We start from the raw sequence: 44,317 nt of genomic DNA on the forward strand, positions 1-44,317 counted from the left end.
GACTTCAGAATCCTTCAGCAAAGTTCGTATAGGGAATATTTGGGGAGGTTCATCAACTCTAGCATCTTGGTCTCCCCCAGATAATGATAATATTTTCAATAAAATATTATCATCCGTAAATTTAGGAAAGCAAAACTTTGGTTATTATAATGACTTTAAGCCACAAAATATAAATGTTGGAATCAGTGCTCAAGAGACACTTGCTGAAATAAATTTAAAACAATTCTCTTTAAAAATACCTTTTACAGGAACAAAAGTTACGATAGGGGGAAGTTTCTCACTTTCTGCTGGAGTATCTGCTCATCTAACAAGTTCAAAAAAAGATGGTTTTTCCGGAGGTATCAAATTAGGTGCGGGTCCAGGTGCAGGAATTAGTCTTAAAATAAAATAGGAGATTAACATGTTAACAAAAATTTTGAATTTCTATGTTAATATTTATCTTGGAGAGGACATTTTAAATAATAGAAAACGAGTTGAAGCTAAGAGGTTATGGTACTTAGTTTGGCATTTTGTATGCCTACTAATTATTTTGAGTGGTTTTTTTGAAATCTTTTTCATTGCGATAGCAAAGGTATTGGGGGTTGTAAAATGAAGTATATTTCTGCTGATAAATTTGAAAAGAAATTGTGGGTATTAGCATTTATCTATCTATTATTCTTTTTGGTTGTTGGATTTGTCTTTCAACTAATAGGGGATACACCAAATATTAAACATTACCCCGTATGGTGGAATGAATCAATGAACATCATGAAAATAATATTACTGTTCCTTATCTCATCTTTCGTAATTATGGTAATTATGCACGGAAGAAAAATTATGAAACAACGAAAGGAAAATAAATGAGTAGTGAAGAAAAAAAATTGAACTATTTGGCTTTAGGCAGTGTAATTTTACTTGAGGGTGGAGAAAAAAGGTTGATGATTATTGGACGAAAACAGATTTCAAGTGAATCGAAGAAAGAATTCGATTATGCTGGTGTTCTCTTTCCAGAAGGTTATCAATCTTCAGAAAACCTATATTTATTTAATCATGCGGATATTCAAAGTATTTTTCAATTAGGTTTGGTAGATAATGAAGAATTAGACTACCAATCTGTTCTTAGTGAATAAAAAAATTGAAAAGCACTAGCGTTATCGCTAGGTTTATATTGTGTGTTATGTGGTTTTATACGTAAAGGTAAAAATAGCAGTTTATCCTTCTATTTGGTTTGTATATCTCCAACCGTTAAACTCCACGGCTGTGCAAATATACGGTCAATTGTTCCCTTTCGCTGAGCATAGATTTTTCAGGTAACACCTTGCTTTATTGGGAATAAAAAATCCAAAATAAATAGTATCAAAACACAGCCACATCATCATGATGTGGCTGTGTTTTGATTTGTAATGACAACTATCATTAGCACGTTCTATTTCTTTTTAGTACTTTCAGAACTGCTACTTTCAACAGGAACAAGATCTGGATGTAGCTGTTGGAAAGTTTGTGTTTGCCAAAGTTGTTTAGTTGTCTTATCTCCATTTTGAGAGAAGATGGAGGTTGATTTACTTCCTAATTTATCTTCAATTGCTTCAGCTTTTTTAAGCCCTTTTGTATAATTGTAGTCGTTAGGATCGATTGCTTTTAAACCATCATCGGGCCAAAACCTTAGTAAATCACCTGATGTAATCGCATCAGATACTTTTAATTGCGCTTCTGATTGTTGATTAAATGCTGCGATTTGTTTTTTGGTATCAGGGTCAGGATTAGTAATCTCTTCTCCTGTAGCTGTTTTATATATTCTACCAGAAAAGTTAGTTAATGTTGAGGACACCCAGTTATCAGTTGTTCTCATATTCACAACGTTACGATGTTGGGGACTAAGCATATCTTGTCCAAGTTGTGGATATTTACTATTATCAATACCTAATAAGTGTAATAGAGTTGGTAAGTTATCGACCTCACCACCAAAAGTGTGGTTGACGTAGCCTTTGTCCATACCCGGTACAACAATCATATAAGGCACACGTTGCAACATTGCGTCATCATAAGACGACCAAGTCTCTTTATTTTTACCAAGGAGTGGTGCAAGCTGAGGATTTCTAGAGTTTGAGATACCATAGTGATCACCATAAAGTACAATGACTGAATTTTTATAGACATTTGATGCTTTGAGATAATCGAAAAACTCTTTCACTGCGCTATCCAGATAATTTGCAGTTGCAAAATAGCCGTTGATCGTATCATCACTTGTAGTGGCTAAAGGAAAACCAGATTCTGCCCCGTCGAATTTAACATAGGGATAGTGATTAGATACTGTAATAAATTTTGTATAAAAAGGTTGTTGCAGATGTTCTAAGTATTCAATAGAATCACCAAACATATACTTATCGTGTAACCCATATTGGAAAGAATTTGTTTTATCAACATTAAAGTAGGTTTGGTCAAAGAAGTAGTTGTACCCAAGACGTTTATAGGTTTCGTTTCTATTCCAGAATGACCCGACATTACCGTGGAAAACAGCAGATGTATACCCACCAACTTGTGAGAGGATGTTTGGTGCAGCTTGGAAGGTATTTTTACCCCCATTGCTGACAAAGAATGAGCCTTGATTCAGACCAAAAAATGAGTTTTCCATCAGAGTTTCAGCATCAGATGTTTTACCTGCTTTCACTTGGTGGAAGAAATTATCAAAAGCAAAGGTCTCTTTTGAGCTGAATAGAGAATTTAGAAAAGGTGTGACCTCATAGTCCTTTTCTTGTTTCGTATTAGGATCCAGTGCTTTTAATTTGTAGTTAATTAAAAATTGTTGGAAACTTTCAAGATGGATGTAAATCACGTTTCTACCTTTTGCGATACCAAAAGTATCTGGATTAGGTTTAGCATGATTTTCGGCAACATATTTTTGAACTAAAGCGACGTCAGCCGGTTTGGCTTCTTTACGGACTTGGTTTGTTTTATATGTATTAACACCATCATAAACAGAAAAAGGAATCAAGCCTAGATAACGTACGACATAGGTATTTGAAAACCCACGACTTAATAGTTCTGGTCTATCAATTTCAGCTAAGAAAAGATTGACTGTGAAAGCCAAAATAGATAGTGATGTGACCGCAAAAGCTGCACGCTTGCTAAAGCTACGTTGATCAAAGCGAATCACTTTTTTCCAAATTAATACACCGATAAAAACAAAATCTATGATGAAAAATAAATCAGTAAAGTTAAATAAATTGATGGCCGATTCACCTAAGCCGGCAGCTACTTTACTAGACGCTAGCATTGTGTTAATACTGATAAAATCGGTAAATTCCCCAAAATAGATAGAGTTAGAAAACAACCACAACGTTAATAATATATAGATTAAAAAAGATAAGCCATAATATAGTTTGGTATTTTTAACATATAGTGCAACACCAATTAATAGCAGTGTTGTAGATAAGGGATTCATAATCGCTAATAGGACTTGAAATCCATTATCAAAATCTAAATCAAACTTAAAAAAGTAAGCAAATAGGGTTTTAAACCAAAATAAGATCACTAGAAAAGCAGTAAACCCAAGTCGAGTTGATACGACGTTTGAAAATTTTTTTAACAAGTTAATCTGTTCCTTTATGATAGTAGTGTCAAGGGGCAAGTTAGTCAATAACAAGCCCAGATAACTACAGATTTTCTCTAAAATATCTTTCTTTATTTTACGCTATTTTAAGTTTTTTAGCAAACAATGACCATTTTACTTGTTAAAGCTGACACGAGACTAAAAATATATCGTGACACTGTTTAACTAGTATGTAGACTGAGTTTATCTAGCTAGATAAGGGCTAGAGGTCTATAGCTTTCTTACCTAATTTTGTGTATAATATTTAGATAATGACTAAACTAACTATAAATAAATATGCAGCTAAAAAAATAAGACAAGGGATTGCAGTACTTGATGCCCAAGATTTCCCTGTACAAACTGGTATTGAAGGGTTTGTATCCCTATACTTTGATCATCAGTTTGTTAGTGAAGCTTATTTGTCACGTCAAAATAAGGGTATTGGCTGGACGATTAAGTCAAGAGACTTTTTAGCACTGTTACAAGAGGCAAAAAACAAGCGCCAAAACTATTATCAAGATAATACAACCACAGCTTTTCGCGTTTTTAATCAAGATGGCGATGACTTTGGGGGATTTACCATCGATATTTATGGTGACTATGCTTTGTTTAACTGGTATAACACCTTCGTATACACACTCAAAACAGACATATTAGCAGCATTTAAGACTGTCTTTCCAGAAATATTAGGTGCGTATGAAAAAATACGCTTTGATAGTCAACTTCCTGTCTCTAGTCATATCTATGGAGAAGTTGCACCAGATAAATTTATCATCCTTGAAAATGGTGTTAACTATGAAGTCTTTCTAAATGACGGGCTTATGACAGGGATTTTCTTGGATCAACATGACGTCCGTGGTGCTTTAATCGATAAGTTTTCTGCTGGGAAATCTTTGTTAAATATGTTTTCTTATACAGCTGCTTTTTCAGTTGCAGCAGCAATTGGTGGTGCTAAATCGACAGTCTCAGTTGATTTAGCAAAACGGTCACGTGACCTATCACAGGCCCATTTTGTGGCTAATAATATCCCACTTGACGCACATAAATTTCATGTCATGGATGTTTTTGACTATTTTAAATACGCTAATCGAAAACAGTTAAGTTTTGATATCATTGTCATAGATCCACCAAGTTTTGCAAGAAATAAAAAAATGACATTTTCAGTCGCAAAAGATTATCATAAACTAATTGAAGATGCGCTACCTATTTTAAACAAACACGGTAGGATAATTGCCTCAACGAATCATGCTAGATTGTCAAGAACAGACTTTTTGGCTGAAATCAACAAAGGCTTCGCTAAACACAAGTTTGAGATTATTCAAGAATTCAGATTACCTGCAGATTTTACAACGAATCCTGCTGATCCACAATCTGATTATCTAAAAGTATTCGTATTGGAGGTCAAATCATAATGAAAATTGTCGTGCCAATTATGCCCACAAGTATGGCAGAGATCGCATTATTAGAGACTAAAAAGTATCAAGAAGCTGATATCATCGAGTGGCGAGCAGATTTTTTACCTTTAGATGTCCTAAGTACAGCAGCACAGCAAATCAAACAAAAGTTTTCGAGTCAGGACATTATCTTTACCTATCGAACAGAAGATAAGGCTGAATGTAACATCACTGAGATGGCATATGCAAATTTGATCGCTACTTACGCATCTGCATTTACTTATATAGATGTTGAAGTTATGAGGTTTAAAACGATCTCGCTACCAGATAATGCGATTGCTTCTTATCATGATTTTAATCAAATACCACTCAATTTGAGTGATATTTTATCAACTATGTCTGCTAGGCAACCAAAAGTTGTGAAGTTTGCTGGTATGCCTAAAACAAAAGCTGATGTGCTAAGATTAATGTCTGAGACACAAGCCTTTAGCCTACAACATCCACAACAACTTCTTGTTACGATGGCTATGGGGGAAATCGGTAAGATTACGCGTCTTGCTGGTGATAGTTTTGGCAGTAGCTGGACTTTTGCATCAGTGGATGCAAGTAGCGCACCTGGTCAATTCAGTCTGTCTGAAATGCTACAAGCAAAAGCACTTTTAAACTAAAACAAAAAAGATCTGGTCAGTGGTGACTGGATCTTTTTTAGTATTTTTTCAAATAAATTTTGTCGATTTTATGTGTTTTATCTTTGTGTAGGATAACCTCAGCACGACTGCGTGTTGGTTCGATATAGTTCCTTAGGTTAACTAAATTAACTGTTTTCCATGTATCCTTAGCTAATTTCATCGTTGCATCGTCTGAGAGTGCGGTAAACTGGTGATAATAATTATTCGGATCTTGTTTAGCTAAGGCTAAAAACGTTTTAAATCTTTCTAAATACCAGCGTTCGATATTATGCTCTTTAGCATCTACATAGATAGAAAAATCAAAGAAGTCATTGATATAAAGCTGTTTATTGGCACTCGTTTGAAAGACATTTATTCCCTCAACGATAAGGATGTCAGGGGCATCAATCCGTTCTTTTTCAGGTAGTACATCGTAAATTTCGTGAGAGTATACTGGAATAGTTGCACTGCTACCAGACTTAATGGCTAATAAAAAACTAATCAGCGCTTCCATGTCATAAGATTCAGGAAATCCTTTTCTATCTAGTATCCCTTTTTTTGTCAGCTCATCTTTGGAATATAAAAATCCATCAGTTGTCACGAGTTCAACTTTAGAAGTCTTAAAGGTACGAGATAATAGGAGCTGCAATAATCTGGCAGTAGTCGATTTACCAACGGCAACTGATCCTGAAATACCGATAATAAAGGGTTGATTATCAGTGATTTTCTGTAAAAATAAGCCCTTTGAAAAATTCAAATCGCTAATTGTTTTTTTATAGATACGAATCAGTTGCACAAGTGGTAGATAGACGTCATTGACATCTTGTAGACTAATTTCATCATTGATTGACTTAATATTATTTAGTTCTTGTTCTGTTAGTGCGGGTAAGGTTTTTTTATATAGATTTTGCCAGATGCGGCGCGTAATCTTTTCATAATTTATCAGTTCAGTTTCCATAGAAGTAATTTTACCATATAAAATAGACAAATACCAGAATGCGCTTACAAAATACTAAGTAAGTGTTGTATAGAAGTCGCAAACATCCCCAAAATAGGGCAAACCTGATTTCCATTTTTGCTCATAAACTGATTTGTATGTAACAGATTCATTTGGTGTATCTATAAATATAACTGTCTTTTTTAAGTGTTTTGTATTAAGATAGACTTATGACTTATATTTTATCAGTCTCATTTTAAAGGAGCTATGATGCATCAATTTACCAATAGAAATTATATCCATACCATTTACGGTGTGTTAACGATGGTTGTCGCTTTCTTAATTGCGATTATTTTTCGTAATTATTGGGTTGGCGTGATGGGAAGTTTTGGTAGTTTACTTTTTATGTATTATGTACCAGCTAATAAGGACAAGACCATGACACAACTATTTTTAGTCAGTAGTATCAGTTGTATTAGTTTTCCAATCAGTGCTTGTCTCTCAAAAACACAATGGCTTACATTTATCTGGATTGCTTTATTGACTTATATTGTCCAATACCTGATGAGCGTGAATGGATACATTGGTCCTGGACTATTTTTTGTTCTCATGATTAATGGGATGATCGCAAGTCTATCTCACCTGCCATTACTCAACGCATTATTTTTATCATTATATGCGGTGTTAGGTGTCGTCATTGCAGTCGTTTTTGCTATGATTGAAAATAGGCAATTTGAACGATACCAAATCAATCTGAGGGATATTATCTATAAAACGCAAGATATCCAGCCTAGCATACGTGCCTTGATGACTAGTGTATTTGCCTTTCTTGCTTATTTTATTGGGTATCATTTGAAATTAAACAATTATTATTGGATACTTGTGTCAGCCTTGACTATTCTACAATCTGAAAATGTGACGGTTGCAAGAAAAAGACAGTTATCCTATATTGGTGCAGGGCTTATCGGTACCTTGATAGCTTTTGTTATTTACTCACTCGTCAATGATCCTATCGTATTAATCGGGCTATCCTTTGTTTTTATTGCCTTAATTGGTCTTTATATGCCCAAAAGCTATTTAGTTGGCAATTTTTTCACGACGCCAATCGCACTTATTTTGTTTAAAATAGTGAGACCAGAAATGGGCAATACTTTAATCAAAACTAGAATTTTAGCTATTTTTGTTGGGACTATCATTGGCTTGATAGGCGTTTTATATTATGATTACATCATGAATAAAAACTGGCCTATTGCAAATAAACTAGAAGAGCGTTAGAAAAAATAAACAAATTGAGTAATATGATATAATATAGACAAACAAACAGTAAAGTGACTAATCATATTATCCTAAATAAGAGGAGTTAAAAGTTGAAAATCGTAGTATTTGGTGATTCCATCTCGACCCATATAGAGATGAAAAACATGACAGAAGACTTGTTAGCGCAAGCACACATATCTGGTGAGGTTATCTGTTGTGCTGTAGCGGGAGAAGATACGAATGCAGCCATGAAGCGTTTGGCTGATGTAGTCGCTCAAAAAGCTGATTATTATTATATCTTTTTTGGTGCAAATGATGCAGCCGTACACCGTAAAATTTCTCCGCAACAATTTTTTAAAAATATCACAACATTTATCACAGCTTTGGGTGCACAGAAGACGAGCATTTTAACACCCTCTTATGTGAATGAGGTTGCAATGATGAATTCACAAAAAATGTTAGGACGCTCAAATACAAGACTGATAGATTATGTAGAAAGTGTTAAAGCTGCTGGCGAAAAAACAGGTGCTAACGTGTTAAATCTAAATGCACTGATGCACCAACAGCCTAATCCTGATGAGCTGATTGTATCAGATGGTGTTCATTTTACAACTAAAGGCTATAAACTTGTGACGTCACTCATTGCACAAGATATTATCAGTAGGGAGCAAAACAACTAATATGGCTAATGATTTTCAAAAAATGTACTTTGATGAACATCCTGATGCAGCACATGATATTCACCAACTTGAAACTGTTCTTTTAGGCGAGCGATTACGCTTTACCACTGATGCGGGTGTCTTTAGCAAAAAAGCAATTGACTTTGGTAGTCAAGTGCTTTTAGAGGCAGTAACATTTGAAGCGCAGGCCACTTTATTAGATGTTGGATGTGGCTATGGTCCGATTGGGATTACGCTTGCAAAAGCTCAAGCAGTCGTGCCAACGATGATAGATGTAAATTTACGCGCACTAGCTTTAGCAGAGAAAAATGCCACTCAAAATGCAGTATCAGCCACAATTTTTCAATCCAATCTTTATGATAAGGTAGTGGGTAAGTTTGATCATATCGTGTCAAATCCCCCGATAAGAGCTGGTAAAGAGGTTGTGCATGGTGTCATATCTGGTGCCTATGAACATTTAAAGGAAAACGGCACACTAACGATTGTCATTCAGAAAAAACAAGGCGCACCTAGTGCTAAAGATAAGATGGTCGAGATTTTTGATAATTGTGAAGTGATCAAAAAAAGTAAAGGGTATTTTATATTGCAGTCTACTAAAGAAAGTGAAACAGCATAAACAAAGGTCAACCTTTTTGTTATTCACGTACACTAGACTTAATCACGGTTAATATTCACACCTAAAACGGTTAAATGGCCGTTTGAAATCAACTTAATCACGAGAGAAGCAAATTCATTTGCGGACATCTCGTGATTTTTTTGTTCAATCCACCAAGTCACTGTACCGATAAAAATACTTGTGATATATGAGACAACGAAATCAGTCGGTATTTTGAGTTGCTCATTTCTGACATCTAGACTTTCAAACAGGTGGGCATATCTTTCAGATAAAATGGCTAATAAACGTTTTGATAAAATTTCTTTATTGCTGTGCGTGATAAATATTCTTGCCAAATCAGGATTGTCTTTGACAAACTCATAAAAGTTAGTCAAGACACGTTCAATTTTTTTGACATTAATGCCATTTTCTTCAACCAGATTTTCAGAGTCTAAAACAGCGACAAAATCTTTCAAAAATTTATCGATAATCCGTTCAAATAAGTCGGATTTATCTTTAAAATGGCTGTAAAAGGTTGCCCGATTAATCATCGCTATGTCTGAAATATCACTAATCGTAATTTTATCAAAAGTCTTACTACCTAAAAGTTTAATAAAGGCTTCGATGATGAGTTTATTCGTTCTTTTGATACGTAAATCAATTTTTTTTGTCATTTTTTCCCACTTTGATTAAAGAATCATTAACTTTATACAACGTATTGTTGTTTAGTGTTGTTTTACCAACAGTTTAGCACATTTTAATGGTTGCGCGCAAGTCGAATTGCTTGTAAAATGAAGATATATATGTTATGCAACAATGTGTTGTTTTAACTCGGTTAGGTATTAGGAAGAAGTGTTTATGTATAAAGCAGGAATAGACGTTGGCTCAACAACAGTAAAAATGGTTGTATTTGATGAACAGTATGACCTAAAATTCTCAAGATATGAGAGGCATTTTTCTGACGTCAAAACAGCAACGATCAAAGTACTTCAGGAGATGATGCGTAAACTTGGTGATGTTGCGTTTACTTTTTCGATTACAGGTTCAGGTGGTATGGGCCTATCTGACGTGATTGGTGCGACTTTTATTCAAGAAGTGATTGCATCTGCACTGACAATCGAAAAATTTATTCCTCAAACAGATGTCATGATTGAACTTGGTGGTGAAGATGCCAAGATGACCTTCTTTGACGGTGCTATGGAGCAACGTATGAATGGATCATGTGCTGGTGGAACAGGTGCCTTTATCGATCAAATGGCTGAACTCTTAAAAGTAGATGCAGCAGGTGTTAATGAACTTGCCAAAAACTATCAAACGCTTTATCCTATTGCAAGTCGATGTGGTGTCTTTGCAAAGACAGATGTCCAACCACTTTTAAATGAAGGGGTACGTAAGGAAGATATTGCGGCTAGTATTTTCCAAGCAGTGGTCAACCAAACAGTAGCAGGGTTGGCGTCTGGACGTAAAATCACAGGGAACATTGCTTTTTTAGGTGGGCCATTATTTTTCATGAGTGAGTTGCGTAAACGATTCATTGAAACGCTAGATATTAAACCTGAAAATGTGGTGTTTCCTGAACATCCACAACTTTTTGTTGCCATGGGTGCTGCATTAGATGAAGAAAATGCGACAGAATTTTGTGCATCACAAATTATTCATCAACTCGAAAATGATCATTCAGAGAACTTGGTTCCCCAAGATACTATGGAGGTATTGTTTGAAAGTGAAGCTGACTTAGCAGCATTTAGAACAAGACATAATCAAGCAACGGCTGCTCATAAACCTTTAGCAACTCATCACGGTGCTGCTTATCTAGGTATAGATGCAGGGTCAACGACAACTAAAATTGTTTTAATTAATGAAGCCGGAGATATTTTATTTGAGCATTATGGCTCAAATAATGGCGATCCGCTAAATTCAGTTATTACTGTCATGACGACACTTTACCAAGACATGCCGAGTGATGTTTATATTGCCAAATCAGCGGTAACTGGATATGGTGAACACCTCATTAAAGCTGCCTTAAAAGTAGATATAGGTGAAGTTGAGACGATGGCACATTATAAAGCGGCTGACTTTTTCCAACCTGGAGTTGATTTTATCATTGATATCGGTGGTCAAGATATGAAGGCCATGAAAATACGTGATGGTGCACTATCTAGTATCCAGCTGAACGAAGCATGTAGTTCAGGATGTGGGTCTTTTATCGAGACATTTGCTAAATCTTTAAAATATGACGTAAAGGACTTTGCAAAAGCAGCCTTATTAACCAAACATCCAGTTGATCTTGGCTCTAAATGTACTGTTTTTATGAATTCTAAAGTTAAACAAGTCCAAAAAGAAGGGGCAACAGTCGGGGATATTTCAGCAGGTTTATCTTATTCTGTGATCAAAAATGCTCTGTACAAAGTCATAAAAGTGAAACGCCCTGAAGATTTGGGTGAAAAAATCGTTGTCCAAGGCGGAACCTTCTACAATGAAGCTGTTTTACGTGCCTTTGAAAAAATTTCAGATCGCCAAGTGATTCGCCCATCGATCGCTGGACTCATGGGTGCTTATGGGTGTGCCTTGATTGCCATGGAAAATGGGAGTGACGATATCAGCCAATCGACTATTTTAGATTTAGTCGCTATACAGCACTTTGAAACGACTAAAGAGTTTACGACTTGTGGACTCTGTGAAAATATGTGTAAAATGACACTGACAGTGTTTAATGATGGGTCAAAATTTGTATCAGGAAATCGCTGTGAGCGTGGTGCAGAAAAAGCCATGCAAATCAAAGTAGATAAGCGTGATAAAAAAGTTAACCTAGTCGATTATAAATATAAAAAATTATTCAAGTTTAAATCACTGAGTAAGAAAAAAGCAATACATGGTGAGATAGGTATCCCACGTGTCTTAAATATGTATGAAAATTATCCACTCTGGCATACTATTCTAAGTGATTTAGGGTTTAGAGTGGTGCTATCGCCTAAATCAGACAAGACATTGTATGAAAAAGGGATAGAGACGATTCCTTCTGATACTGTTTGTTATCCTGCGAAACTGAGTCATGGACATATCATGAGTTTGATTGAAAAAGATGTGCCAACCATATTTTATCCATCTGTATTATATGAGCGTCAAGAAGATGCTAGTGCCCAAAATCACTATAACTGTCCGATTGTGCAGTCCTATCCAGAAGTCATCAAAAATAATATTGATGAGATCAGAAATGGGCAAGTTGCCTATCTACATCCTTTCATTAATCTAGCAGATCCAGATAATATGATTGATAATCTATCTCAAATCTTTTCTGAGTTTGAGATTGCTAGAGATGATATTGCTAGTGCTGTTAAACATGGATTTGATGAACTAGATGCTTTCAAGCAAGACATTCGAAAACAGGCAGAAGACTTACTCGTTCAAATTAATCTCAATCAGGAAAAAGCAATCGTCTTATCAGGTCGTCCTTACCATTTAGACCCTGAAATTAATCACGGTATTGCAAATATTATTACCCAAGAAGGGTTTCATGTGCTGACTGAAGATTCGATTGCACATTTATCTGAGGTGGGTGGCTTAAGAGTGGTGAATCAGTGGGTTTATCATTCTCGATTATATGGTGCCGCGCGTGTCGTCGCCAAAAATAAAAATCTTGAACTGGTTCAGCTCAACAGTTTTGGGTGTGGACTTGATGCGGTGACAACAGACCAAGTCGAAGAAATCATGCAAGCACATCATAAACTCTATACTGTTTTAAAAATTGATGAAGGCTCAAATATGGGAGCTGTGCGTATTAGATTACGCTCACTTAAAGCAGCCGTGAATGAGCGTGATAAACGCCCTAATATGCCAGAATTAGCTGAAAGTGACTTTAAAGAAGTCATTACAGCTCATCCGGTTTTCACAAAAGAGATGAAACAGCAACATACACTCTTAATGCCCATGCTTTCACCCATTCATCAAGAAGGCTTGATTGATGAAGCATTTAAGCAATCTGGCTATAATGTTGTGCTATTACCTGAGGATAAAGGTGCTATCAACTCTGGTCTGAAGTATGTCAATAATGATTCTTGTTACCCAGCAATCATTTCTATCGGACAATTAATTCATGCACTTGAGTCGGGTGACTATGACGTCAATAATACCTCTGTTTTGATGACGCAAACAGGTGGTGGTTGTCGAGCGACTAACTATATTCCCTTATTACGAAAAGGACTTAAAGATGCAGGATTTGCTCAAGTACCTGTTGTTTCTTTGTCGATGGGGAATAAAGGGACTGAGAAAACGGATGGCTTTAAACTAACTGTTCCTTTGATTGTACGTGTTGTGATTGGTGCACTTTATGGTGATTTGTTTGAACGTGTTGTGTATCGAACTAGACCGTATGAAATCACTAAGGGTCAGATAGATGCCTTACATGCAAAATGGCTAGAAAAAGCTAAGCATAACATGAAAACAGGATCAATTTTTGAATTTAACCGGAATATGAAACAAATCATCCGCGAGTTTGATGACACACCATTATTACCTATCAAAAAGCCACGTGTTGGTGTAGTTGGTGAAATTTTAGTCAAGTATTCTAAAACTGCTAATAATGATATCGTAAGTATCATCGAATCTGAAGGTGGAGAAGCAGTAGTGCCAGATATTATCGGTTTTATGAACTACTCACTTTATAATCAAATCTGGAAATCTGATCATCTTGGTATGGGTAAAAAAGCCAAGTATTTCGCACGGACGTTTATTAATATCATTCAAATGGTTGAAAAGCCAATGAATAAGGCATTAAAATCTTCTAAGCGTTTTAATGGGTTGCATTCGATAGATGCGTTAGCTGCTGATACAGAAAAAATAATCTCTATCGGTAATCACACGGGTGAAGGATGGTTTCTAACGGGAGAGATGATCGAGTTATTGCAAGATAAAGTCGATAATATTGTTTGCCTACAACCCTTTGGATGTTTGCCTAATCATATCGTCGGTAAAGGGATGATTAAAGAATTACGTCGCCAATATCCAAGAGCAAATATCGCACCAATCGATTATGATCCATCAGTTTCTGTTGTTAATCAGCTCAATAGAATCAGACTAATGATGGCGACAGCTAAAAAACAATTAAAGCAAGATATGACCTTACATGTTTAAGATAAAAACTGCCATTTGGCAGTTTTTATTATGTATACCTATAACAAAACTGTATAAATCAGAGTTTGGCTATAGTTTTTTATTATATTTATAGAGTGATATTTAGTATTATACAAGTTATCTTATTTCTCCTATAATAGAGTTATCAAGATATTTAGGATATAAAAGGAGTCTTCAGATGAGTGAAAAATTTCAAATTGTTGGTAGTTTATTAAGACCAGAAGCATTACTTAAATATAAACGAGAGATAGAAGCGCGTGATGACATACAATATCCATTTTATGAGGATTTTGAAGGCTATCAAGCTTGTGAAACACAAGCAATTCAAGAGGTCATCCAAAAACAAATCGCTCATGGGTTATCAGTGATCTCAGATGGTGAGTTTTCAAAATCATTGTGGCATCTTGATTTTGTTTGGGGATTAAATGGTGTTAGAAGATTTATCGCTGATAACGGGTATTTCTTTAGAGACTTAGATGACACATCAAAATATGAAACACGTCGTGATATCGGTTTAGAATTTACTGAAAAAATAAGCGGGAAACATCATCATTTTATTGATATCTATAAAGAGATTAAAGCAAATGCAGGTGAGCAGACAACAAAACTCTGTATTCCTTCACCATCTCATATCTTTGGTGAATGGTCTTTTTCTCAAGATGCTAAAAGGTATGGCGATAAAGATGCCAATTCATACTACCATGATAGATCAGAGTTTAAAGCAGATCTAGCAAGCGCATATAAAGCGTTTTTGACAGAATATGCTGAAGTGGGTGGTAAAATTATTCAGTTTGATGATTGTCTATGGGAAATGTTTTCAGACGATAATCCAAGTTCTCCTTTTACTGGTGGAGATATTGATCATGCTCAAATAGAGGCTTTAGCCCAAACATTTATTGACCTTAATAATGATGTGATTGATTTTGGACACAGTCTTGGCTTAACGGTTTGGACACATAACTGTCGTGGTAATTATGATTCTAGAAATATGGGTGCTGGTTCTTACGAAACAATCGCCAAATTATTCTTGAAACAACAACGCTATGATCGCTTCTTCCTAGAATGGGATGATGAACGTGCAGGTAACCTTTCAGCACTTCAGGTGTTTAAGGAACGTCCCGATACAGAGATTGTTTTAGGCTTGTTATCTAGTAAAACAGCAATCTTAGATGATGAAGCACGCGTGATTGATCTACTGGAACAAGCCAGTGAGATTATTCCTAAAGAACGCTTGTTTTTATCACACCAATGTGGCTTTGCATCATGTGACGGTGGAAATGAGTTATCTGAAGCACAACAATGGGCAAAAATCGATCAAGGTCAAGCGCTTGCTCAAAAGTTTTTTGGCGAATAATTAAACAAAGAACTAGCAATAGCTAGTTTTTTTATTGACTAAACTAGGGAGTAGACTTATACTTGAAGTAATATAAAGCTATCAATATACTTTAGTATTAACGTATTTTTATGCTATAAGATAGAAAGGCTTAGACTAATGATGACTGAAGAAGAATTAAAAGACGTGTGATATGGCACGCCGCAAATTGTTGAGATATTAGCAATCATTCGTAGTTTAGCGCTATCAGATAGTTGGTTAGCTGCTGGCAGTATTCGTAATTTAATCTAGAACTTGCTATCAGATAAACCGTTATTTGACAATGATACAGATATTGATGTCATCTTTTTTGATCAAGCTATGTCTTATGAAGAGACACAAGTTTTAGCAGAGCAATTGAAAAGAAATTATCCCAATTATGATTGGGAGCTGAAAAATCAAGCACACATACATTTACATAATCCAAATACTCCCCCTTATCTGAATTCTAGTGATGCGATTGCTAGATTTTCAGAAACATGTACAGCGATCGGTGCTCGCTTAACAGATACAAATCAACTGGCTATTTTAGCTCCCTACGCTTTATCAGATATTGTGACTTTTACCGTCAGACCAACGCCGTATTTCACAGAAACTCCTGATAAATTAGCCATTTATTGTGCGCGTCTTGCTAAAAAGAATTGGCAAGATAAGTGGCCGAATTTAAAGATAGTCTATGCGTAATCTGTAAATACATCGTGTATTGTATTGTTTTTATATATGACAAACCTTGTCAGGTTAGCTATGGTAAATTAGTATTATCACAAAAAGATAAGAGGTAAAGAGCATGTATTATGAAGTAGTGACGCTTAAGGATAAATTAGTCGTAGGGATTACAGATAGGACAAATAACACTGCACCTGATGTGGGAGAAAAAATCAGTCAGTGTGGCAACGTTTTTACACAGATGAAATTAATCGTCAGATACATCATCGCATAGCTGACACTGCATTAGGCATTTATACAGACTATACGAGTGATGAAAAAGGTGATTATACCGTGATGACCGCTTATGAAGTAAGTGAAGTAAGTGATGATCAGGACTTACTCGAAACAAAAGTCATTAAGGGGGGAAAGTATGCTAAATTTGTCATTAAAGATCAGCAGGAGCAAGTGTTTTCAAAAGTTGCAGAGGCTTGGCAAGTGATATGGCAGATGGACTTATCCCGGTTATTTGCTGCTGATTTTGAGGCCTATCATCTTGATCCTAGTGGAATTTGTGAAGTCCATATTTATATTAGTTTAAAGGAGTAAGTTAACGCGTGCAGACAAATCGACTATTTGATATTATCTATATCTTGTTAACCACCCAAAAAGTAACGGCTAAAGAGTTGAGTAACCAGTGTCAAGTCTCTATCCGAACGATTTATAGAGATATTGATCGAATGAGTCAGGCGGGCATTCCCATTTTTACCCAAAAAGGTAGCGGTGGCGGTGTCAGTCTTTTATCTGATTTTGTGTTAGATAAAGTATTGCTAAATCAAAGTGAAAGGCAGAGTATTTTACAGGCCTTACAAACACAAGATGCACTTAATATTGATACCGCGACTACCGAGTCATTAACTAAATTATCAGCACTTTTTGGTCAGATTTCAGAGCCATGGCTATCTATAGATTTGACTAGATGGTACGAAACGGATGATTATTTTGAACAACTAAAAACTGCTATTTTAAGGCGACACATGATACGATTTCTTTACTATAATGCTAAAGGAGAGTATTGTGATAGACAAGTTGAGCCGCTGCAATTAGTATTTAAAAGTATGAGTTGGTATCTAAAAGGTTATTGTTTAAGTAAAAATGACATTAGATTTTTTAAACTAAGTCGGATAACTAAGTTAGTCAATACATATCACACATATAGTGATCGTAGGCTACCAACAGAAAAATTAGATAAACCGATACTCGCTGAACCAGACCAAGTTAAGTTAGTCATGCAAGTATCAGCCCATCTAGGCTATAGAATTTACGATGATTTTCCCATCTCTATCATTCATCAGTTACCTAATGGTGATTTATTAGTAGACGGGTTAGTACCAAAAGAAGACTGGCTGTATAGTTATATATTATCACTTGGAGAAAACGCTATAGTAATTGCACCAAAATCGTTAAAAGCAACGATATTAGTAAAAATAGAAGAGATGAGAAAGAGGTATTATGAGTAGACCAACGACAAAAGAAATGTTATTATCCGCTAGTCAAGAATCCTATGAGACGATGATGTCTTTAAGTCTTAAGTTAAAACATCCTCAACAAAATTTTTCTTTTATCGTAACCGATAAAATGACACAAGTACATTGGTTAAGGGATAAAAATCTTAGAGATGTTTTGATTCATTTGCATGAGTGGCATTTGCTTGTCTTACATTGGATTAAGGCAAATCAAGCAGGACAAGCAGCATCCTTCTTTCCCACCCCTTACAATTGGCGAACTTATGGCGGACTCAATCAAGAGTTTGTCTTGAAACATCAAGAAACGTCTTTAGAACAAGCCAAAGTATTATTGGCGGGAAGTCATAAAGATATGTTAGAGTTAATTGAGACATTTTCAGATGAGGCTTTATTTACAAAGCAGTACTTTACTTGGACTGGCACAACAACACTAGGCAGTTATTTTGTGTCTTCATTACCTAGTCATTACGATTGGGCGATTAAAAAAATGAAGTATCAACTCAAAGCAGACAAAAGCATTGGGTAATCATAAAAAGTGTTGAGGTCTATGTGATGTGAGCTACAAATCTTTGAGTTAAAAGCCTATGTTTTAGCGTGTACATCAATACGCAACTTTTTTTTATATGTGTTAGGTATGCTAAGCACGGCAAGTAGAATTTTTGCCATAACTATGACACAACAATTTTCCAAATGTCAAAAAAATTTCCAAACATTTGTTTAGTAGTTTTCAAAATTATGTGGTAAACTATGTTTGACAACTTATTGTGATAAAGGATATTAAAATGACAGAAGATATTTATGATATAACGATTGTTGGTGCTGGTCCTAGTGGCCTATTTGCTGGTTTTTATGCAGGTATGCGTAAAAATAAAGTGCAAATTTTGGATTCCCTAGAATCACCTGGCGGTCAATTAACAGCATTATACCCAGAGAAGACAATCCATGATGTACCTGGTTACTTTGCAGTAAAAGCAGAAGATTTGGTAGCAGATTTGGTTAAACAGACTGCTCAGTTTGGTGTTCCAATCCGACTTTCTGAAAAAGTACTTGATATAAAAGAATTACCTGATTCAGGTTTTTATGAAGTGACGACAAGTAAAACTAGCTATGTTACTAAATCAGTGATTATAGCGACAGGTAATGGCTCGTTTGCACCAAAAATGCTTAAAACTGATGACCCTTCAACATTTGATGAGGCTAAATTACGCTATCATGTTGCTGATAAAGAGCAATTTAAAAATCAACGTATTGCAGTCGCAGGTGGGGGTGACTCTGCTATAGATATGGCGTTGATGTTAGAAGAAGTTGGGGCATCTGTTAGTCTGATTCATAGAAGAGATGAGTTTCGTGCACACGAATCATCAGTAGATAAACTACATGCATCTAGTGTGGATGTTTTAACACCAGTGACGATTAAAACGATATCAGATGATCAAGACGCACTACTTTTGACGCTTTCTGATGACCGTCAATTAACAGTAGATACGATGGTTGTACAACATGGTTTCTTGAGTAATAATAAAGATATTCGTGCTTGGTCAGTTAATTTGAAGATGAATCGCCAACATTTTTTAGTTGATACGCATTATCAAACAAGCAGCGATAACATCTATGCGATAGGTGATACTGCAAGTTATGAAGGTAAATTAGGCTTAATCGTTGAAGGGTTTAAAGAAGGACCTCATGCGATTAATCAGATTATGGGTAAAATCAAGTCTGGACTAGCAAAACATGCACATTCGACGTCAATGTTTTAAGCTAAAGATAAAACTATCTAGGAAAATCTAGGTAGTTTTTTTTATATGTCCGCTACTAATAGGTTATAAAGCATAAAAAATCTGTCATTAGCTAAATTATAGTAAGTGCTTAGGGCGATGTTTATTGAAAAAATGTGAAAATTATGATAAAATAAGATATGGAAATTAATGGTCAGACAAAGTTAGCTGCTGTCATCGCAAATCCGATTAAACACTCCTTATCGCCGTTTATACATAACTTTGCTTTTGAGCAGGTGAATGAGAATGGTATCTATCTTGCTTTTGAGATAGTACAAGAAGCGTTAGAGACGACTATCTCCTCAATTAAGTCCCTTGATATGTATGGGGCTAATTTGTCTATGCCTTATAAAGAAGCGGCATTAGCCTATATGGATGATGTCTCAGAAGTTGCTAGGCTTACGGGTGCAATTAATACGATTGTTAATCAAAACGGTAGACTTTTTGGGACAACGACAGATGGTGTTGGTTTTTTTAAGTCTATCAAAGATTTTGTCGTAAAAGATAGTGAGATTATTGTTTTAGGCGCTGGTGGTGCTGCTCGTGCGATCATAGCAGAAGCAACGCTTCAGGGAGCCAAACAAATTACAGTCTATAATCGGACTTATAAACCCGAGGTATTTGAACATTATCCAGGCAATATTATAGTTAAACCTTTGGAAGCGTTGACAGAGCTGTCTGGAGACTTATTAATTAATACAACAAGTGTTGGGATGGATGGCGTTAGTATGCCGATTCCCCCAACGATGATAATACCTCAAAACATGATTGTTGCAGATGTGATCTATCAACCAATCGAAACACCTTTATTAGCTTACGCAAAACAGCAAGGCAACCAAACTATAAACGGGTTAGGGATGCTCTTATATCAGGCAGCTGAAAGTTTTAAGTTATGGACAGGAAAAAAGATGCCAACGGAGTTGATCTGGCCGGAGTTAGAGAAAAAAGTATATGGTAAAAACAAGTGCTAAAAAGCAACCTAAAGTGACAGAGATTATCGTGAATTACCCAGAAAACCAAGCACCAAATTGGGTTGAACCACAGCTTTATCATCCTTATCGTTTTGGTATTGGTAAAGTCTCTTCTCATCCATTAGTCGCGATTTGTATGAACCCATCGGCGGCTAGAGACCAAACCAGTGATAGAACGGTAAATCGTGTGATAGCAGCTAGCCAAAAACTAGGCTATGATGGATGGGTTGTGTTTAACACTTATCCAGAACGGGCTACAGATGCGAGTCGCATGGATGAGTTTGATCCAGTCTTATCACAAAAAAATATCGAGGTGATTACCTCATTTTTGTTAACAAATCAGATTACTGAAGTTTGGGGTGCTTGGGGCGATCTCAAATATGAGGCTTTAAAACATGGCCGTGATGCCATAAAAGAGATGCTAAAACAACATGGTATTAACCTTTTTCACTTCGCTGATGTCACTAAAGCTGGTAATCCAAGACATCCACTATATCTAAAGGTTGAACCTGAAAGGAAACGTTACTTATGAAAACATTGCATGTGAATCTTCCCGACCATCCCTATGATATTATCGTAGGACGTGGGTATCTAGATAAAGCTGGTGAATGGGTGGCAGGGTTATGGCAACCACAAAAAATTGTAATCATAACAGATAGTCATGTCGGTCCCTTGTATGCAGAACGTGTCAAAACTGCATTAGAAGCAAATCAGTTCGATGTTTCAGTCTTTACTTTTCCAGAAGGAGAAAGCTCTAAAGTGCTTGCGACAGTTGAATTGGCTTACAAATATTTAGCAGATTTCGGTGTGACACGCTCGGATGGTGTGATTGCACTCGGTGGAGGTGTGGTCGGTGATTTGGCTGGTTTTGTCGCATCAACTTATATGCGTGGCATCCATTTCTTGCAAATTCCGACGAGTCTTACAGCTCAAGTAGATTCATCAGTAGGTGGCAAAACAGGTGTGAATACAGCTTACGCTAAAAATATGGTTGGGACATTTACACAACCAGATGGTGTCTTGATCGATCCAGATTGTCTCAAAACTCTAGGAGAAAGAGAACTTTATGAAGGCATGGGAGAAGTCATTAAGTGCGGCTTGATCGCTGATGTTGCACTTTGGGAAGTTCTCCAAGGTCTAACAGGTGAAGTAGATAATTTACTGGCTAATGCCGAAACGCTTATCTATCATTCTTGTGATGTGAAGCGTAAAGTTGTCGTAGAAGATGAGTTAGATAATGGTACACGTCTTTATTTAAATTTTGGTCATACAATTGGTCATGCAATCGAGGCTACAGCTGGATATGGAAAAGTCATGCATGGTGAAGGTGTTGCGATCGGCATGATTCAGATTACTAAAGTTGCTGAAAATAAAGGCTTAGTTGCTAAAGGGCTGACAAATCAGATACGCGATATGGTAATCAAATTTCACTTACCGACAGGTCTTGATGAGTGGGATGTGAAACAACTTGCGACAGCCATGACTTTAGATAAAAAAGCACGCGGAGCAAAGATTAAAACAGTCCTTGTCCCAAGTATAGGACAGGCTATGATTAATGAAGTTGCCATGTCAGATATAAGTGATTGGTTAGCTTAATACCTGTAAGATACACTTCGTTTTACTAACTAATTACCTGAATATAGAAACAAAGATGGAGATAAAATATGAGATATTTCACTGCTGGAGAGAGTCACGGGCCAAGATTAACAGCGATAATAGAAGGCGTTCCTGCTGGACTAGCGATTAGTGCTGATGATATTAACAAAGAATTAAAACGTCGCCAAGGTGGTTATGGGCGTGGTGGCAGAATGCTTATCGAAAGCGACCAAGTCGAGATTACCTCTGGTATCCGTCATGGTGTGACGATGGGTAGCCCAATTACTTTAAATGTTACCAATAAAGATTTTAAAAATTGGACAAGCATTATGGGGGCAGATGACGTTGAAGAGAAGTTTAAATCACAACGTAAGCTGACTAAGCCACGTCCAGGTCATGCAGATTTAGTAGGTGGTATGAAATATCGCTTTGCAGATTTACGTAATGTCTTAGAACGCTCAAGTGCTAGAGAAACAACGATGCGTGTTGCGATCGGTGCTGTTGCTAAGCGCTTATTATCAGAAATTGGTGTTGAGGTTGCTAGTCATGTGACAGTATTTGGTGGCATAGAAGTCGCTATCCCAGACAACTTGACTGTTACTGAAATTAGAGAACGTGCTAGTCAGTCAGAAGTTTCTATCGTAAATTCTGAACGTGAAGTAGAAATCAAAGCCTTAATCGATCAAACTAAAAAAGATGGTGATACGATCGGTGGTGTAGTCGAAGTCGTTGCTGGCGGTTTACCAGTAGGTCTAGGGTCTTATGTCCAATGGGATAAAAAATTAGATGCAAAAATTGCCCAAGCAGTTGTCTCTATCAATGCCTTTAAAGGTGTTGAATTTGGTGTCGGTTTTGATGCTGCTTATAAACCAGGTAGTCAAATTATGGACGAAATCTTATGGTCTGAAAGCGATGGGTATACGCGTAAATCTAACAATCTAGGTGGATTTGAAGGTGGTATGACCAATGGTGAGTTAGTCGTTGTCAAAGGGGTAATGAAACCTATTCCAACACTTTATAAACCATTGATGTCAGTTGATATCAATACACATGAACCTTATAAAGCTCAAGTTGAACGCTCAGATCCGACCGCAGTTCCTGCAGCAGCAGTTGTTGCAGAGCATGTGGTTGCAACAGTTTTAGCGACAGAAATTCTAAACAAATTTGGCTCAGATAACATGGCTGAACTTAAAGAAAATATCGCACGTCATAATGATTATATCAAAGGATTCTAAACACGTTTTCCAAGAGATATGAAATAGAAGGAACTAATTTATGAGCAACAAAACAATTTTAATTGCCGGTTTAGGTCTCATTGGTGGTTCTTTAGCACGTGCGATAAAGGCTGGGCATCCACAGTATCATCTCTCTGCCTATAACCGTAGTCAAGCACCTCGGGAATTTGCATTGCAAGAACAGCTCGTTGATGAAGCATCAGATGATTTTGACACGTTGGCGGTGAAAGCAGATGTGATTATCCTTAACTTTCCAGTTCAATTATCTATTCAATTTTTAAAACGCCTGGCAAGCTTACCCTTAAAGCAAGATGTGCTAATTTCTGATTCAGGATCGACTAAACAAGATATCATGGAAAGTGCAGTGTCACTTTTTGCTGATAAGCCAATCCGCTTTATCGGTGGACATCCTATGGCTGGTTCTCACAAAACTGGCGTCATCGCATCAGATGCTTTATTGTTTGAAAATGCTTATTATATCCTGACACCTGCGCCAAATACGCAAACTAAAGATATAGATGAACTCAAGCTGATTTTATCTCATACGCATGCTAAATTTATCGAATTAACAGCAGATGACCATGATGCCATGACTGCTGTTACAAGTCATTTTCCGCATGTCGTAGCATCTGCCTTAGTACATGAAGCAGAAGATTTTTCAAAACAAATGCCATTTACCAAAAATTTAGCTGCCGGTGGGTTTCGTGATATGACAAGGATTGCTGAAAGTTCTCCAGAGATGTGGTCAGAAATTTTGATGTCAAATGCTGATAATGTTGTCTCTCAGATAGACCAGTTTACTGCACAACTGCACGTTGTAAAAGATTTGATAAAAGCAAAACAACATGAGCAACTATGGGAGTTCTTTGACCAAGCACGTGAGCTTAGATCACAAATGCCTATTCATAAAGGGGCTATGGCTAATTTTTATGATCTTTTTATCAGTATTCCTGATAGAAGTGATGTGATTCATGAGATTTTAAACTATTTATCAGGGCATGAGCTTAGTATAGTGAATATTAAAATTAATGAAACACGTATTGATATAAATGGTGTCCTGCAAATTACCTTTAAGACTATTAATGACTTAGAAACTGCAGAAACCTTGATTAAAACGCATACGAGCTATGATGTTTATAAATAATGTTGTGTGTGTTGCGCTAGTATGTCGTGTAGGCGACGTTTGTTGCTAAGATAGTTAAGTAAGGAGAATATAGGGTGAAATTACAAACCAATGTGCAGGGGCTTCAAGGAGACCTTAAAGTACCAGGAGATAAATCAATTAGTCACCGCAGTATTATGTTTGGTGCGCTAGCAGAAGGTGAAACTAGGGTTCATGATATTTTACGTGGAGAAGATGTGCTATCTACAATGGCTGCTTTTCGTGAATTAGGTGTAACCATTACAGATAACGGATCAGAAGTGATTGTAGAAGGTGTAGGCTTTAAAGGACTCACAGCACCCCAAAAAGCACTTGATATGGGTAACTCAGGTACATCTATCCGCTTGATATCTGGTGTTTTGGCTGGTCAACCGTTCTCAACTGAGCTGTTTGGAGATGACTCGCTCTCTAAACGTCCGATGGATCGCGTAACGATTCCTTTAAGAGAAATGGGTGTGACGGTATCAGGACAAACAGACCGTGATTTACCACCACTTCACATTACTGGCTCAGATCAGTTAAGGCCAATCAACTATACCCTACCAGTTGCATCAGCACAAGTGAAATCTGCTTTGATTTTCGCTGCTTTACAAGCCAATGGTGAATCTATCATCACAGAAAAAGACATCACAAGAAATCACACTGAGGATATGATTAAGCAGTTTGGTGGAGATATCCAAGTAGATGGTAAAGAAATTCGTGTCAAAGGTGGCCAACACTTTAAAGGCACGACGATCACTGTGCCAGGCGATATTTCAAGTGCAGCCTTCTTTTTAGTCGCAGGGCTAATTGTACCAAATAGTGACATTACGCTCAAGAATGTCGGGATTAATGAAACGCGTACAGGGATTATCGAGGTCATTCAAGCAATGGGTGGAAATCTCGTGATGTCTGATGTCGATAAGGTTGCTAAATCAGCGACATTGACTGTTAAAACCTCTGAGTTACACCCTACTGAGATATCTGGTAGTTTGATTCCAAGGTTGATTGATGAGCTACCAATTATAGCATTACTAGCAACTCAAACCTCAGGCACAACGATTATCCGTGATGCTGAAGAGTTAAAAGTTAAAGAAACTGATCGTATTCAAGTTGTTGCAGATATGCTAAACGATATGGGCGCTGATATCACCCCTACTGATGATGGGATGATTATCAAAGGTAAGACACCGCTACATGGTGCCACGATTAACACACTAGGTGACCATAGAATAGGCATGACTGCAGCGATTGCAAGTTTACTTGTAGCAGAGGGCGAGGTCATCTTAGAGCGTGCAGAAGCTATTGATACGTCTTATCCGACATTCTTTAAAGATTTAGAAAAGCTAAGCCAATAATCTTCATTATTTTAGATAAAGATTATGGATTAACACAGTCATAAACTGATGTTGTGGCTATAACAATAAAAAAATGACTTACCTTTAGAGGTGAGTCATTTTTTAATATTTTGTTTTGATACTTTGTTTGATCGTTGTGATGAGTGTCGTAATTTGATCAATCTGAGGATGATTTTGTTTGTATATCATGGCATTTTTGATGGAAAGCGTTGTCTCAGGAAACTCAAAAATTGCTAAACTACCATCATGTAATTCATCGTAAATGATATCAGTTGAAATAACGGCTAACCCTATTTCTTCTAACATCGCTTTTTTCATAAGATTTAGATTATTATACGTTGTCACGCGAGTGGGTGTTAAGCCAACTGTCTGAATAAAGTTCTCTAAAAAGTTTTTATAGGCACCAGCCACATCATAGCGAATCAGATGTAAGGTGCCAGATGTTTTATAAGCATTAATCAAGCGTTTACTACCAGCTAAGACTAATCTATTCGAAGATAGCTCCACTCTGTGTAGCCCTGGTAAACTATGATTTCCCCAAAGTACACCAATATCATAGGTATCGTTTTCGATGAGTTCAATAACTTGTCTAGAATTAGTGATTTCTATAGCTTGTACATCAAGATCAGACAAAGTCTTTAAAAGAATACTTAAAAAATGCTCATCACCGGCTAGTGTCAGTTGTTTTTGTGTTTTGTCTGTTAGTGTTTTAGAGATGGTATTAAAAGCAAGGATGGCATTTTCGGCATAAGTTAAAAATAGTTTGCCTTCTGGGGTTAACATCACGCGCTTACCAAATCTAAAAAATAATTGACACCCCATCTTTTTTTCAAGTAATTTTATTTTTTGAGAAACAGCTGGTTGTGAAACACCCATGCTTTGTGCGACTTGAGAAAAAGAGAGCAGCGTTGCAACCTGTACAAAATAAGTGAGTTCTTCCATAACAAATTCCTTATCTAAAAATAAATCTATAAGTTATTATATCATTTAATGTCATAAAATGTAACATCAACCACAAAATATAGAATTTTTTGAAAATTCCGAAAAACCTTTTAAAATAAGCTGTGTAAGGGGTTACGGTAGTTGTGTTTTGAAAAAGACGTATTTTTTTTTTGCCTTAAATTTTGCTAAACTAGTCTCAAGAAGCGAAAAGAGATGTGAAGTGAACTGAGAGGTAGCCAATGAAAAAACAAGATAACTATTCTGCATTTACGCCACGAGCAGAATTCATGATTGATGTTCAACACTTATCCAAAAAATTTGGTAAAAATGAGGTTTTAAAAGATATTAATTTGACTGTTAAACGACAGGAAGTTGTTGTGTTAATTGGCCCATCAGGTAGCGGGAAATCAACTCTGATTCGCTGCCTTAATAAATTAGAGAGAGCTAGTGGTGGGGAGATTTGTATCATGGGAAAAAATATCTATGATGCTGATATGAACAATAATTATTTAAGGCAAAAGGTCAATATGGTCTTTCAACATTTCAATTTATTCGCTAATATGACCGTGTTACAAAATCTAACAATTGGAATGGAAAAACTGTTGCGGATACCAAAAGAGGAAAGTAAAAAACGGGCCATAGATCTTTTAAAAATTGTTGGTCTGTCTGATAAGCATGATATGTATCCAGAAAACTTATCAGGTGGTCAAAAACAACGTGTTGCGATTGCTAGGGCATTGGCTATGAAACCTGAAATTATATTATTTGACGAACCAACCTCAGCACTAGATCCCGAGATGGTGGGAGAAGTGCTGCAAGTTATGAAAGAAATTGCTAAAACAGGCACAACTATGATTGTCGTGACACATGAGATGGGCTTTGCAAGAGAGGTCGCAAATAAGATTGTCTTTCTAGAAAAAGGCGAATTAATTGCAGAGATGACACCAGATGAACTTAATGCAAACCATAGTCATCCACGTATCGCCACATTTTTAAAACAAATATTGTAGGAGGAAGCTGATAGATGACATTTATTAAAAATTATTGTGATTTTCTATGGCAGGGAACGCTAATTACCGTTATATTATCGGTTGTTGCGATGATACTTGCAACGATTATCGCGAGTGTGATTGTTGCTGGCAAGTTAAGTAAAAACAAACTGATATCTGGTGGCACAACTGTGATTATTGAACTTATTCGTGGCTTACCAACCCTTTGTATCTTATTTCTTTGTTTTTATGGTCTACCTGAACTTGTCAGTGGGCAGTTTATGGGGATTGATAATGGGCGATTAGTTTCAGGGTTGATTGGTCTAACAATCGCTGAGAGTGTCTTTGTAGCTGAAATCATCCGTGCCGGAATTCAATCAGTTGATTCAGGACAAATGGAAGGGGCACGTAGTATTGGCTTTTCAAAATTAGCGAGTTATCGGTATATCGTCTTACCACAGGCGATTCGAAATATTTTACCGACTATGGGAAATGAATTTGCTAACATCATCAAATCATCTTCTCAAGTATCAGTTATCGGGATTGCTGACTTGATGTTCACCAGTCAAAAAATCCAGGGTATTTCATATAAACCTTTCCAAGCTGTGATTGCAGTGTCGATCATTTATTTAATTTTTAGTGTATCGATCACACAAATTGTGGCTTTAGCAGAAAGGAGAGGTAAAACGAAACGCTTAGTGATTTAATCTCAAAGCGTCGCAATATTACTGATAGACGTCACGCACTCACATACTTATGTAAACAACTGGAGGAAAATAATATGAAAAAAACAATGGTTAAAAAAATGGCTACGCTCACAGTGCTTGGCTTGACAGCTTTTGGCTTAGTGGCCTGTGGCAATAGCAAAAAATCATCTGATGGACTGACTAAAGTCAAAGATGCAGGTAAATTGACAGTGGCGACAGCTTCAGGTTATGCACCTTATGAATTTATTGATATGAAAACTGATCCTAAAAAAATCATTGGTGTTGATATGGCCTTTTCACAAAAATTAGCTGACAAGCTAGGTGTGAAACTTGATGTGAAAGATATGCAGTTCAGTTCTATCTTAGGGTCTGTCACTGGCGGTAAAGTTGACATGGCGATTGCAGGGATGACCGAAACAGAAGAACGTGCAAAATCAGTTGATTTCTCTGATCCATATGTCGTCAATGAAAATGTGACTGTTGTCCGTGCGGGAGATGAAGATAAATGGACAAAACAATCTGATTTTGAGTCACTCAAAATGGTTGTACAAAAAGCAACAACTCAGGAGGCTGTTGTGAAAGATTACTATAAACCAAAACAAATGGTGTCACTTGATACAGTTCCTGAGATGATGATGAATCTTAAAGAAAATAAGGTAGATGCTACAGTAATTGAAGCATCTGTTGCCAAATCAATTATTGCTAAAGATAGTAGCTTTGCGATTGCCAAATATGAATTACCAAAGAAATATCGTTATGTAAATACAGCAATTGCTGTTGAAAAAGGGAATAAAACATTGCTAGCAGAAATTAACAAAATGGTTAAAGAATGTAAAGATAATGGTGATTTTGATAAATGGTTCGAAAAGTATGATAAAATTGCGGCTGAATCAGGTAACTAATCTTTAGTACCCCACGCCACATAAGCCGGTATAAGTCAGTAAACCTGTCCTGTCATCATGGTTGAGGTTTAACCCATCATGACATCAGATATAGGATAAGCAACAACACAAAAAGGTTCAGTGCTCCCTCTACGACGCTGCTAGGTACTAAAAAGTAGAGGAGATTGAAAGATGAGTCGTTTTTTAAGTAAACAATTTAAGCAGTTGACGATGTATGAAGCAGGGGAGCAGTTAGGCGACAGGTATCTGAAGTTAAATGCAAATGAATCGCCATATCCACCTTCTCCTTTGATTAAAGAAGTTATCTCAAGTTCACACATCAATCAACTTAAGCGTTATGGAGATATTTCTTATCAAGCACTGCATGAAGCTTTAGCTAATCAAGTTAACTTAGCTGTAGAAAACGTTGTCCTTGGGGCGGGGGCTGATGATGTGTTAGATTTAATATTTAGAACCTATTTTCAACCTGGTGATACCTTGTTACTTCCTAATATTACTTATCCTTTTTATGAAACCTATGCCAACTCTTATGGATACCAAGTGGCAGAAATGTTAGTTGATGATCAGTTGCAGATTGAGTTATCGCCTTATATCGAGTCGGATGAGCCATGTGTGATTGTCAATCCTAATGCCCCATCAGGGCATTTCCATCCAGTATCAGAAATCGAGCGTGTTGTCCAAAGCAATCCAGATAGATTAGTGATCGTGGATGAAGCCTATATTGATTTTGGTGGTGAATCTGTTGCACCTTTAGTCAAAAAATATGACAACCTGATCGTTGTGCAGACATTTTCAAAATCTCGGAATCTCGCAGGTGCTCGGATTGGTTATGCCCTTGCAGCACCCTCATTAACTGAGGATTTGAAAAAAGTCCGGGGGACCATCAATCCTTTTTATCTCAGTGAGTTACAAGTCTTGACAGCTCTTGCGTCTTTATCAGATGACGCATATTTTAAACAAAGCACGTCTCAAATCATGACAACACGAGATCATTTTTCACATCAGCTACAGGCTGCAGGATTTTATGTCTTACCTAGTTTAACTAATTTTGTATTAGTCAAACCAAGACATATTAGTGCAAATGACTTATATGAAGGACTTAAAGCACAGCATATTTTGGTGAGATATTATACGAAACCTGTGATTAATGACTATGTTCGAATTTCGATAGGTCTTGATCATGATATGACACGATTATTTGATATGATGCTGACATTAGACCAAGAAAATCATACATCTGTCCTTGCATCTATGGATAGAAAATTAGCCTAATAGATACCTCTAAGAACTGATTGCTCATTTGTAAAAATCAATCATCAGTTCTTAGAGGTCTTCTAAATAAACCTCAAAAAAGGAGTCGCCTATGTTTGTCGTAAATGGCACATCAAAACTAAAAAAAGTATTAATGAGTCCACCAGCTTTTTTAAAACAAGCTGCACCAATCAATGCAATTTCAGTGCAATATGCTGATCGATTACTAGATCAGGAAAAAATGCTAAAAGAATATGCATCACTTGTCTCAGCTTACCAAGCAGCTGGTGTTGAGGTAGTCGAACAACCTGCATTTGCAGAGACACCCAATGCTGTATTTGCCAGAGATTTTGGTGGATGTGTTAGAGAAGGGTACATTTTAGGTCGATTTAAAAAAGATATTCGATTAGCTGAACGTGATAATTATGAGCAAAAGATGCTTGAGTTAGGTATTCCTAAAATTGCAGAGGTAACGCGTGGGTATTTCGAAGGTGGCGACTTTGCTTTTATTGATGAGACGACGATTGCAATAGGCCAAATTGATCGAACTGATGCACAGGGTATTGAGGAGATACGGACACAACTTGAAGCGTATGGATACTCAGTACATGCAGTACCTGCTAATCCTGACTATCTACACTTAGATATGTGTTTTAACCTTGTTGCTCCTAAAATAGCTATCGCTTATACTGCTGGACTACCAGATGCCTTTTTGGCACTGCTAGACCAAAAAGGGATTGAGGTCATATCAGGAAGCGAAGCGATGATTTATCAACATGGCTATAATGTGCAAGCACTTGGCAATGGCCGTGTCTTGTCACTTGCACAAAATAAGGCAATCAATTCTGCCATGTATGAATTAGGACTTGAGGTGATAGAAGTTGAGATCACGGAATTATTAAAAGCTGGCGGTGGTATTCATTGTATGACTTTCCCGCTCGAACGTGTAGCTGAATAAGCCGACAAGAAAGGAGAGCTATGACGACCTATTTAATCAGTGACTTTCCAGATGTTTTAGCTAGTCGAGAGTTACAAGTTGAAATAGACGCATTACAGCAACAAGATCCCACTGCTATTGTGACCCAATATGCTTACCAAAACCAAGCTGAGCTACTAGAAAAACTGGAGCAAACAGACATCTTAATTACTGCGTTTTTACCAATAGATGCTGAGTTGCTAAGTCAATTGACTCGACTAAAAGGGATAGCAGTTAATGCAACAGGGACATCTACGATTGATTTAAAAGCAGCCGCGAAACATGGGATTACTGTACAGCCTTTAGGGGATTATTCAACTGAGGATGTTGCGAATCATACCTTGGGATTAATCCTAGCCTTAAATCAAAAATTGCCAGCACATACCAGACAGATTAACGCACATATCTGGCAGTATGAAGCGGTCGGTGCAATCACACGACTTGGCTCACAGACTCTTGCTATATTAGGGTTTGGTAGAATCGGACAGGCAGTTGCAAAACGTGCTAAGGCGTTTGGTATGACAGTCATCGCAGTAGATCCTTATTTACCAGAAGCAGTTGCACAAAAACAAGGTGTGTCACTCGTTAGCCTATCAGAAGTATTTGATAAAGCAGATATCATCAGTCTACATTTATTTGCTGCTGCAGATAGTCCACCGTTGTGTGATGCGGCTTTCTTTAGTCAGCTAAAAAGACAACCCTTGTTCATTAATGTTGCACGAGGGTGTTTAGTAGACGAAGCTGCATTAGTAGCTGCTTTAGATTCTGGAAAAATTAGAGGAGCTGGATTAGATGTGCTCCAAAGCGAGTCTCCAGAGTTGAGAAACTCGCCATTTCTCGGACGCGATAATGTCATCCTCACCCCACATGCAGGGTTTTATAGTCAAGAATCTATGGCATACTTACAGTTAAAAACAGTTGAAAATGCTGTTGATATAGCAAAAGGAGCAAAACATGTATGAACAACTCAAAGGGCGACCACAGGTAGAACAGATAGAACTCATTGCACGTGAGTTAGTCGCAACTATATCTGTGAACGGGACTGCTGGTGAAGTAACGATTGCTGATAAAATTTTTGACATCCTTAGCAGTTTCCCCTATTTTAAAGAGAATCCAACAAACCTATGGACGTCAGATTTATCAGGAGATGCACTTGGTCGTAAGAATGTATTTGCCTTTATAGAGGTAGCTGATACGTATAAAACGGTCATCTATCATTCGCATATGGATACTGTGGGGATAGAAGATTATGGTGCTATAGCAGAGTTAGCTGGGGATTCAGACGCTTTATGTGCTTATTTTTCAACTTTTAGTGAAGATCCTGAGGTACAAGCAGATGCACTAAGTGGTGAGTATCTATTTGGTCGGGGTATGCTTGACATGAAGAGTGGTGTTGCGGTTAATTTAGTGAATATCTTATATTTTTCAGAGCATTTGGATACGTTACCAGGTAACCTATTCTTATCTGTTAATCCAGTCGAAGAAAATGATCATACGGGTATTATTGAGGCAACTCAAGAAATTAAACACTTACAAAGTAAAGGCTATGAGATGGTCACAGCGATTAATACCGATTTTGTCTCTCCGTTATACAAAGGAGATGAAACCAGATATGTGTACACAGGTGCAGCGGGTAAAATACTACCTTGTTTTTATATTAAGGGACGTGAAACGCATGTGGGTTCAACCTTACAAGGAATAGATCCAACGCTGATATCAAGTGCCATTAATCTGGAGATCAATACAAATTTAGCGCTTTGTGAATCTATTTTGGATGACGAGATTGTCCCAAGTTCTGCCCTTTTGCAACGTGACTGTAAAGATTTTTATAATGTACAAACAGCTAAGACAGCTCAACTTTATTTTAATACATTTTTGTATGAGGAGAGTGCTACAAAAGTCTTGGCCAAGTTTGCTAATGTAGCTCAGTCGGCAATTACTTCTGTATGTGAGAATTATAAACTCAGATTAAGTCGTTATCAAGCAAGTATCGGGATTTCAACTGAAACAGAGATAAAAGTTGACTTTTATCGTTTTTCACAATACTGTCAGTACTTGGATGATAAAGGCTATGATAGTCAAAACTTGATAGCTGACTTCATTAACGAACATGGGGCTTTGGATCGCCGTCAGGCAGGATTTGACTTGATTAATTATCTTGAGTTGCAAACAGGTGAAGATACGCCTAAGGTGATTTTATTTCTAGCACCACCATTTTGCCCACATAATTTTATTGATGCAGATAGCCGAGTAAATCAAGTGTTAGATACGGTTTTAGCAGATTTTTCAGAGACAGAAACCTTTAAAAAAAGACGCTTTTTCCCCTATTTATCTGACTCCAGTTATTTAGCAATGCGTGAAACAGCTGATGAGATAAACGAGATGCTAACAGATTTTCCTATGGCAGATACGCTTTATCCTGTGCCGTTTGATACGATACGCTCTTTAAATATACCTGCGATTGATTTAGGGGTGTATGGAAAAGGTGCGCATACTTGGAAAGAACGGTTATATAAACCTTATTCTTATGGTGTGTTACCAGAGTTGATTCGCTCGTTTACAAAGAGAATGTTAGAAGGAGAAAAGCAAGCATGACCGATATTTTTTTACCAACAAAAGTCTTGATCGAGCAAGATGTAATTGACAAACAAAAAGAAGCTTGGGTGCTAGGAAAAACAGCACTATTGGTCACAGGTCGCCATTCAGCGGTTTTAAGTGGTGCACAAAAAGCTATCCTTTCAGTACTTGAAGCGCAAGACGTTCGTGCTCATATTTTTAATGAGGTTGAAAATGATCCAGCTTATGACACGATAGAAAAAGCTGCTCGGATGGCGCGTGAGGTTAAAGCAGATTTTATCATCGGTATTGGTGGTGGTAGTCCCCTTGATGCAGCAAAAGCTATCGCAGTACTAGCGGTGAATGACTTAAGCGCAGATGCTTTATTTCGACACGAATTTGAGACAGCACTCCCAATCGTTGCGGTGCCTACAACAGCAGGCACAGGAAGTGAAGTGACACTCTATAGTGTGATTTACCGAGCAGATAAAGGGACAAAGCTTAGTTTTGGTAATGCCTTAACGTTCCCTAAAGTTGCCTTGTTAGATGCAAAATATACTGAAACCTTGTCAGCCAATATTACGATTCATACAGCGATTGATGCGTTTACGCACAGTTTTGAGGGATTCTTAGCTAATCGGGCTACAGCTTATTCAGACATGATTGCTTTGGAGGCAATACGCCTCTTTGGTGAGGTGCTTGGAGACTTAAAAACAGGAGAATACTCAGCTGAATTACGGGCTAAACTCTTGTATATTAGTTTATTGGGTGGGATTGTGATTACGCACACAGGTGTGACAATCGTACATGGTATGGGGTATGCTTATACGGTGCATTACGACATCCCACATGGTCAAGCAAATGGGTTACTTCTTGATCGCTATATGACTTATCTAGAGGAAAAGGAGTGTCCTAAGTTAGCAGATGCCCTATCCACACTAGGCTATGATCATGAAACTTTAGCAAACGAATTAAGAATACTACTTGGTTCCCCCCCTCACCTAAAAGTAGGTCAAGTATCTGAATTTACGACACAAACTTTACTACAAAAAGGATCCATTCAAAATACCTATGGCGGGTTGACAGAAGCTGATATCAAAGCATTGTGGGAGAAAGAATAGAAGGAGTTAGGCGATGAATTTATATGAACGGAGTTTAAAAGTACTTGCACCAGTTGCTAAAAGAGCAACAACGCTAGGGGTAACAAGTGGTCAAGGGTCTTATTTGATTGACGAATCAGGGCGAAAAGTACTAGATTTTGCTAGTGGGGTAGCGGTCTGTAATATCGGACACAATCATCCTAAAGTTGTTGAGGCGATTCAAGCACAAACAAAAGAATTGATCCATGCTGGTCATAACGTTGTCTATTATGAGAGCTACGTGGCACTTGCAGAAAGACTAACAGCGTTAAATGGTCCAGATTCTATGGTGTATTTTAGTAATTCAGGTGCTGAAGCAAATGACGGCGCGATCAAACTCGCTAAGTATGTGACCAAACGGCATGCAATCATTAGTTTTAAGTCTAGTTTTCATGGTCGAACGATTGGTGCCATGAGTCTAACAGCCTCAAGTGCTGCCTATCGCAAAAACTATGGGACAATGCCTGATGTGTATTTTTTAGACTATCCAAATGTTTATCGTGATCCTTTAGTTGATGGCAAACTCAACGCCCATTATTTTAATCAATTTGACGCTTTATTTAGTCAATTAGTCGTACCAACAGATGTGGCAGCGATTATTTTGGAACCAGTACAAGGTGAAGGCGGCTATATCGTGCCACCTAAAGAATTTCTCGTTTATGTCCGAAAAATTTGTGATGAATATGGTATCCAACTTATCTTTGATGAAGTACAAACTGGATTTGGCCGTACAGGGAAATTATTTGCATCACAGAATTTTGAGGTTGAACCTGATATTCGTACAGTTGCGAAAGGTATCGCCTCAGGATTACCTTTATCTGCTATTTTAGCTAAAAAATCATTGATGACACAGTGGGCACCAGGTGCGCATGGTGGGACATTTGGTGGTAATCCAGTCGCTTGTGCTGCAGCGCTAGCAACATTAGATGTATTAGAAGGTGGTGCGATTGACAATGCAGCGATTCAAGGGGATTATCTGAAACAAGCATTATTAGCATTGCAAAAAGACTATCCGATCATTGCTGATGTACGAGGTCTAGGCTTGATGATCGGGATGGAAATTGAGAGTGACGGCAAAGCAGATGCAGCCAAAACAGCAGCGATTTTATCAGAAGCACTAGATCGTGGGTTATTACTCTTATCTTGTGGGACTGATCATAATGTTGTACGCTTTATCGCGCCAACCACAGTGTCTAAAGAAGAGATAGATGAGGCGCTAGCGATTTTGAAAGCTGTTCTTGATCATGTATAAGCAGGCTAAATTATCAAATAGCCAGCTAGTATACTTTGTTTTATTTGGCTTGACATTAAATGCCTTTGGTATGGGCATGACAGTTGCGACCAATCTTGGAAGTGCCATGTGGACCGCTAGCAGTGTCAATTTATCTGTATGGTTGGGCTTACCCTTAACAGTCGTGATGATTTTACTTGGCGCCTGCCAAATTATTGTGAACGGCCTAATATCAGGCAGTTGGGAGTTACCAAAAATAATCGGAAATATTTTTGTTGTCCTATTTTTTGGTTCCTTTGTTGGCTTATTTACACATCTATTTTTAGTCATCGGGATTGGCCAGCTACCAATTGGTTTGCGCATCTTAGTGACGATAGTAGGGATTTTGTTTGTGGGCAGTGGTATCTCCATCTCACAACGTGTGAATCTTGTCTTACATCCTTGGGATGAGCTGACGAACCTCTTACGTTTCAAATGCTTTAAAGGCAAAGCCCATCAGGCGCAACTGGCAGCATTCGCTATACCATGCACCATCACGCTTATCTTGTGGCTAGTCACGAGACAGGTATACGCTGTTAACATCGGTACGGTTATCTCATTCTTTTGCCAAGGGAAGCTCATCGGCTGGGCAGATATGCGTGTCTTTCCTGCATTAACGCATCGTTTGCCTTTATTGGATAGTTTGCGTCATGATGGGTCATAATAGCGTGAACTTAGCTATAGAAAAAAAGAACACGATATGTTGTTCTTTTTAGTGGTAATAGTGAAATTTTATGTCCTATTAATAAGCTAAACCATTACATATAAATATGAAAAGTTGTCTGCTAATTTGCGTAAAAGTCATCAAAGATAGTTGAGAGATCATCTTCTACCTGACGCATAATCTTTTGTGAATCGACAGGAGGTATATCAGTTCCTTGTGCTCTCACGATATAATAGTTATCAAATGACATGATGTTGACAAACATTTCTTTAAGGAAATAATGGCTAAATTCAAGAGGAGTATACCGATCATTTTCTGTATAAATACCGCCACTAGACTGTAAATATAACACTTTGTAATCATCTGTCATTAAGCCTTCTGAACCAGTTTCAGTATAACGAAAGGTTTTGTTGGCTATCAAAATATTATCGATATAGTCTTTTAAACGTGACGTAATATTAAAGTTATGTAATGGCGATACAATAACAATGCGATGATGAGACATAAATTGTGTTAATAGCGCGTCAGATTGTTTGATTATTGTCATCTCATCATCGTTTAACGGCACATTCGCCTCTTGTTTATGCCAGATTCCCAACAAACCGTCTGCTTCAAGTCTAGGGATGATGTGATCAGAAAGATTTAAAACATCAACCGACTCATTTGGGAAGCGTGTCTTAAATTTTGCTTCAAAAAGGGTTTGCATTTGATTAGCGTAGGATGCTTTATCAGTAGGGTTAGGATGTGCATTGATAATTAGGGTATTTGACATTGTATTTCTCCATTTCGTTTGATATAGTTATTATATCAATCAAAGGTGCCAATATAAGTCACCGTTAAAAGGAATACTTTTGAATAAATCAACGCGTCTCAATCAAGAACTTATTTTTTTAAATGCAAGGGAGTCGTTTCAACTTAAAGACCTAATGGAGACGTTTGATATCTCTAAACGGACGGCGCTAAGAGATCTTCAAGAATTAGAAACACTTGGTCTTCCCTTATACTCAGTACCTGGTCGTTATGGTGGTTATCGTATTTTAGATACTAAATTATTGCCACCATTATATTTTAATTTTGAAGAAATTACTGCCATATTTTTTGCACTTAAAGCGTTAGAACAACTTTATACCAACCCCTTTCAACAACTCTATGCATCTATCACACAAAAACTAATGTTAAATTTGTCAAAAGCACAACAAGAAGCAGTATATCAAACTTTAAATGTCACACACTACTATAATCCTATGGCATTAAAACCTGCTCATTTTCTACCAGAATTATTGCAGGCAATCATTGATGAAAACCAAGTTGCACTAACGTATTCGCAACATGAACTTCAGACGATTAATGTCCGATTTTTTGATTTATTTTATCGAGAAGGTGTTTGGTTTACACATGCTATCAATATTGATAATAAAAAATGGGGAGTGTACCGATGCGATTATATGACGTCATTTACTGTCTTAGATACAAAAGATAATTTATCTCGACATCAACTAGAACTTTCCCTACAAGCTCACAATAAAAGCTTTAGATCGATATACTTCAAATGTAAAATAACTGAATTTGGAAAAGAGTTATTTCAAAAAAATCACTATGAAACAATGAAGATAGAGATACTCGATAATCAAGCCTACTTAACAGGCTACTATAATGAAAGTGAGATAAATTATTTGGTTCATTATTTAATAGAGTTTGGAGAACATATTAAGATTGAGTCACCAGAATCATTAAAAATGAGCTATATTGATCAATTAAAAACGATTTTAAATCGCTACGAATCAATATAATTTATAGCAGTGAAAGTGGTGACGTTTAGTAATGATTGGGTGTCAACTTTTGTTTTGATTAGTTATAAAATAAAATGATAAACATATGTTTTAAACTATTGACAATAATCTAATAATTTGATAATATATTGTTTATAGAAATTTGTTTCAATCAAACCTGTTATGATTAAAGCAAATCTCGTCTACCAACTAGGGTACTCGCTGAGATTGACTCCGAGTACTCTAGTTTTTTTATGCCCTTTTTTATCAATAATTAAAGGAGATAGATTGCCTAAGGACAGGGCGATAATGACCTATTAAACTCTATCTACGCTAGTGGCATTTAAAGTATGAGATGATCATAAAAAATACCTGAAACGAATCGCGTTTCAGGTATTTTTTTAATTTGTATATTGACCGTATGAAGCCTTTATCTGATGATCAAGTAATCGAAGTTTCCCAACATTATCTTGAAAGCTTCTAAAACAAAACGTTCTTTCGCCTTCATTTAGATAAATCTCGATAAATGAATTATCTACAAAAATATCTACGGTATTCAGCTGTTCAATTTTTGCCTGACGTTCTATACCATATTCAGGATCAATTTGATTTGCAAGTCCGGCTCTCGAGAGAGTTACTAGTGATGTTTTTACGTCATACTTTAGTGTCCACGAGTCATGTTCATCACCGATTGCGATATGACAACCACCTTCAAGATGTAGTCGGTAGTATTTTGACTCAATTTGCAGCTCTAGTGACTGAATCGGTGTGAGTGTATCAAATGCTTTGAGTAATTCTGGAACAGGAAAGCGATATAAGTGAGTGTCATTGAGGGTCAGAGTTTGAGGCATTGTCAAGCCATGTTTCCATTTTTCTTGGTCAATGGTATACATCGGCTCACCACAACCAAACCAAGCAAAGCTGATTGGTTGCTGATGTTCCCCATAAAATGCCTGAGGAGCATAATAATCAAAACCACTGTCTATTTCTAATACGTCATCAGTTGAAGGTATAAATTTTAGATTGTCGATATCTAAGTGCCCCACCAGTTGAACAGTAGCAAAACGGTTTTTAAATTGACCTGCTGATTCAGAAATCCCCATTGGAGATAACATCAATACATCTTGCCCGTCTACCTTGATTAAACTTGGGCATTCAAGCATATAGCCAGTATCAATTGGTAAATCAATTAACGCAACATAGTGCCAGTTGTAAAGATCATCGCTTTGATAAAGTAAGAGCACACCTTCATCACCAAAGCCTTCGCGATTTTCACCAGTAAATTTACTGCCACCAAGTAACATATAAAATTGATCATCTCTTTCAAAAACAAATGGATCACGTAATTCACCAGATAATCCCTCAGGTGCACCATCGATAATCGGTGCAGCTAATTTTTTAATGCTGCCATCAGATGACATAATAGCCATGGCTTGTTTGGCAATTTTACCAGCGGGTGTTTTATAGTTTGCTGTATAAAACAAGAAAAGCTGTCCATCATGTTCAATCGCATTACCAGAGTAGCACCCATTTTTTTCAAATTCTTGATTTGGGATTAGCGCCATTTCTTGGTCACTCCAATGAATTAAATCTTGTGATGTTGTATGTCCCCAGTGTTTTAGACCATGTACAGCATCATACGGATACCATTGGAAGAATACATGATAGCTACCTTGAAAATAAGCAAGACCGTTTGGGTCATTCATCAAACCTGATTTAGGATAAATATGGTATTTAGGTAAGTATTGACTTTTACTCACTTGATTTGCTAATGTGGCTAATATGTCTTGATCTTCAGCGTGATAATATTTTTCTTTCGGATTAAACATGATTAATGATTGCTCACTTTCTATATATGACTTACACCTCTGCACCAGCAACTCCTTTGAACTTGTTATAAACGACTAAAATAACAATCGGCACTGCGAGGGCAACCAAACACCCAATGACATAGTGAATCATCACAGGAGGATTAACAATAGTAATACCAGGAATACCTGTTAAACCAAACCCTAGGGCTTTCACATCAAAAATTTTCATATAAGCACCACCGATACCAGCACCAATTACAGCTGAAATAAATGGCACGATAGAGTCTTTTAAGTTTACTGCAAAAATAGCAGGCTCACTGACACCAACTAAAGTAGGAATAAAACTAGACACCGCAATTTCACGACGTTTTGATTTTTTCTTAGCTAAAAAGAACATGCCGAGTGCAGCACCACCCTGTGAAATGATCGAAACAGCCCAGAGGGGTTGAATATAATTAAATCCCGTTTCTGAGAGGAGTTGTGCTTCGATTGATCCGATCATATGATGTGTACCTGTGATAACTAGTGGCTGTAATAAGGCAGCAAAGATGGCAGCACCCAATACGCCAGCTTTCATATATAAGAAGTTAGCGACACTACCGATTCCTGCTGCAACAATATCGCCTAATGGGCCAAAGACCAAGAATAGTGCTAAAGATGAGACTAAAATTGTAATGGCAGGGACAAAAATAAAGGTCAGCATTTGTGGAATGCGTTTAGTGATAAATTTCTCAAATTTTGCCATGAACAACGAACTTAAAATGGCAGGGAAAATACCGCCCTGAAAGGCAACTTGTGGAATTTCTAAGCCAAACAGATCCCAGTTGTTGACAGTTTGTAATTTACCTTGCATATATTCAAAACGATTTGCAAGATCTGGATGAATGAGAATTAACCCAAGAATGATACCAAAAACAGGATTACCACCAAATCTTTTAGTAGCAGAATAAGCAACAAAAACTGGTAAAAAATTAAGTCCTGTGGCGATAATATTTAGAAAGCTTGCAATATCTTTTGCCCAACGATAGTTATCGGCAAGACTACCTTCTAATCCAAAAATGCCTGTCGTATTAAAAATAGCTCGAATACCCAGAAGCATCGCACAACCAACAATAGCTGGGATTAAAGTGACAAAGATATCTGAAAATGCTTTGAAAAATTCTTGTGTCTGTCCCTTAAACGATTTATCAGTAGGAGTAGTTAGTGCTGATGTTTGCTCACTCCCCAAGTCACCAATGCCCAATTCTTTAACAAACGCTTCGTAAACACGATCAACTAATCCAGTACCAAAAACAATTTGTAGTTGTCCCTTGTTAAAAAATACCCCCTTAGCACCATCAATGTTTTCCAATTTTTCTTTGTCAAATGTTTCTTCATTTAGTGTTAAACGAAGTCTGGTTACACAATGTGTGGCTCCTGTAATATTGTCTTTACCGCCCGCCCCAGTTACAATCTCTTCAACAATTTTTTTGTAATCCATGGTAATTCTCCTTCACCTATATTTAAAATTGGAACGTTCCAAATTTAAATATAGTATAACCGAGTTGTGCTAAAAAAGCAAGTGATTTTATAAAAAAAAACTACTAAATGTGCTTAGTAGTTGTGAACTCACCAAATGTGACAGGTATGATGTTTTTTTGCTGTGGGCAGTCTGGCTTTGTCATCGCAATTCTTAAGAGCTCTGTGACACTAAGTTTGGCTATTTTTTCAACATCTTGGATGATAGTTGAAATAAACAGGTGTTGACTTGAAAAGCTCTTAGCACCGTCAAATCCTATGAGTTGCACATCATCTGGAATTGTCCAGTTAAGTTTTTTAAAGCTATGATAGATGTATTCAGCATAGCGATCAGTTGCGGCGAAGATGCCATCATAACGGCAATCATTTTTGTAGGCTTCTAGTAAAAACTGCTCTAGTCTTGTTGAGAAATCCTCAGAGTTGCCTTTATCTAAATGGACGTCATAGTCTACTTTTTTATGCTGACAATAATCGACAAACCCATTTATACGTTCTGTAATCCCTAAGTTATCAGGTAGATGACGGACCACCATTAAGAGTTTTCTTGCACCACGCTGGGTGAGTTCTTTAGCAGCTAATTGTCCACCGCCAAAATTATCGCTTGTCACAAATGGGACTTTTTCATTTAGATAACGTTCAATGGAAACAATCGGTAAATCAGAGGTGATGTAGGGCGTGATATCACTATAAGTAATCGTAATGATGCCTTTGACTTTTTGTTCCATTGCCATTTTTATATAGTCTAGCTCTAGATTATAATCATTTTGCGAATTACATAGGAGCATTTTATAATTATTTTTTTGCAATTCTAGTTGTACGTAATAGGTTAATTCAGCAAAGAAAGGTGTCCAAATTGTAGGTAATATAAAGGCGATTAGGTCGCTATCTTGATTTTTGAGTGTTCTTGCTGCTTGATTAGGGACATAGTGAAGTGTGTCAATCGCCTTTTGAACTCGAATAGCCGAGTCTTTTTTTATTTTAACGCCGTTAATATAGTTTGATACCGTGCCACGAGAGACTTTGGCTAATTTAGCAACATCATTTATATTTGCCATTAGAAGTTGTCCCTTTCATTTCCATTTTTTTGAATAGTTAATACTACAAGTTTAACACAACTTTGTAGAAAAATAATCATTGCTAAGCGGATTTTAAATAGACATCCGGTTATTATTTTTATATCCGTTATGCCATACGTACAAACTTACTCAGCTATAATCATGAGATGCTGGTTTAGCATTGAGTTAACAGTAATTTTGATTTTTCATGGCGATGATTATTAGTCTGTGAGTTATCAGAAAGCCTTTGCAAGGTATATGCATTAAATTTGTTGTCTAGTTTATAGCAAAAGTGAAAAGTCAGAGCTTAGATAAGTTATTAAGCGCAACAAACGCGTGAGTTGTTCGAACGGATCAAAATTTTTGAATCAAGGTGAATGAGAGCAGTTAGCAAACACAGAAACTGCGACTGATTGACTGCATTGTTGCAAGCCTTAGGCTAACCCCTAAGGTAGGGGTAAACTGTGGAGTTAAGTAGCTGGATGTGCTATAATAAGAACTATTTTAGTATTTGTTGTTAGAAAGGCTATACAAATAGGATTTAGTCATTGTCTAGTATGTTAATAAATAGCAAACTAACCAAGCAATGAAAAATCATTAGTTGAATATAAACTAAAGTGTATCAGTTTAGTATTGGTGCATTTTATTTTGTATTTATGTAGTTTGATTATATTTGTGAATAAAAGAGATTATACTTTTAAGTGTAAATATATGATATTGCGTCATAGAGTTTTCATCCCCACACATTTTCCAAAAACAATAAAAAGAAAAAAAGTCAATATAATGATGTAACGAAAGGTAAAGACTATATCTATAGGTGCCTTTTTTTATTTTAATCAATAGGCTTGTGATGAGATAGCAATAGAGTGAATAAAGGTTTTGATTACTGAGAAATGATGCTATCCTTAAATCTTAGAGTC

At 36.9% G+C, this 44,317-nt stretch carries 40 protein-coding genes and 1 pseudogene (1 of these 41 running past the window's edge); 33 read left to right on the top strand and 8 right to left on the bottom strand.

The genetic code is table 11. The features are described 5' to 3' along the window. The 3 genes from RU87_RS05805 to RU87_RS05820 form a co-directional block, all read left to right on the top strand. Positions 1-391: the 3' end of a hypothetical protein gene (locus RU87_RS05805; protein ID WP_068162350.1), read on the top strand. The gene continues 1,049 nt to the left of window position 1, outside the view; only the last 391 of its 1,440 coding nucleotides appear in the window; the start codon falls outside the window, past its left edge; it ends in the stop codon at positions 389-391. A gap of 9 nt (positions 392-400) precedes the next feature. Beyond that, positions 401-592, top strand: coding sequence for a hypothetical protein (locus tag RU87_RS05810; RefSeq protein WP_068162353.1), 192 nt, complete (start codon positions 401-403; stop codon positions 590-592). Positions 593-839: 247 nt separating this feature from the next. Beyond that, positions 840-1,109 (top strand): DUF4176 domain-containing protein, encoded by a 270-nt coding sequence (locus RU87_RS05820; RefSeq protein ID WP_068162362.1) that lies wholly within the window; start codon positions 840-842, stop codon positions 1,107-1,109. A gap of 296 nt (positions 1,110-1,405) precedes the next feature. Here RU87_RS05820 and RU87_RS05825 read toward each other — a convergent pair whose 3' ends face one another. After that, entirely contained in the window at positions 1,406-3,568 is a 2,163-nt protein-coding gene (locus tag RU87_RS05825; RefSeq protein ID WP_068162366.1) for an LTA synthase family protein, read from the bottom strand. A gap of 272 nt (positions 3,569-3,840) precedes the next feature. Between RU87_RS05825 and RU87_RS05830 the strand changes: the two genes are divergently transcribed. Next, the gene (locus tag RU87_RS05830; protein ID WP_068162369.1) at positions 3,841-4,980 is read left to right on the top strand and encodes a class I SAM-dependent rRNA methyltransferase; all 1,140 of its coding nucleotides are present in this window, start codon (positions 3,841-3,843) and stop codon (positions 4,978-4,980) included. Then, a complete protein-coding gene (locus tag RU87_RS05835; protein WP_068162372.1) occupies positions 4,980-5,630 on the top strand; it encodes a type I 3-dehydroquinate dehydratase in 651 nt (216 codons plus the stop codon). The genes RU87_RS05830 and RU87_RS05835 overlap by 1 nt, the downstream gene beginning before the upstream one ends. A gap of 37 nt (positions 5,631-5,667) precedes the next feature. On the opposite strand, the gene coaA is transcribed toward RU87_RS05835, so the two are convergent. Then, on the bottom strand, positions 5,668-6,588 hold the full coding sequence (gene coaA, locus RU87_RS05840; RefSeq protein ID WP_068162374.1) for a type I pantothenate kinase: 921 nt from the start codon (positions 6,586-6,588) through the stop codon (positions 5,668-5,670). A 249-nt stretch (positions 6,589-6,837) separates the two neighbouring features. Here coaA and RU87_RS05845 point away from each other — a divergent pair, with 249 nt between their 5' ends. From RU87_RS05845 to RU87_RS05855, 3 genes are all read left to right on the top strand, one after another. Beyond that, the gene (locus tag RU87_RS05845; protein WP_068162377.1) at positions 6,838-7,842 is read left to right on the top strand and encodes an FUSC family protein; all 1,005 of its coding nucleotides are present in this window, start codon (positions 6,838-6,840) and stop codon (positions 7,840-7,842) included. A 92-nt stretch (positions 7,843-7,934) separates the two neighbouring features. Next, the gene (locus RU87_RS05850; RefSeq protein ID WP_068162381.1) at positions 7,935-8,504 is read left to right on the top strand and encodes a GDSL-type esterase/lipase family protein; all 570 of its coding nucleotides are present in this window, start codon (positions 7,935-7,937) and stop codon (positions 8,502-8,504) included. Between the two features lies 1 nt (position 8,505). Continuing rightward, complete coding sequence (locus tag RU87_RS05855; RefSeq protein ID WP_231860437.1) at positions 8,506-9,120, top strand: class I SAM-dependent methyltransferase; 615 nt, start codon at positions 8,506-8,508, stop codon at positions 9,118-9,120. Positions 9,121-9,158: 38 nt separating this feature from the next. Here the strand turns inward: RU87_RS05855 and RU87_RS05860 are convergent, their stop codons facing one another. Further along, positions 9,159-9,773 (bottom strand): TetR/AcrR family transcriptional regulator, encoded by a 615-nt coding sequence (locus RU87_RS05860; protein WP_068162386.1) that lies wholly within the window; start codon positions 9,771-9,773, stop codon positions 9,159-9,161. Between the two features lie 184 nt (positions 9,774-9,957). On the opposite strand from RU87_RS05860, the gene RU87_RS05865 reads away from it, so the two are divergent. The 14 genes and pseudogenes from RU87_RS05865 (at position 9,958) to aroA (ending at position 25,848) form a co-directional block, all read left to right on the top strand. Beyond that, on the top strand, positions 9,958-14,229 hold the full coding sequence (locus RU87_RS05865; protein ID WP_068162388.1) for a 2-hydroxyacyl-CoA dehydratase: 4,272 nt from the start codon (positions 9,958-9,960) through the stop codon (positions 14,227-14,229). A gap of 178 nt (positions 14,230-14,407) precedes the next feature. Continuing rightward, entirely contained in the window at positions 14,408-15,583 is a 1,176-nt protein-coding gene (locus RU87_RS05870; RefSeq protein WP_068162390.1) for a cobalamin-independent methionine synthase II family protein, read from the top strand. A 186-nt stretch (positions 15,584-15,769) separates the two neighbouring features. After that, positions 15,770-16,285, top strand: a pseudogene (locus RU87_RS05875) (nucleotidyltransferase family protein). Positions 16,286-16,388: 103 nt separating this feature from the next. Beyond that, positions 16,389-16,541 (top strand): hypothetical protein, encoded by a 153-nt coding sequence (locus RU87_RS09645; protein WP_156470816.1) that lies wholly within the window; start codon positions 16,389-16,391, stop codon positions 16,539-16,541. Beyond that, positions 16,487-16,855 (top strand): GyrI-like domain-containing protein, encoded by a 369-nt coding sequence (locus tag RU87_RS05880; protein ID WP_068162393.1) that lies wholly within the window; start codon positions 16,487-16,489, stop codon positions 16,853-16,855. Before RU87_RS09645 ends, RU87_RS05880 begins: the two co-directional genes overlap by 55 nt. 8 nt (positions 16,856-16,863) lie before the next feature. Beyond that, positions 16,864-17,766, top strand: a complete 903-nt coding sequence (locus RU87_RS05885) for a helix-turn-helix transcriptional regulator (RefSeq protein WP_068162397.1) — start codon at positions 16,864-16,866, stop codon at positions 17,764-17,766. After that, positions 17,759-18,298 (top strand): ClbS/DfsB family four-helix bundle protein, encoded by a 540-nt coding sequence (locus RU87_RS05890; RefSeq protein WP_068162400.1) that lies wholly within the window; start codon positions 17,759-17,761, stop codon positions 18,296-18,298. Before RU87_RS05885 ends, RU87_RS05890 begins: the two co-directional genes overlap by 8 nt. 256 nt (positions 18,299-18,554) lie before the next feature. Further along, positions 18,555-19,529, top strand: coding sequence for an NAD(P)/FAD-dependent oxidoreductase (locus tag RU87_RS05895; protein WP_068162404.1), 975 nt, complete (start codon positions 18,555-18,557; stop codon positions 19,527-19,529). Between the two features lie 158 nt (positions 19,530-19,687). Then, positions 19,688-20,518, top strand: coding sequence for a shikimate dehydrogenase (aroE, locus tag RU87_RS05900; protein WP_068162407.1), 831 nt, complete (start codon positions 19,688-19,690; stop codon positions 20,516-20,518). Further along, positions 20,499-21,050, top strand: a complete 552-nt coding sequence (locus tag RU87_RS05905) for a DUF1643 domain-containing protein (protein WP_068162411.1) — start codon at positions 20,499-20,501, stop codon at positions 21,048-21,050. The genes aroE and RU87_RS05905 overlap by 20 nt, the downstream gene beginning before the upstream one ends. Then, the gene (gene aroB / locus RU87_RS05910) at positions 21,047-22,114 is read left to right on the top strand and encodes a 3-dehydroquinate synthase (protein ID WP_068162413.1); all 1,068 of its coding nucleotides are present in this window, start codon (positions 21,047-21,049) and stop codon (positions 22,112-22,114) included. The genes RU87_RS05905 and aroB overlap by 4 nt, the downstream gene beginning before the upstream one ends. Positions 22,115-22,182: 68 nt before the next feature. Then, entirely contained in the window at positions 22,183-23,349 is a 1,167-nt protein-coding gene (gene aroC / locus RU87_RS05915; protein WP_068162416.1) for a chorismate synthase, read from the top strand. A 40-nt stretch (positions 23,350-23,389) separates the two neighbouring features. Then, complete coding sequence (locus RU87_RS05920) at positions 23,390-24,493, top strand: prephenate dehydrogenase (protein ID WP_068162421.1); 1,104 nt, start codon at positions 23,390-23,392, stop codon at positions 24,491-24,493. 74 nt (positions 24,494-24,567) lie between these two features. Next, positions 24,568-25,848, top strand: a complete 1,281-nt coding sequence (gene aroA / locus RU87_RS05925; protein ID WP_068162424.1) for a 3-phosphoshikimate 1-carboxyvinyltransferase — start codon at positions 24,568-24,570, stop codon at positions 25,846-25,848. A 102-nt stretch (positions 25,849-25,950) separates the two neighbouring features. Here aroA and RU87_RS05930 read toward each other — a convergent pair whose 3' ends face one another. Then, entirely contained in the window at positions 25,951-26,790 is an 840-nt protein-coding gene (locus RU87_RS05930) for a LysR family transcriptional regulator (RefSeq protein WP_068162426.1), read from the bottom strand. Positions 26,791-27,077: 287 nt separating this feature from the next. Here RU87_RS05930 and RU87_RS05935 point away from each other — a divergent pair, with 287 nt between their 5' ends. From RU87_RS05935 to RU87_RS05980, 10 genes are all read left to right on the top strand, one after another. After that, the gene (locus RU87_RS05935; protein ID WP_082782162.1) at positions 27,078-27,800 is read left to right on the top strand and encodes an amino acid ABC transporter ATP-binding protein; all 723 of its coding nucleotides are present in this window, start codon (positions 27,078-27,080) and stop codon (positions 27,798-27,800) included. A 14-nt stretch (positions 27,801-27,814) separates the two neighbouring features. Further along, positions 27,815-28,486 carry an amino acid ABC transporter permease gene (locus tag RU87_RS05940; protein WP_068162431.1) on the top strand — a complete coding sequence of 224 codons (672 nt, stop codon included), beginning with the start codon at positions 27,815-27,817 and terminating at the stop codon, positions 28,484-28,486. 74 nt (positions 28,487-28,560) lie between these two features. Next, on the top strand, positions 28,561-29,388 hold the full coding sequence (locus RU87_RS05945; protein WP_068162434.1) for a transporter substrate-binding domain-containing protein: 828 nt from the start codon (positions 28,561-28,563) through the stop codon (positions 29,386-29,388). 171 nt (positions 29,389-29,559) lie between these two features. Next, complete coding sequence (hisC, locus tag RU87_RS05950) at positions 29,560-30,660, top strand: histidinol-phosphate transaminase (protein WP_068162438.1); 1,101 nt, start codon at positions 29,560-29,562, stop codon at positions 30,658-30,660. 91 nt (positions 30,661-30,751) lie between these two features. Next, positions 30,752-31,597 carry a dimethylarginine dimethylaminohydrolase family protein gene (locus tag RU87_RS05955; protein ID WP_068162442.1) on the top strand — a complete coding sequence of 282 codons (846 nt, stop codon included), beginning with the start codon at positions 30,752-30,754 and terminating at the stop codon, positions 31,595-31,597. A gap of 20 nt (positions 31,598-31,617) precedes the next feature. Next, positions 31,618-32,577 (top strand): C-terminal binding protein, encoded by a 960-nt coding sequence (locus RU87_RS05960; RefSeq protein WP_068162446.1) that lies wholly within the window; start codon positions 31,618-31,620, stop codon positions 32,575-32,577. Beyond that, positions 32,570-34,210 carry a zinc-binding metallopeptidase family protein gene (locus RU87_RS05965; protein ID WP_068162447.1) on the top strand — a complete coding sequence of 547 codons (1,641 nt, stop codon included), beginning with the start codon at positions 32,570-32,572 and terminating at the stop codon, positions 34,208-34,210. The genes RU87_RS05960 and RU87_RS05965 overlap by 8 nt, the downstream gene beginning before the upstream one ends. Continuing rightward, positions 34,207-35,292 carry an iron-containing alcohol dehydrogenase family protein gene (locus RU87_RS05970; protein ID WP_068162449.1) on the top strand — a complete coding sequence of 362 codons (1,086 nt, stop codon included), beginning with the start codon at positions 34,207-34,209 and terminating at the stop codon, positions 35,290-35,292. Before RU87_RS05965 ends, RU87_RS05970 begins: the two co-directional genes overlap by 4 nt. A gap of 13 nt (positions 35,293-35,305) precedes the next feature. Next, on the top strand, positions 35,306-36,562 hold the full coding sequence (locus RU87_RS05975; RefSeq protein WP_068162452.1) for an aspartate aminotransferase family protein: 1,257 nt from the start codon (positions 35,306-35,308) through the stop codon (positions 36,560-36,562). Then, positions 36,555-37,244 carry a DUF6198 family protein gene (locus RU87_RS05980; protein WP_068162455.1) on the top strand — a complete coding sequence of 230 codons (690 nt, stop codon included), beginning with the start codon at positions 36,555-36,557 and terminating at the stop codon, positions 37,242-37,244. The genes RU87_RS05975 and RU87_RS05980 overlap by 8 nt, the downstream gene beginning before the upstream one ends. 121 nt (positions 37,245-37,365) lie before the next feature. Here the strand turns inward: RU87_RS05980 and RU87_RS05985 are convergent, their stop codons facing one another. Then, the gene (locus RU87_RS05985; protein ID WP_068162457.1) at positions 37,366-38,016 is read right to left on the bottom strand and encodes an FMN-dependent NADH-azoreductase; all 651 of its coding nucleotides are present in this window, start codon (positions 38,014-38,016) and stop codon (positions 37,366-37,368) included. Positions 38,017-38,095: 79 nt separating this feature from the next. On the opposite strand from RU87_RS05985, the gene RU87_RS05990 reads away from it, so the two are divergent. After that, complete coding sequence (locus RU87_RS05990; protein ID WP_068162460.1) at positions 38,096-39,034, top strand: helix-turn-helix transcriptional regulator; 939 nt, start codon at positions 38,096-38,098, stop codon at positions 39,032-39,034. Between the two features lie 380 nt (positions 39,035-39,414). Here the strand turns inward: RU87_RS05990 and RU87_RS05995 are convergent, their stop codons facing one another. The 3 genes from RU87_RS05995 to RU87_RS06005 form a co-directional block, all read right to left on the bottom strand. Continuing rightward, positions 39,415-40,842, bottom strand: coding sequence for a sucrose-6-phosphate hydrolase (locus RU87_RS05995; protein ID WP_082782163.1), 1,428 nt, complete (start codon positions 40,840-40,842; stop codon positions 39,415-39,417). A 31-nt stretch (positions 40,843-40,873) separates the two neighbouring features. Further along, a complete protein-coding gene (locus RU87_RS06000) occupies positions 40,874-42,304 on the bottom strand; it encodes a PTS transporter subunit EIIC (protein ID WP_068162462.1) in 1,431 nt (476 codons plus the stop codon). A 103-nt stretch (positions 42,305-42,407) separates the two neighbouring features. Continuing rightward, positions 42,408-43,397 carry a LacI family DNA-binding transcriptional regulator gene (locus RU87_RS06005; RefSeq protein WP_068162465.1) on the bottom strand — a complete coding sequence of 330 codons (990 nt, stop codon included), beginning with the start codon at positions 43,395-43,397 and terminating at the stop codon, positions 42,408-42,410. Positions 43,398-44,317: the final 920 nt, after the last annotated feature.

Source organism: Pseudolactococcus plantarum (genome assembly GCF_002441715.1).
GTDB lineage: Bacteria > Bacillota > Bacilli > Lactobacillales > Streptococcaceae > Pseudolactococcus > Pseudolactococcus plantarum.

Bases quoted from the DNA above. Each gene is read 5' to 3' on its own strand.
- RU87_RS05985 (WP_068162457.1), bottom strand. From the start codon at position 38,016: ATGTCAAATACCCTAATTATCAATGCACATCCTAACCCTACTGATAAA.
- RU87_RS05855 (WP_231860437.1), top strand. From the start codon at position 8,506: ATGGCTAATGATTTTCAAAAAATGTACTTTGATGAACATCCTGATGCA.
- aroB (WP_068162413.1), top strand. From the start codon at position 21,047: ATGAAAACATTGCATGTGAATCTTCCCGACCATCCCTATGATATTATC.
- RU87_RS05945 (WP_068162434.1), top strand. From the start codon at position 28,561: ATGAAAAAAACAATGGTTAAAAAAATGGCTACGCTCACAGTGCTTGGC.
- RU87_RS05930 (WP_068162426.1), bottom strand. From the start codon at position 26,790: ATGGAAGAACTCACTTATTTTGTACAGGTTGCAACGCTGCTCTCTTTT.
- RU87_RS06000 (WP_068162462.1), bottom strand. From the start codon at position 42,304: ATGGATTACAAAAAAATTGTTGAAGAGATTGTAACTGGGGCGGGCGGT.
- aroE (WP_068162407.1), top strand. From the start codon at position 19,688: ATGGAAATTAATGGTCAGACAAAGTTAGCTGCTGTCATCGCAAATCCG.
- RU87_RS05980 (WP_068162455.1), top strand. From the start codon at position 36,555: ATGTATAAGCAGGCTAAATTATCAAATAGCCAGCTAGTATACTTTGTT.
- coaA (WP_068162374.1), bottom strand. From the start codon at position 6,588: ATGGAAACTGAACTGATAAATTATGAAAAGATTACGCGCCGCATCTGG.
- RU87_RS05960 (WP_068162446.1), top strand. From the start codon at position 31,618: ATGACGACCTATTTAATCAGTGACTTTCCAGATGTTTTAGCTAGTCGA.
- RU87_RS06005 (WP_068162465.1), bottom strand. From the start codon at position 43,397: ATGGCAAATATAAATGATGTTGCTAAATTAGCCAAAGTCTCTCGTGGC.
- RU87_RS05830 (WP_068162369.1), top strand. From the start codon at position 3,841: ATGACTAAACTAACTATAAATAAATATGCAGCTAAAAAAATAAGACAA.
- RU87_RS05965 (WP_068162447.1), top strand. From the start codon at position 32,570: ATGTATGAACAACTCAAAGGGCGACCACAGGTAGAACAGATAGAACTC.
- RU87_RS05810 (WP_068162353.1), top strand. From the start codon at position 401: ATGTTAACAAAAATTTTGAATTTCTATGTTAATATTTATCTTGGAGAG.
- RU87_RS05860 (WP_068162386.1), bottom strand. From the start codon at position 9,773: ATGACAAAAAAAATTGATTTACGTATCAAAAGAACGAATAAACTCATC.
- hisC (WP_068162438.1), top strand. From the start codon at position 29,560: ATGAGTCGTTTTTTAAGTAAACAATTTAAGCAGTTGACGATGTATGAA.
- RU87_RS05955 (WP_068162442.1), top strand. From the start codon at position 30,752: ATGTTTGTCGTAAATGGCACATCAAAACTAAAAAAAGTATTAATGAGT.
- RU87_RS05935 (WP_082782162.1), top strand. From the start codon at position 27,078: ATGATTGATGTTCAACACTTATCCAAAAAATTTGGTAAAAATGAGGTT.
- RU87_RS05870 (WP_068162390.1), top strand. From the start codon at position 14,408: ATGAGTGAAAAATTTCAAATTGTTGGTAGTTTATTAAGACCAGAAGCA.
- RU87_RS09645 (WP_156470816.1), top strand. From the start codon at position 16,389: ATGTATTATGAAGTAGTGACGCTTAAGGATAAATTAGTCGTAGGGATT.
- RU87_RS05895 (WP_068162404.1), top strand. From the start codon at position 18,555: ATGACAGAAGATATTTATGATATAACGATTGTTGGTGCTGGTCCTAGT.
- RU87_RS05995 (WP_082782163.1), bottom strand. From the start codon at position 40,842: ATGTTTAATCCGAAAGAAAAATATTATCACGCTGAAGATCAAGACATA.
- RU87_RS05940 (WP_068162431.1), top strand. From the start codon at position 27,815: ATGACATTTATTAAAAATTATTGTGATTTTCTATGGCAGGGAACGCTA.
- RU87_RS05865 (WP_068162388.1), top strand. From the start codon at position 9,958: ATGTATAAAGCAGGAATAGACGTTGGCTCAACAACAGTAAAAATGGTT.
- RU87_RS05920 (WP_068162421.1), top strand. From the start codon at position 23,390: ATGAGCAACAAAACAATTTTAATTGCCGGTTTAGGTCTCATTGGTGGT.
- RU87_RS05845 (WP_068162377.1), top strand. From the start codon at position 6,838: ATGCATCAATTTACCAATAGAAATTATATCCATACCATTTACGGTGTG.
- RU87_RS05820 (WP_068162362.1), top strand. From the start codon at position 840: ATGAGTAGTGAAGAAAAAAAATTGAACTATTTGGCTTTAGGCAGTGTA.
- RU87_RS05970 (WP_068162449.1), top strand. From the start codon at position 34,207: ATGACCGATATTTTTTTACCAACAAAAGTCTTGATCGAGCAAGATGTA.
- RU87_RS05890 (WP_068162400.1), top strand. From the start codon at position 17,759: ATGAGTAGACCAACGACAAAAGAAATGTTATTATCCGCTAGTCAAGAA.
- aroC (WP_068162416.1), top strand. From the start codon at position 22,183: ATGAGATATTTCACTGCTGGAGAGAGTCACGGGCCAAGATTAACAGCG.
- RU87_RS05975 (WP_068162452.1), top strand. From the start codon at position 35,306: ATGAATTTATATGAACGGAGTTTAAAAGTACTTGCACCAGTTGCTAAA.
- RU87_RS05835 (WP_068162372.1), top strand. From the start codon at position 4,980: ATGAAAATTGTCGTGCCAATTATGCCCACAAGTATGGCAGAGATCGCA.
- RU87_RS05905 (WP_068162411.1), top strand. From the start codon at position 20,499: ATGGTAAAAACAAGTGCTAAAAAGCAACCTAAAGTGACAGAGATTATC.